Here is a 57671-nt window from a genome sequence, read left to right as displayed (position 1 = left end):
TACCTCCAAAAAACTAGTTTAGTTACTTTGAAAAACTTGTAGTTTTCTAAAGCTTTGATTAATTATCTCAAAAATTTAAAATTGGCACGAGGTACTTATGGCCTACCATTTACTTCTAAAAATTATGTAATATGCCATGTGGAATATATATCCAGTAAAATTAAATATAAAAACAGAATTTTTTGTGGATATTTTTTCTTATTAATGCTATATTTTCATTTTCAAATTAGGAACTATTGAAAATATGAGGCCAACTAAATTGATCAGCATCGTAAATCTCGAAGAGATTAGCTTTTATAGCTCTTTTAATTTCAATTAATGTAGTTTTCGTTTCAATCAATGGTTCTATAAGTTTAAATATAGCGAAGGTCATAATCCCAGTGATTATCTGTATCATCACTGCATTTAATGATCGTCCTACAAAAGTTTTAAATTTTAGGTTTTGTTTTATCCACTTGAAAAAAAGTTCTATTTCCCAACGTTTTTTGTACAGAAATGCAATTTCTTCACTAAGAAGATCATCAATATTAGTTATAAATGTAAGCTCTTTACCTGTTTTATCTACAATTTTTATAAGTCGGTATTCTTGTTTTGTTTGATAAGTATATTTAGATCCAAGCTTTACTATTTTGTCACAGATTATTTTAGTTCCTACATCTAAAAGGCGTTCATAACTATGACTTATTTTTAAGTCCTTGATTTCCGTAACTACCGCATTATGTTTTAATCTAGTTACAAAATATTTTTCGTCTTTAGTGTATTGATCAAACTTTTCATAATCTAAATAACCCTTATCAAATACATAGATACAATGTTTACTATCAATTAAGGAATCCATAGCAGTTTTATCATGTTCGACAGCATTTGTAACAACAAATGCATCAGGAATACCTTTATTCAAATCAAATCTTGTATGAATCTTTACTCCGGCTTTGGTAGATCTAAATAATGCTCATTGGTAAAGATTTAAGCTCATACTTATGGTAGTAGAATCTATTAGTTTAATTGAACCAAAGCGCTTTAAGGACTCATTCACGGAACCCATACTTAAAACTTTATTAATGAGTTCGTTTAAAACTGGTAAAACACTTCATAATTTCTTTTATTATTATGGTATGATAAAGTACTCAAGCTAACGCTTGCTACGGTTTCTTTTAATTTGTTAGACATAGATATACCAAAGCTTAAATCTCTTAAACTATCTTTTTGAGAGATATGATGGTAAATCATCAATTTTAGATGATCTTTAGTGAAAAATTTTGAAACTTTATTATCAGTATTTAACTTAAATGCTGTATGTTTTAAAGTATCCCAATTAATAAAGCCTATAATTTTATCGAATAATTTGATATAATCAACCACGTAGTCAGTAAACTCCTTTAGGTTTATTGTTTTTGTGGTAATTACATTAAATCAAAGGTTACTGGCTATTTTCATGTATAAATTTATGGTTACATATGAAATTGTAACCATGTACAATTTGTCAATGGAAATTTTAATCAATGTTTAAACAGTAGTGAGAGTGTTAATATAATTGTTTATATTATTATGTATAATATGATTAAAGTGAGACATAAGTTTCCTCCTATTCCTGTGCATTTTTATTATAAGTAATTTGGTGTATTATGTCTATATTTGAATAATTTTATTGGTTAGTCGATTAAAGAATCTTAGAAGATAATAGATAGAACTATGAATTGAATAAGTCTGTAATATTTATCATGGAATTTTTTAAAAGGCATAATAACAATAATTTTTTGAGAGCTATAGAACTATTGAAAACCGTTGTTTAATCAGCTATAATGTTGTTAATAATCAGAACAAAAGATGAAAAAGTAAGGTAAGGATACTAAGATGAATAAAACTTTAAGGGAATTAAATCTTGAAGATGATTTTTTATTTGCGAAAGTTATGAGCGATAAAGAAATTTGTAGGGAGTTATTAGAAAAGATTTTAGAAATTGAAATAGAAAAAGTAGAAATGGTTGAAGAGCAGAAAACAATAGATTTATTGCTTGAAAGTAAAGGAATCAGGCTTGATGTTTATGTTAAAGATGAAAATAGCACAATCTACAATGTTGAAATGCAAAGAGGAAAGCATAAAAATTTACCTAAAAGATTAAGATATTATCAAGGAAGTATAGACTTAGATTTAATAAGTAAAGGTGAAGATTATAGAAAACTTGCAAAAAGCTATATTATATTTATCTGCACATTTGATTTGTTTAATAAAGGTCGTCACAAGTATACTTTTCAAAGTGTATGCTTAGAAGATAATGAAATAATATTAAATGATGAAGCGCAGAAAATAGTGTTAAACACCAGAGGAATTATGAATGATTTAAGTGAAGAGCTGCTAGAATTCCTTGCTTATGTAGAAGATTCAACAGATGATACAGTGCACGGTGCTAAAGGGAATCTTGTGAAAACCATACATAAAAGGGTGCAAGAAGTTAAAAATGATATTTCAGTGGAGGTGGAATTTATGACTTTATTGGAAAGAGATAGAGAGAAGATTGAGGAAGGTCGAGAAGAAGGTAAGGAAGAAAAAGCTTTAGAAATAGCGAAAGAAATGTTAAAAGATAACGAACCAATAGAGAAAATAATTAAATATTCAAAACTTAGCAGGGAAGAAATATTAAAAATTAAGATTTGAAAATTTTAATTTTACTGCTAAAATTCACAAAAAGCTATCCGCAAAAAGGTAGTTTTTTTGTATATAAAAAAGAATAATTGTAATGTGCCAAAAACGTTTTATGTCGATATATACCTGTGAATTAAAGAGGTAACAACCTTGAATATATGACAATCATAAGTCCAGATAGTGTTCTAGCCAAGTATTTAAATATCAGGGAGGAAATAGAGAAGAAAAGAATCTTAAGAATAAATTAGCTCAAGCTCTTAACCTTTAATTTTAAGATTATAATTAGAAATACAGTTCAATAAATCTAACTTAGAAAAATTTCTAGCGTTAGATTTATTTTTTACGACAAAAATTCAAAGTGGATAATTACAAAAAAATGGGAAAATAAGGATGAATATGTTATAATTTTCTATAATAATCACATTATCATAAAATTTAAGAAGATTAAAATAAGTTGGAGTATTAAATAAAATTATTGAAAGCAGGGTTTGGTGTAATATGGGATTTATTTCGAATTTATTAAATATGGAAAACGCGCAATTTAAAACTATAACAAAACCAACGGCAATTAAAGAATTTAGCACAGAAAATGATAACATAAAAGCTTTAGGTGACTTATTATCAAAGTTAAAAAATGATGAAAAAAAGAATTAGTTAATAAAGAAATAAGAGCAATGAAAAGAGGACTACAAGGAGAAAAAGCAGTTGAATTTGAATTGAAAAATTGTATGTTACCTTTTCTATATTTGCACGATGTTAGAATAGAATATGAAGGGTTAACTTCTCAAATTGATTATTTGCTTATAACAAAGAAATATATATGTGTTATTGAAACAAAACAGCTTTTAGGAGATGTAAATATAAATGAAGATGGAGATTTTATAAGAGTTTATAAAAATAAGAATGGGTATGAAAATAAAGAGTGCATGCCAAGTCCCATTGAACAAAATAAAAAGCATTCTAATTTAATTAAGAGAATTCTTAAAGAAGTTTTTGAATGTGATAATGTACCAGTGAAATCTCTTGTTATAATGGCTAATCCAAAAGCAATAATAAGAAAAAAATATGCACCAGAAGAAATACAAAATCAAATAATAAGAGCTGAAAAATTAGGAAACTATATTGAGACTTTAGATAATGAATTGAAGAAAACAGTTTTTAAAGAAGAAGCAGCCTTTAAAATAGCAAATTACTTTAAGGAAAAACATACACCGATAAATATAGATTATAAAGCAAAGTTTAGAATAGTAGAACAAGATTTTTCAGAAGAAATCAGTATAGTTCTAAAAGAAGTAATTGATAAAGAAAAAGAAATAAGTCATGATGATTTAAATGATATAGATAAAAAGAGAGAAGAGAAAATGGCTGTAGTTACTGAGCTAAGTGAAAGTGATGAAGAACTTGCAGAAAAATTAAAACTTTATAGAAATGAAAAAGCCAAAGAAGAAGGTTATAGTGGGTTAAAATATCATTTTGTTTTTTCAAGTAGCATAATTAATGATCTTGCAGAAAAGAAACCGCAAACAATTGAACAATTATTTGAAATTAAAGGACTAGGTGAAGTAAAGATAAATAAGTATGGCAATGATATTTTAAAGCTTATACAAGAGCATGCTTTAAATAGAAATAATAAGAAGGCGATAAATCATGATGAATTTAATATTGACCGTGAGAACCAAATAAGAACACAATTAAAAAAATTCAGAACAGAAACATCTAGGAGTGAGAATATAAAACCATTTATGGTTTTTAAAGATGAGCAAATTGAGGAATTAATTAAGGCTAAGCCTAAAACAAAAGATCAGCTATTAGAAGTAAAAGGGTTTGGTGAAATTAAAGTTGAGAAATATGGAGAAGGAATCCTTAATATAATAGATTAAATGCCTATTTTATTATTATGTCGAATATTATTGGTAATTATGTTAAAATATAATAAAATGTTAATTTAAAATGAAGGGGTAAAAAGTGGGGGAGAATATGAAAAAGTTAAAATTAACAAAAGTAATAGCTAGTGTATTAGTAGTAGCTTCAGTATTATTATTAAATCCAATAGGTGCAAGTGCAGAATGGAAACAAGATTATAATGGCTGGTGGTATTCAGAAGGCGATTCATGGGCTAAAGGTTGGAGATATATTTCTGGAAACTGGTATTATTTTGGTACTTTTGGATATATGGAAAAGAATCAAGATGTAGATGGCTGGTATTTAGATGATAATGGAGTTGGGATAGAATGTATTAAAGCTGGGGATTTTGATATCCTTAAGTCAACTAGCGGAATTGTAAAATTTAATAGAAAAGTCCCTTGGGGTCCAGGAAAAACTGGTATTCCATTAGTTATACCAGGAAAAATAGGAGATATTGAGATAAAAAGCATAGGAAATAGAGGATTTTATAATTGTGGGTTTTTAACAGATGTAACAATTCCAGACAGTGTAACTAGTATTGGAGTTAGTGCATTTGAAAGGTGTGTTAGTTTGAAAAGGATAATAATTCCAGATAGTGTGGAAAGTATAGGACGTGATGCATTTGATGAGTGCGATGAGGCTGTGTTTTACGTTAATAGTGAAAAAACAAAACAATATTTAATCAAGTATGGTATATCCCCAAGTAAAATTATATTAAATACTAAATGATGTTCATTAAATAGGTATATAAAAAACTACGTTATTTACGTAGTTTTTTTGATTGTGCCTAACACGGACTATTTTTGAATCTCTAGAATTTCATTAAAATCAACAAGCTATTTTTTAAAGTATATATTATTTAAAATCATTTTTATTACTATTTTTATTACTATTCTTTTTTTGAGCAGTTTTACTCTTACCCATATTATCATTGCTATGTTCGGAATTACCCATTAATATCACCACCTTCTTTACTTTTTATTATTTGTAGAAAAAGTTTATGTTATTCATTCATTTTAAGTTTAGGTAAGTATTACAAAAAATGCCTTAAATAATTAGCAATTTGGTTATTAATGCGTCTAATGTTGTAGCTGCTATATCTAAGCACATACCAATACACGTTTCTAAAGAGGCTTTTATAAAGACACATATAAAGTATTAAAGAACTTCTTAGAAAATAGAAATAAAATAACCTAGTATATTATTGTGAGATAGAATATACTAGGTTATTTTTACTTGTAATAGGAACTTATGTACGTATATTGTTTGTAAGATTGGAAATGATTAAAACCGAAGTTGAGCATTTTTATATTATGATGAAAATAAAATATAATATACTATTATATTGAAGGTGAATAATGGGGCTAAGAACTTGGTTTAAATCTAAATTGAGATTAATAAGAAAGGATGTTGAAGATAGTACCTTACAAGCTCTTAGAAAAGAAATTGTTGTCAGCATAGATTGACCCTCCTTAGGTTTGGTGTTGCAACTTAAACCTAACATATTTGAGGCATCTATGCTATTTTTTTATAAAATTTTATCAAAGTAATTTATGGATTCATATCCATAGAAACATTTCTCAAATTGATGCACAAGTCAAGTTTATGATATAATCGAGATAAGAAAATGAGTTATAAAAAGTTATATAGAATAGCCAGTATTAAAAGGTGAATTGTTGAAATAAATTATATGCTAAATTATATGTTTGATAAAAGGAGTGAGTATTTATGAAATGGGATGAAGTTAGAAAAACATATCCTAATACTTTTGTGAAGATCCAAATATTAGATTCGCATTTAGAAGGAAATAATAAAATTATAGATGATATGGCAATTATTAAAGCTATAGATGATAATAAAAGTGCAACAAAAGAACTTATGAATTGCAGTGAAGGTACAGTAGTGTACCATACAGCTAATGAAAATATAATTATTGAAGTGAAGAATATTAGAGCTTATAGAGGTAGAATATAATGAAGTTAGAATATAAAGATGGACTCTTATTTGCAAATATAGAAATTAAGTATAAGGAGAAATCAAAGATAATTGATAATGTAGTTATTGATACAGGAGCTTCTGGTTCTATTATATCACCTGACTGTGTAGATGATATTGGCATATATGCAGAAATGAATGATAGAATAATGGAGTATTATGGTGTTGGTGGAAGCACCCACAGTGCTTTTGTTAAAAACATTGATGAGATAAAAGTTGATAGTATAGGAATTAGTAATATAGATATAGATTTTGGAGTAATAGATCAAAGTGGAGAAATAAATGGATTAATAGGTTTAGATGTTCTTATTAAGCTTGGAGCTGTAATAAATTTAGAAAAATTAACAATAGAAATACAAGTCTGTTAGATTAGGCACATGAAAAATTTAGAGAATCTCAGCTTTTTTAGATAATTATAAATAAATCTAATTTTCAAATTAAATATAAATCAACGAAAGGTGTACAAATTTTTGTATGCCTTATTTTTATACAGAGTATAGATTTAAATGGAGATTAGCTTTTATCAAACGTTAAGAGTATAGTAAGTCAAGAGTTTCGAGTTGATTAAGAAAATATATAGTATAAGCTGAGATTTTCATATATTTAGAAAGTCTCAGCTTTAATTATATTACTGAATATAATCCTAATAAGAAATATGGTAATATATAAGTAAAATAGATAATTTAAGGAGGAATAATGAAGGAAATTAATATATTTGAAATAGTTCCAGAGAATTTTTTTGTTCCACTTTCCAGTCAAGGAAAGACTCTATATATTAAAATTATTTCTTTAATATATAAATTGGTTCAAAACGGTTTGTCTTATGGTATTGATAAAGACATATTAGTTGATGAAATTGAAGAATATTTGGGATTAATTAACTATGATATTGAAAATGAAGAAGATGAACAGTTAAATAATAATAGAGAAAAAGCAAATTATTTGATTAGAAAGCTAATTAATTATGGATGGATTTATCCAGAACAGACTAATGACTATAAACAAATTATAAATTTTCATGATTATGCAATTGTTATTTTAGAAGCTTTCTTAAAAATAGTAAGTAAAGAATCCTTAGAATATCAAGGAAATATAATAAGTATTTATTCTATGCTGTATTCAAATGAAAAGGCAGGAGTTGTTATTAAGCAGGTTTTTGAAAATACTAAAGGAATTATAAGTGGATTGAAAAACTTGAATTCAAATATAAAAAAGTATATGGACAGATTAACTAAACAAAAAACACCTGAGGAGATTATGCAAGAGTTCTTTGGAAACTATACTAAAGAAGTAATTGACAAAGCATATCATAGATTAAAAACTTCAGAAAATGTCTCAAAGTATAGGCCTCAAATTATTGAAAAGCTTAATGAAAGTTTAATTAGTAGTGAATTTTTAAGTGAAGCTGGAGAGTTTTACAGAGGAGATGAAGAATTGGGCTCATTAGATGAGGGAATAGAAAAAGTTAAGGATATAGTTCATAACATAATAAATGCATTTAATGAATTAGACGATATTATGCATGATATTGATAGTAAGAATGCTAAATACATAAGAGCAGCTGTAACTAGGGCTAAATTTTTACTTAACAATTCTAAAGATATGACAGGTATCGTAAAAGGAATTTTGGAGTACATAAGTAATGAATATAAAGAACTTGAATTAGGTTTATCATCAGACTATCTGGAGGAAGTTACAGACTTATTCACTTTGTATTCTTATGGTTATATAGATGAAACATCTCTATATATTGCAAATGAAGGAAAAAAATCCTTTAAGCCAGGTAAGATTTTAAGCGATACACTATCAAAGGAAGAACGTCAAAGAAAGATTGATGAATTTAAGAAAAAGCAGGAAAAACAGTATTCTCCTAAGAAGGTAAATGAAATAGTTGATGAACTTTTAGGAGATAAAAAGATGGTTCTTGCAAGTGAAATTGAGATAAATAGTGTAGATGATTTTATTAAGATAATTTATATAAGGTTATATGGTAATCATGTTTTAGCTAAATATTCTATTAACAGAAAAGATATTATTGCTTCGAATAATGGATTTACTTTTAAAAACTTTGAGATATGGAGGAAGTAACTTTGATATATGATTCACTGTCCATTAAAGAGAAAGATGAATTTAAAAAGGTTTGTAATAAACTATTAAGTTATTGTTTAATTTGCAAGCAAAAGGAAGATACAAAAAAGGATTATTATTTTGCAGAAGGTCATAAAGATGCAATTAATGAATATTTTGAACCACTAGGATTTGAACTTGAAATTAATAAATCTATAAAAGCGGCTCAGCTTATTAATAAATTTGGAAATAATAAGATTTCATTAAAACTTATTGATAGTATTACTCTTTTAATACTAAGGATTTTATATCAGGAAAAAATGCAGGAATTATCCTTATCTCAAGTTGTGATTGTGGAAATAGAAGAAATACAAAGCAGGTTTATGGCTCTTGGATTTAAAGATAGGTTAATGGATAAAACATTACTTAAGCAGGCAATAAGAACTTTAAGGAAATTTAATATCATCGAAACATTGGATAGAGATATTACTTTGAGTGATGCGAGAATCATAGTTTATCCAACAATTCAAATGATAGTAAGAAGCGAAAATTTAACTAGTATCTATGAAAAATTAGAAACTTATAAAAGAAAGGGGGTAAAAGATGATGAAGAGGTTAACGGGGATTAGGCTAGTTAATTGGCATGCATTTAAGGATGAAACAATTGAAATTAAAAACTCAACTCTTTTATCAGGAGAAAATGGAGCAGGAAAGTCTACAATTTTAGATGCTATTCAATTTGTCTTAACTTGTTCTAAAAATAATTTTAATAAGGCAGCTAATGAAAATTCCAAAAGAAGTTTATCTGGATATGTAAGATTTAAAACAGGAAGAGAAGACAATGAATTTGAAAGAAACGGAGATATTTCAGCTCACGTAGCCTTGGAATTTTATGAGGAAAGTAAGAAAAATTATTTTATAATTGGGGCCGTAATTGATTCAGCTTCTGAAACTTCAGAAAAGGTTCTTTGGTATAGAGCAGAAAAATGCAGATTTGAAGATGTAACTTTCATAGTTAATAATGAACCTACTGATATATCTAATTTTAGAACATATGGAAAAGAAGTAAATATGCCATTTTCATCAACAAGGATAGTAGATGCTAAAAAAGATTTTTCTCACAGACTTGGACGGTTAAATGAAAAATTTTTCGAATTGCTTCCAAAGGCTTTAGCATTCAAACCAATTTCTAATGTTAAAGAGTTTGTATATACTTACATACTAGAAGAGAAATCAGTTAATATTGATGAACTTAGAGAAAATATACGAACTTTTAAAGAATTTGAAGACGTCTTAAATGAAGTGAAAGTAAAAATTAAAAAGCTTGAAGAAATAAAGGCTAAGTATTCCTTATATGAAAGTATTTCAAGGACAATAAGTCTGCATGAATACATAGTATTAAAAGCAGAAGAAGAGCTTTTAAAAGAAGAAATTGAACAAAAAATAAAAGAAATTACTGCTTTGAATGTTAATATTGAAGCTTTAAATAATAAGAATAATATTATTTATGATGAAATAAATGACAAAACAAAGATTGCTAATAACATCCGAGCTGATTTATATTCGAATTCTGAATACAAGGCATTAGAGACTATGAAGAATTCTTTAGAACAAGCTGAAAAAGATTATAGACATGAAAAAGAAAATAAAGATCGATTTTTAAAACAATTTAGTGAACAAAAATCTTATATTAAAGAATTAAGCAGACTTCTATTGGATACGGATACTATAGGTGACTTTTACAATAAAATGATTTCACTAGATGAAAATAATATAGAAGAATATAAAACAACATCAATAAATACTGAAAATGTAATTGATAAAACTAAACAGAATAAGGAAAAGTATAGAGCTGAAAAAGAATATGAATTAAAACAGAAAGAAGATAATAGAAAGGATATAGAGAAACAAATTTCTGAACTTGAAAAGAGAAATCTTCAATATCCCAGGGAAGTTATGCTTTTAAAAGAGGAGATCATAAAGGAAACAAGAAAATTAGGAAGAGAAATTGTTCCAAAAATATTGTGCGAATTATTGGAAGTTATAGATCCAGTTTGGAAAAATGCTGTTGAAGGGTATTTAAATACTCAGAGATTTTATCTTATTGTAGATGAAGAAGATTTTGACTCAGTACTTAAAATTTATGAGAGATTAAGTAAAGCACAAGGGCTACATTCAGTTGGAATAATAAACACCAGAGGTCTTGAAAAGTATGATAAGCCTCTTGAAAATTCCTTAGCAGAGGTAGTAGTGTCTAAAAGCCTTGATGCCAAAAGATATATTAATATGATACTCGGAAATGTAATTAGATGCACTCATGTTTCAGAATTGAAAGAACATAAAACATCCATAACTCCTACATGTATGATGTATAAAAATAATGTTGCAAGAGCTATAAATCCAAAGACATACAAAACTCCTTACATAGGTGAAGATGCTTATAAATATCAACTAGAGCAGGCAAAAGATAATCTTAGCATATTATTATCTGAAATTAATGTTTTAAAAGAAGATATTAATATAGTTACAAATATAATTAAAACAATTAATAAGCTTAGGCTTGAAAACTTAAGGGAAAAGTGTGATGTTTTAAAAAGAATAGTAGATATAAGTAATAAGGTTTCAATACTTAAGGAAGAGATTCTTGAATTAGAAAAGAATAACAGCTATATGGCCCTTCAAATAAAACTTAATGAAGTTCAAGAGGAAATTAAAAGTTTGAATTTAAGTAAGAAGAAGATAGAAAATGAGTTGATAAATAAAAAAGGAAACTTATCTTCAATTAATAATATTATTGATGACAAAAGAAGAATTCTTTCTATAAAAAAAGTGCAGGTAGAGGAAAATAAAAGTAAAATTGGCTCTTTAGCCAAAGAGGCAGAGGAGAGATTTATTAAAGAAACTGAAAGTAAATCTTTTGAAGTCATTAAAAATAATTTTAATGTGAGTAAGGAAGGAAATAAAACTAAATTATCAAAAACTGAAGAAGATTTAAAAAATCTTCAGGGATCATATAATATTACTTATGATTTCGGAGCAGAGGTTGGGATAAATGGTATTAATACTTTCTTAGATGAACTTGATAATCTTGTGAAAAGTAAAGTTATCGAATACGAAGAGCAAGTTAAAACTTCAAGGAAAAATGCAGAAGAAGAGTTTAAGGAACACTTTTTATCTAAAATTCAAGAAAATATTAATACTGCGAAATCCGAATTTAAGGGATTAAATAAGGGCCTTAAAGATGTCAAATTTGGAAATGAAGAATACGAGTTTAAAATTGGGAAAAGCAAGGAAAATAAAGAATATTATGATATGATAATGGATAATGAAAATATAGGTGAGGGTTTCACTTTGTTTAGTACATCTTATGAAAATAAACATAAGGAACTCCTAAATGAATTATTTGATAAGTTAACTTTTGATAATGAGAGTAATGAAGCAGAACTTATTAAATTAACTGATTATAGAAATTATATGAGCTATGATATAGAGATTAAATATAATGATAATACTACATCATTATTTTCTAAAGTATGCAGGGAGAAGAGTGGAGGAGAAACTCAAACTCCATTTTATGTTGCAATGGCAGCATCATTTCTACAGCTTTACAAAGGGGTATCTTCATCTTCAGAATCTATAGGAATTATATTATTTGATGAAGCCTTTGATAAAATGGATGATGCGAGAATTATGTCTATGATGGAATTTTATGATAAATTTAATTCTCAGCTGCAATTATTAATAGGAGCACCACCACAAAAAATTGAGCCTATAACTCCTTATGTAAATACAGTGCTTCTTGCAATAAAAGCAGATAAATTCAGTATTATAGAGGATATGATAAATGAAAAATTATAAAAAATTACTATTAGATAAGTTAATTGATTCTTATGAAAATAGCGTCATTTATAAGGGGGATGCGTTAAGAGATACACAGATATATTTTAAATTTAACTTGAAAAGTATAAAGGAATATTTTGATGAACTAAATTACAAATATAAGGAAGAAATTGATGTAGCTTGTAATCAGCTAGAAATTGAAAAACTTATAAAAGTATATAAAGGAAAAGGATACAAAAGCCATATTATAGAAAAGATTCAATTAAATCTTGAAAACATAGAAGCTGCATATTTATTTTTAAATAGGAAAGAAAAAAAGCAAAAAGAAGATGAAGTCTCATTATTATTGGAAAGTTATAAAGAAAGGGAAGATGTTCTCGGAAACTTTGCAAAATATATTACAGATAAACTTAAAAGTAATGGATCTGTAAAGAAATATTTAGATATTGAAAATTCATCAGAATGTAAAGATATATTGAAAGGTATAGATGAAGTGCTAAAACAAAAGGAAGAAATTTTTAGAAGGAATTTTTCAGTTAAAGTTTATGGAGATTCCAAAAGGTATGAAGCTATAGAGGGCAAAATAATTAAGATTATAAAAGACTTTTCTAGTGATGAATTTCTTAATGATTATAACATTTTGAAGAATTATACTTATGTTTATTTTAAGGGAAATATGAGTTTAAAACTTAAAGAAAGTTACATAAACGCAAATGATTTTCTTGGAGGTATAGCTATAAGCTCAAAAGATATAGAAAACATTAAAGAGATTAAAGTTTTAGGAAATAAGCTAGTGACAATTGAAAATTTAACATCATTTAATAATTATAATGGAGATGGAGGCGTAATCTATTTAGGTGGGTATCATAATAGTGTTAGACAAAACTTATTAATTAAAATTTATTCTGAAAATCCTTACATAAATTATTATCATTCTGGTGATATTGATGCTGGGGGCTTTAAAATTTTAGTTCATTTAATAAAAAAGACAAAAATACCATTTAAAACTCTAAATATGGATAGTAAAACCCTGCTTAAAAACATTGATTACGCCAAACCACTAACAGTTAATGATGTAAGTGAGATTACTAGATTATTAGAAAATAAGGAATATAAAGAGTATAGTGATGTCTTATTAAGGATGATAAAACTTGATAGAAAATTAGAACAAGAAATAATTTTTTAATTATAGGTTTATGATTTCTCATGTTAGAAAAAACATGGTTAAAATGTATTTATCGAAAAGAAGTGAAATATATGAACTGCCAAAATCTGATGATACATTATACTATAAGCTCGAGATTGAAGAGTGGCGTAAGCTTGAAAGCAAAATGGAAATATCAAATCATTCTACTAGAATTCCTTGCTTATGTAGAAGATTCAACAGATGATACAATACAAGGTGCTAAAGGGAATCTTGTGAAAACCATACATAAAAGGGTGCAAGAAGTTAAAAATGATATTTCAATGGAGGTGGAATTTATGACTTTATTAGAAAGAGATAGGGAGAAAATTGAAGAAGGTAAGGAAGAAAAAGCCTTAGAAATAGCAAAAGAAATGCTAAAGGATAATGAACCAATAGAGAAAATAATTAAATATTCAAAGCTTAGCAAGGAAGAAATTTTAAAAATTAAGACTTAAAAACTTGAAACGCAAAAAGCTATCCAGAAAAGGATAGCTTTTTTCATTTAGATAAGAACTTATGTGCATATATTATTTGCCTAATTGGAAATAATTATAGTATAGGCATATGATTACTTAAACATTTATCAGCCAATTTAAAAATAAATCAAATTAAGATATAATAGAATTATCTATTAGTAAATATTGATTACTCATTTTAAATTTTTAATTATAAAGGGGGACATAAAATGAATTTTGAATTGGTGGAAATTAGTGATAATAATGTTAGTGGAGCTTGTTTTCCAGACTTTTTTGACGATTGTAATCCGACTGAAGAACAAGATTGTATGCCAAATGGGTATCCAGATCCAGAGCCAGATGATGGAGAGGATATATACTAGGATATGAAAAGCTATTTTGTACTAAATGAAAATGTAATATTAATTCAAGGGGCAAAGCGTGGTTTACTTCAAGATTTAAATTGCAGTAGACTTTTTTCTATAGATAGCAATTCAAAATATTATCTAAATAGGCTTTTAAATGGTGAATCTGTGGAAAAGGTTTTAGCAGAATTGACACCAGAAGAAAACAATAGATTTAAAAAATATTTGGATTTACTCATTAGTAAAAACTTGGGGTATTATTCCAGTGAAAAAACAGTTTCTGGAAATTATACTAAGGAAAAGGTTATTGATAGAAAATTATCTACTGTATGGTTTGAATTACGAAAAGCTTGCAATTTAAATTGTTGCCATTGTTATATGGATTGTAATAGTAGCAGCGATAAAGGTTTAAATTTATTAAATGTTGAGGATTGGAAAAGAATAATCAATCAATTGAAGAAATTTAAACCTAGAAAAATAATTTTAATTGGTGGCGAACCACTATTATTTAATGGGATTATAGATATTATAAATTATTGCAAAAAAATATGTTCGGAATCAGAATTAATACTTTACTCAAATTTGACTTTATTAACAGAAAAAATAATACAAGCCATTGTATCAAATAAGGTTAAAGTAATCACATCAATTTATTCAAATAAAGCAGAAATTCATGATAAAATAACTAGAAAAGATGGAAGTTTCAATATTACAATATCAAATATAAAGAAGTTGAAAGAATTTGGAGTTTATGTTAAAGCTAATAGCGCAGTAATGAGTTATAATTTTAATGATATTTCAGAAATACAAGATTACATATATGAATTAACAGGAGTTCGCAGCAAAATAGACATAGTAAGAGATGTTGGAATATCTAAAAAAAATTTAATTCCATCGGAATTAGAAACTAAATTTCAAAGAATTAGAAATAAACCTAATTTTAAGCCGGTAAATGAATCACAGTTTTTAAAAAATTACTCTGGAAATAGCTGTTGGCAGGGAAAGATAAACATTACCTGTGATGGGTATGTTTCTCCATGCATAATGGGAAATGATTTTATAGACAAAAGGTTTAATATTAGAATAAATGATATGAATAATATTATTGATGACTATTTGATTACAAAATTTTGGAGTGTCTCAAAAGACTTTATTAATGAATGTAAGGATTGTGAATATAAATATGTTTGCAATGACTGTAGGCCAATATGTACTGAAAATGGAGATATTTATTCTAAAGGAAAAATGTGCAATTATAATCCATATTTAGGTGAATGGAAAAAGTAGCTATGCTTTGGCAAAAATCATTTCCCATTATTAAATATTATTCAATAAATAAGATAATAGATGACAGCATAGTAATGTCAGAGATTGAAGAGTATGATGAAAATAATACAATATATAATTTTACTAGGTACAAACTAAATTTGTACAGCGGTTATATTTTTATAAGTATAAATTTAGAAGAAGAGATGATTACAATGATTAAGCTGAGATTTTATATATTTAAAAAGTCTCAGCTTTATTATGTTATACTAATAATTGTAAACATAATTTTTACAATTTATAGTGTTAAAAAATGGTGGTGGGATTTTGAAAGAAGGAATTTATGAGCAAGTAATTAATAATAAAATAATAAATGAATTAGAAGCTTTAGATATAAATAACCTTTTAATATCAAAAGAAAATATCGATAACGAAGAAGCAAAAGTGATTTTATCTCAGTATATTGAAGGTGTAATAAGAAAATCTCTAAATTATATAAGAGATAAAGAAAAAGAAGATAATGATAAGCTCTTAAAGCAAATTGAAGTTTGTAATAAGATCATTAATATTTTGGCGAAGGAATCTAATGAGGAAGATATTAAAAAATATAAGATTGATGAAAGTGGAGAGCTTTTAACTTCTCTTTATTTAAAGATAAATAATAAGAGAGCTTTAAGTAATGGAAAAGCTGTAAGACCTATGACTTCAATTTCTCAAAGTTCTTTATTTACTGGTTCTATTATGGAACCTAATATGCTTAGTGAGCTAAATAGGGAAATTCTTTCTTGTGATTCAATAGATTTACTTATATCTTTTGTTAAGTGGAGTGGTCTTAGGTGTATTATTGATAGTTTAAGGGAAGCAACTAACAATGATAAAAAACTGAGAATAATAACTACCTCATATATGGGAGCAACGGATGCTAAAGCTATTTATGAATTAAGCAAACTTCCTAATACGGAAATTAAAATATCTTATGATACTGAAAGAACGAGGCTTCATGCAAAAGCTTATATGTTTAAAAGAGAAACAGGATTTACTACTGCTTACATAGGGTCATCTAATCTTTCAAATGCTGCTTTAACTTCTGGACTTGAATGGAACATAAAAGTTACAGAAAGAGATTCTTTTGATATTATAAAGAAATTTGAAGCTACTTTTGAAAGTTACTGGAATGATTCGGAATTTATAAGTTATTTAGGAACTGATAGTGATAAGGAAGTTTTATCTAAGTCTTTAATGAAAGAAACGTATTCTAATGAAACTGAGTTTAATTTTATCTTTGATATAAAACCTTATTCTTATCAAAAAGAAATACTTGAAAAACTTAAAGTTGAAAGACAAATCTTTAAGAAGTATAAGAATTTAATAATTGCAGCTACAGGTGTTGGAAAGACTGTAATTTCAGCTTTTGATTATAAGGATTTTTGCAAGGAAAATAGGGGTAACAATAATAAATTACTATTTGTAGCTCATAGAGAGGAAATCTTAAAACAAAGCAGAGATACTTTTAGGGCTATACTCAAAGACAATAATTTTGGAGATTTAATGGTTGGAAATAATATTCCTACTTCTTTTGAGCATTTATTTGTTTCTATTCAAAGTTTAAATAGCAAAAATTTATTTGAAGTGAGCTCATGCGATTATTATGATTTTATTATCGTAGATGAGTTTCATCATGCAGCAGCTCCTTCATATCAGAGATTGCTAGAATATTATAAGCCTAAGATTTTATTAGGTCTTACAGCAACACCTGAAAGAGCAGATGGAGGGGATGTTTTTAAATATTTTGATGATAGGATTAGTGCTGAAATTAGATTAAGTGAAGCTATTAACAGAAAGCTACTAAGTCCATTTCAATATTTTGTTGTTACCGACAATATTGATTTATCTACGCTTAAATGGGGAAGAAGAGGTTATGATATTAAAGAATTAAGTAACATTTATACAGAAAATGATCTTAGAGTAAAGCAAATAGTTCAAAGTCTTAAAAATTATGTTACAGATTTAAGTGAAATAGTCGGACTTGGATTTTGTGTTAGTGTTGAACATGCTAAATTTATGGCAAAAAGCTTTAACGAAAATAATATACCATCAATAGCTTTACATAGTAATAGTGAAGATAATGAAAGAGCTGATGCTAAGAGAAAATTAGTAAATGGTGAAATAAAGTTTATTTTTGTAGTAGATTTATATAATGAAGGTGTCGATATCCCTGAAATCAATACAGTTTTGTTCTTAAGGCCAACTGAAAGCTTAACAGTATTTTTACAGCAATTAGGAAGAGGTTTAAGATTAAGTGAAGGCAAAGAATGTTTAACAGTATTAGATTTTGTGGGGCAAGCACATAAGAATTATAATTTTGAAGAAAAGTTTAGAGCACTCATTGGTAAAACTAATCATCCAATAAAAGATTATATAGAAAATGGATTTTTAACTTTACCTAAAGGCTGTTATATTCAGCTTGAAAAACAATCAAAAGAATATATTTTAAGAAATATAAAATCCTCAGCTAATAACAAAGCAAATTTAATAGTTAAATTAAAGAACTTCGTATTAGAGACTGATATGGAATTAAGTCTAGAAAACTTTTTAAACTATTATCACTTATCATTAGCAGACTTTTATGGGAAATCAGGTGATAGAAGCTTTAGTAGAATGCTGGTTATAGCAGGCTTAAAAGAAGAATTTTATGAAGAACAAGAGAAAGAAATAACAAAAAAATTAAAGAATTTATTTAATATTAATTCTAGAAGGCTTATAAATTTTATATTAAATGTATTTAACAATAATGATATCTATAATAATGATTTAAATGAAGAAGAAATTCTTATGTTAAATATGTTGTATTACACGTTTTATAGTGATTCACCAGCAAAGCAAGGTTTTAAATCAACAAAAGAAGGAATCGTTAGCTTATTAAAAAATGAAAATATGATTAAGGAAGCCATAAGTATATTATCCTATAATTATAACAATATCGATTTTATTGATGAGACAGTAGAGCTTGGTTTCCCTTGCCCTTTAGATTTGCATTGTGAATATTCAAGAGATCAAGTTATGGCAGCACTTGGATATTTTAATGAAAATAAAAAGCCTGCTTTTAGAGAAGGTGTAAAATATTTTGAAGACAAAGCTTTAGACATATTCTTTATTACCTTGAATAAAAGCTATAAAGATTTTTCGCCATCAACTCTATATGAAGATTATGCGATTAACGAAAACTTATTTCACTGGCAAAGTCAAAGTACAACTTCTGTAGAAAGTACCACAGGAAAGAGATATATAAAACATAAAGCACTAAATAGTAAAGTAGCTTTATTTGTTAGAGAAAATAAAGATAGAGATGGAATAACTGCACCATTTACATATTTAGGTTTATGCGAATATGTTAGTCATACTGGAAACAAACCAATAAGCTTTGTATGGAAGCTAGAGAAAGAAATACCGGCTAAAATTATAAATAAGGCTAATAAGAGTATTGTTATTTAAGAATAAATTATAACAGTTTCAATGCCATTGATGAAAAATAATTATAACATTTGAGATTTGTTATTTTCTTTCATGTATCTAATGTAAAAAATCATGCTAAACAATAGTATGATTTTTTACTAGTTCCAGTACAGCAGGAATATCTGCAGGAGCCCATTTCAAAGAAAGCAGGCTTTCGGGTTTGAGCCACAATAAAGCTGCATGTTCATTGGCTTTGGGATAACCATTTACTAATTCGCAATTTGTTGTTATTAAATTTACAATAAAATCATCATATTCATGTTTATTTTCATTATGTATATTAATATATCGTACTTTACAGTTTAATTCTTCAAAAATTTCTCTTTCAATAGCTTCTTTTGGGGTTTCATTATTCTCAATTTTACCACCTGGAAACTCCCAGAGATTTGGTGATTTCATAATAGGAGAGCGTAAAGCACATAAAATTTCTTCGTTTTCATTTCTTATAATTGCAGCAACAACATTAATAGTTTTTTTCATTAATAACACCTCAAGGTTATTTTATAGTATATAGAATCTATTTTCAAATATAATGAGTTTTATAATATTGAGAAATATTTATGAAATTTATTTTAGGCACATGGACTTGTTATTTTTTTGAATGTGCCTTATGTAATATATGCTATAATAAACATAAAAACTGGAAAATTACAGAAAGAGTGATCAAAATGAAAGAAACAATAAACAGAATAAGAAAATTTCGAACAGACCGTGATTGGGATCAATTTCATACCCCAGCTAACCTATCTAAAGCAATATCCATAGAAGCAGGAGAGCTTTTAGAAGAATTCCTATGGGATGAAAATAATTATAATAAAGAACATGTTTTAGAAGAACTCGCAGATGTTATGGTTTACTGCATACATATGTCTGATTCATTAGGTGTTGATTTGGAAACAATCATAAATAGTAAAATGGATAAAAACGAAGAGAAATATCCTGTAGAAAAAGCTAAAGGTAACAGCAAAAAGTACACACAATTATAAAAGCAGCTATGCACTTATGAAAAGAGTAGCTGTGCTACAATACAGAACTTTTCTGCAATCAAGATCATTTTACAATTATAAAATCGCAACTAAGAACTTCTCACAATTATATGAATAAGTATGATATAGAATTTCCAGAATATGATTTTAAAATAAAGTAGAATTTAAGCAATAGCTCTACTTTGGCAATAGATAAGGAGTCAGTTAATGAATGTGGGTGTATCCATACCTGCCAAGGTCTTGAATTTGAATATGTCGGGGTAATAATTTGACAGGATTTACGTTTCGAAAACGGAAAGATAGTAACTGACTTCTACAAAAGATGATAGGACCATAAAGGGAAGTTAAAAGTTATATAAGGAAGATAAAGATAAAGCTTTCAAGATAAGTGATGAATTTATTAAAAATACTTATAGAATACTCATGACAAGAGGTCTTAAGGGATGTTATATATGGTGCGACGATAAAGCACTTTCTGATTATTTTAAGGAAAGTATTAATTTCTTTAGAAGACAAATTGGGATTAAGAAAATTGAAGCTGTAGTTTTAGAAAAAGAGTATGTATTAAGCCTCTTCAATGATTAATACTTGCTTTTGAATTTAGTATAAATATATTGTTAGGAGAATAGAAAATGAACTTAAATGTTGATTCAGATAATTTTGAAATAAAGAGAGAATTACTTATTAAAGTGGATACAGATGGAGTAATTAAATCTATTTCTAAAAACTGTTATAGAATTTTAGGATTTATGCAAAATGAAATTCTAAATACTAATATTGATAAATTTTTAGGTTATAGCTTTGATGATTTATTATCACGTGAAAGTTTCGAGACTTTAGTTTTAAAAAAAGATGGTAACCAGTTAATTTTTGATGTTGTCTCTAAACCTGCTTTTAATGATAGTTCTAAAATAGTTGGAGCATACCTATCTCTTATAGATATAAGCAAATATCTTTACATTGAAGAGAGATATAATCAACTAATTAAAACATGTGAAAAAACTAAGGACGTTTTTTTTACACTTCAAATTTTACCAGAATCTAAGTTTATATATGTTGGCCCTTCAATGAAAGATATTTTAGGGTATGACCTAGAAATATATTATACTGACGCTAATTTTGCATTTGGAATTGTTCATCCTGACGATTGTAATATACAAAGATCAAAAGTAGATAAAAACTCGGATTTTTCCAAAGCTTTTTGTGTAAGATTTAAGCATAAAGATGGGCATTATGTCTGGATAGAGGATTTTTTAGTTCCTACATATAATGAAAATGGGGATTTAGTATCTATATCAGGATTTAGCAGGGATATTACAGAAAGAAAAAATTTAGAAAAAATGCTAGAGGAACAAAATAAGTTATTAGAAATGGATGTTACTGCGGAAATAAAGGCGAATAAAATCATGGAAAAGACATTAAAATCGCAGGAAGAGTTATTAGTTAATATATCTCACGAACTTAAAACTCCATTAAATGTAATTTCTGCAACGGCTCAGTTATTAGAAATGTATTATATGAATGATTCAATAATAAATAAAAAGGATACACTTATTAAACATGTTAAATCAATAAAGATAAATACCTATAGGTTATCAAAGCTTATTAACAACATAGTGGACTCGTCAAAAATAGAAGCAGGATTTTTTGAACTTAATCTATTAAATGTGAATATAGTTAATGTCGTAGAAGAAATAGTCATGTCAGTAACCAATTATGTTAAAATTAAAGGCTTAAATATTACTTTTGATACGGATACAGAAGAAAAGATTATTGCATGTGATCTAGAAAAAATAGAGAGAATAATGCTAAACCTTATTTCGAATGCTACAAAATTTTCAAATGATAATGGTGAGATATTTGTAAATGTTAAGGATATGGATGACTGGGTTGAAATATCAGTAAAGGATAATGGTATTGGTATTGAAGAGACAAAATTGGACATTATATTTGATAGATTTGAACAAGTAGATAAATCTTTATCTAGAAATACGGAAGGTACTGGGATTGGATTGAATCTGGTTAAATCTATTGCTCTATTACATGGTGGCAGTGTAAATGTTGAAAGTGAATATGGAAAAGGAAGTAAGTTTACTGTGACTCTTCCAGCTAGAGCAGTAGCTAAGGATAATATGATATATGATAGAAATATTAGAAACAAGGATGAACGCATAAGATTAGAATTTTCAGATGTTTATTTATAGTAAAAATATCTCAAATGACTGATGAAGAGCTTCGGCCTTATTATATAGTAGCAACCTCCGTCGTTCAGACCTCGGAAACTCCTCAAAGGTTCATAAGTTACCAAGTACAAGCAGTACAAAGAATTTAAAGTAATATTTTTAAAGCTAGCATTAGCAAAAAGCCATTCATAAAAGGATGGCTTTTTTACATTTATCAGTAGGTAAGTAGCTGATTTAGAAGAGTAAAATGCAATGCTAAAAATAACCTAAAGTAGAATTTAAATTAAAAATTTTCTGTTTTAGGTGTTCTTTATTAAATAGCATTAAAAAAATAAAAATAATATACGAATATTTAACTATTAATGATATAATTATACATAAAGTAAAATAAAACTCAGTTTAGTAGTTATGGTGTATAAATTGGTTTTAAATTGAAATACAGTAAATTTTAATAGTGCTTATTAGGGAAAAATGTAGGTATTATTTAGTGTTTAATGTATTAAGACACTATAAGTAATCATAAGAAAAGGGGAAATAAAAAATGAATAAATGCTTATCAGGCTTAGTAGCAGTAGCCGCAATAGGAGCTATTGGGGCCACGTCAATTCCAGCATCAGCGGAAACCGTAAATGACTTAGAACAGGTAAAAACAGTAATAACTGAGGCTATGAATGGTCTTACGTCTATAGGAGAGGATACAACAGAAACTGATATAAAAGATCTCTACAATGATCAGCTGAAAGACTCACCTTACAATACCAATGTAGATATATCATATACTACACCAGGCGAAGCAAGAATTAATATTGATATAACAGCAACTACAGAAAGTGCAGTTACAGTAGGTGAAACTACTACATCACAAGTTGTAGTGACTACTCCAGAAGAGGTGACATTGGACACTTTAACATTCAATAAACCAGTAACAACTACATCATCAGAAGTTACACCTCCAACAACAGGAGAAGAAACAACAACTGGGTCAGCAGTAACAGTGACAGAAGCAGAAGGTAAAGTTAATGATGCTCTTAAGAATCTTACATTATATAATAATTCTACTGGATATGATGTATATGAATGTATAAAAGATGCGATATATGATATGGATTTATATGGGGATATACATGGATTTACAATGACACCAGCCACAAATACTACACAAGGTTCAGCAACAGGAATAATTGTAGTTAAGGATAATAATGAAGAAATTATTGACAAGATACCTTTTAATCTAGTTGTTTTAAAGGGAACTTCATCTGGAAATGATGATGAGTATGATGAAAGATATGCTAAATTAGATGCTGAATTAGATAACATTGAAAAAGCAATTAATAAATTAAAGATAACAAATAATACAACTATTGATGATGTTAAGGATTATGCAAACAACGCACTTACTGATAAAAATTTGAAGCTGACAATAAATGATTTTAACTTATATCCTTCAGTGGGTACACAAGTGGGAAATCTTAACTTTACAGTAAACCTTGTAGATCCTAGTAATAATTTAAGCAGAGATTATTATTATGGAATGGAAATTGATACAGCAGCTACAGCCAAAATAAGAGATTCAGTAAATAATTATTTAGCAGGTTTACAACCATCAAATAGTATGAATGAAGATGACATATTAGCAGGTATAGTTAAAGCTGTAAATGATGAAACTGTTAAAATTAGTATTAGTGATTTCTTTTTAATGAAAGCAACTGGAGTACAAGCATATCATACAGATGGTACAGGCTATTGTTATTTTTCAGTAGATCTTAATGATTCAAATCATAATGACATATGGATAGACTACGACGTATATGATATTAAAGCTACAGGCGGAACAGGTTCTTCAGGAAATTCAGGTTCTACAGGATCAACAGGAACTTCAAGTTCACCAAGTAGTTCTAGTTCTTCACATCACAATAGCTCAAGTAGTAGTTCGTCTAGCAGTTCTTCAAGTAGTTCATCTAGCAGTTCAACAAACAGTACATCTAATGCAGGAGCGGCAACAGGTGCTATAGCAAATCCAACTAGACTAGTGTCATTAAGCAATATGTCAAAAGAAGATGTAAAAGCAATTGAAACTAAAGTAGTAAGCAACATAACAGCAGTTATTGGAACAGGTGCAGTAGCGGGACAAACTAAAGAAGTTGTTACAGCAGATGGAGCTAAGGCATCTGTAACTACAATCACAAAGGATGGTAAGGTTACAGGAGCAGTTATAACAGCAGAAAATCCTAGTGCAAAAGTAGTTATTCCAGTAAGTAAGGAGCAAGCACCAGTTGCAGCAGTTTATAAATATGTACCTTTATTAGGTAAATATATACAAGTTCAAGATGCACTAATAACAGCAGATGCAATTACATTACCTGTACAAGCAAATGCAACATATGTAGCTTCACCAATAGTTATGCCTACAGCAGATACAATAAAACAAGGATGGGTACAAACTAATAATAACTGGTACATGGTAAATGCAACAGGTGATCCATTAACAGGATGGCAAAAGGATAATGTAGGCTGGACTTATATGTCATCATCAACTGGAGCTATGCAAACAGGCTGGGCACAGCTTGGAGGTAACTGGTATTACCTAAAGAGTAATGGATATATGTCAACAGGCTGGGTAAATGATGGAGATACCTGGTACTACTGTAAAGAGGATGGTTCAATGGCAGCTAATACAACAATTGATGGATATAGATTAGATGCAAATGGAGCATGGATAGGCTAAAAATAGAAATATAGAGAAAATAGATAAATAAGATAACAAAAATAAGCTGAGATTTTCATATATTTAGGGAATCTCAGCTTTATTTAAGTACATAAGTGTTCAGAAGATTATTTTAATTGTCGCTTATAATATTATAAACATTCTATTTTCCGTAATTTGAATCATTGATGGTATCTTCAAACATACTAACATATTTGTCAGGTCTCCAATCAGTACCATTAACACTAGGGTTATGTTTGAATAAAAATCTTGTAGCAAGTGATAAATCAATTGTTGCAGTAAACATTTCTGATTCATCTGCAATTTCATCAGTGAACTTATGACCAGCATAATAATAAGGTTCCCATGTTTTTCTGCTTGGGCCTATTATGCTGCTTCCTCCCCAAAAGTAATTATATACGTCTAAACCACCAAGATTTGCAGAAGCAATATAAATACCTTCTCTAATTACAGCAGCTTCAAGAGTTGTTGTACCTAGAGCCTTTCCATGACATTTTGCAAGTGCAGTACTGTTTATATATAATCTACAGCCTTTAGATGCATAATAGCGCATTAATTCAGGGAAACAATAAGAATCATAGCATATAGCACAACCTATAGGGCCCCAAGGGGTATCTAATATGAATGGTTTATCTCCTCTGGTTGCCCAATTTGGCTCAGGAGCAGGAAGATGCATTTTTCTATAAGAACCAACTAGTCCATCAGGAGAGAATATTGCTAAGGCATTGTATATTATAGTTGAATCATCAGCATCCCTTTCTGGCATTCCAAAGATTACATAAATATCATATTTTTTTGCTAAAGCTTCTATTTCATTAGTTGATGGTCCTGGAATTGTTTCAGCCAATAATGTCTGCATTTTATCCTTTTTATCCTTATCAGATTCATCATCATAACCAGTTAAACACATTTCAGGAAAAACAACAAAATGACTGCCTTTTTTAGCTGCACATTCAATATATCCCTTGATTCTATTGAGATTTTTTTCCTTATCACCCCAAACTGAATTAAAAGTAACAACAGATAAATTAATAATATCTTTAACCATAATACGCCTCCGTTTTTTAGGTAAAAATTGATAAAATACAAAGAGGCACATAATGAAGAACTATCATTATGTACCTCTTTGTACCTTATATTTTTATTATATGCTTGTAAAATTTGGATGTCAATTGGAGTTATATTAGCAAGGAGCATACTACATTGTTATTGATAAAATTGTTGAAGCAAATGAATGTAACTGTGAAATAATCCATGGAGAATATAAAAATTATTAAAAAAATGATATCAGAAAATCTCAGCTTTAATTATTTATAAAATAAGAAGCAAAAAATTGAATAAATAAGTTTAGTATAATTGACAGCATTTTAGTAAATGCTGTATAGTATAAGATGAGTTTATATTTGTAAATTATTTTATGATTTACAGTACAGTGCCAGCAGGGGAGGGATAAAGTATGTCAGAAATTAAAGTTGGAGAAAATGAATCTCTTGAGCAAGCATTAAGAAGATTTAAAAGAAAATGCTCAGCATCTGGAATCCTTTCAGAGGCAAAAAAGAGACAACACTATGAAAAACCAAGTGTTAAAAGAAAGAAAAAGTCAGAAGAAGCTAGAAAAAGAAAGTTTAAGTAGTAGATTATAAATTGTAGTTTTATCAATAATATTAATGATTATAATAAAAAACTATTTTGCTTATTGAAAAAGTAACTTCAACACTTTGTGTCTCGGAAGCATTTTTGGGGAAAACAAAAATTCGTAGATAAAATCGCTAAATTTATCTAAACATTGAAAGAACTAAAGTATTAGCCTAAAGTGGAAAGTATTTTTAAATAATTTCTACTTTAGGTTATTTTATTTATTTTAAGGAACTTAAATATTAACGAAATCCGAAAATATGAAACGTGTAAGAAAAAATAATTTAAAGTTGAGGGAATATATAATGAAATTACTATTTGATGTTGAAGGTAAAGTGAATTATGACAAAATTAATAAGAATACAACAGTTAAAGATGTATTAGATGCAGTTGACATATTTTTAAGCAATAATCCTCTTAATTGTAATGAATGTGAGGAGAGTTGCTGCAAAAAATCTTGGTCAGTAGAAATGGATAATATCTGTGTAAATAGATTGAGCAGTTGGAACGATGAGGAAGCTTTAAATTTTATACATGAAAAGCTAGTTAAAAAGAGAAATTATTATAGAGATTTTGATCAGTATGTATTAAATAAGAAAATGGACTGTAATTTCATAACAGAAACCAATCTATGCACTATTTATGAGGATAGGCCAATAATATGCAGGCTTTATATCTGTAGTGCAAGAAGTTATAGATATAACTTGATAAGAGAGCTAATAGGAAGTACATATTTAAATGCTCTTATATATGAAGAAGAAATTAGAAACAATAATTTCACAAATGAAACTATTAATCAGTATAAAGGAAATCCAGCAGTTTTTGCTAAAGACTACAATATGCTTCTGGAAAAAATATTTGATTATGCAGAAGATGAAGGTTGGCTTGATATTGATGAAAGAGAAGAATTGCATAAAGAAATAATCCTAGAATAAATTTTAGATTAACAAAATAAATTTTATGGTATATTTAAGTATTCAAAATTTATCTGAAAAAACTTATAAATGGGAATCTATAAAAAAAGTTATTAGTATAGATAACTATATTTTTATTACAACTTCTGTTCATGATGATATATTAATTCACATTAGTTCTTTTAAATTACCAGAACAAAAAAACTTGTTTCTAGATAATATAATTGAAAATACGAATTTAAATTTAGAATACAGATATCCTATTGGTATTCAATATTAATAGGATATCTGTTTGCTTACATTCTGTAAATTTTTTAACTATATGTTAGATATGTATCAATATAAGCTATCATTTGGTCACTTCTTGTCATGTTGAAATATATTGTTATCAGATAACTTGAATAGGATAGTTCTTTTGCTTCTGGTGTATTGCGTTGTAATTCTCCTACCAATAATTGTTGATATCTCAAACTTATAATATAACCACGAGCAATAAGTATAACTTGTTCTGAAAAAAATTCATCTGAAAGTGAACCTGTATACGTATTTATATGATTTTTTAGTTTTGCTATAATGGACTCCATTTGCTGAATGTAATTTCTAAGATGTTCATCTGCAGTTTGTAATTGTTCCTGCGATGAGCTGGCTCTTATATCAATCGTAGTCAAATTTTTCCGTATAGTTTTTATTTGCTCCAAATTATTGAGAATATCTTCTTTATTTTTTAAGTCAGTTACTTTAACGTTAAATGGTACAGTTTTAAGTGGAACCTCTGCATATGCTATATTAGGTATTATTAAAGTTATAAAAATTGTTAGTAGTATTAAACGTTTTAATTTTTGGGGCATTATTACTCCTCCTTTTATAGAACTTAAATTATTTAAGTAACCGTGAAATATGTTGAAATATTAGCGACAGTGTTATCACCCGATGTAATATAGTAATATGATCTTGCCATATAAGTTGAATAAAATAGTTTTTTTGCTTCATCTACATTGCTTTGTAATGCTCTTATCAATATTTGCTGTGCTTTTAAACTTATAATATAGTTATCAGCAACGGATATAATTAGTTCTGAAAAATATAAATCCGGAATAGAATCTGCATATGTAACTTTATGTTGCTCTAATATTGATTCAATCTCTCTAAACTGTTGGAGGTAAGTTTGTATATTTGAATATGTAGAACTCAATTCGTCGCTCGTTGAATCTTCTCTTATATCAATTACAGTTAAATCTTCCCTTATAGCCCTTATTTGTTCAAAACTATTGATAATCTCTTCTTTATTTTTTAAGTCCTCTACTTTAGGACCAATAGGAACTGACTGCGTTGGTGCTTGCGCATATGCTATATTAGGTATTGTCAGAGTGATAATAATTGTTAATAATATTAAGCGCTTTATTGTTGGTATCATTAATATTCCTCCTTTTTATAAAAATTTGTATTGTTTACAAAAGTTATTTCATAATCTATATTTAGTTATTTTCAAAATTTTATTCGACACAAAATTTAGTTTACAATCAGTTTTTTCTTAAAATATACATTATTAATATTTTATAGAATTATATCTATACTATATAAATTTTTAAAAGTATAAGAATAAATATGTAAATGAGCATAATACGTAGTGGTTAGATTTTAGTATTACAAACTTAGGAGGAATCAAAATGGGGTATGATAGATATATTAATCGGAGGAAATTAAATCAAGATGCAATTAATAAATAGATTTTAAATATGCACAGATAATGTAGATAGGAGTAAAATTGCAACCGTGTTTAGCTATAAAATTGCTAAGGACAGGTTGCAATTTTTTGTACCATTATGAATTAAAAGGCAAAACCCCTGACATTAGTCGAGGGGTTTATGTATCTTCGATACCTAATATTTAAAATATAACAATTTTTATCCACTTGGATTTAGATATACTACAATTAAATTATATTTTTGGATTTTAACTTATTGATGCTTTGCTTAACTAAATAAATTGCTTCGGACTCACTTTGTCCCTTATGCTTTATTTCATTATCACCTATCCTTGCAATTGCCTTATATGGGTATTGATTTTCATTGTTCTGTATTACGATGATTTCATGTTCTCTATATTTTTCCATAAAGCATACCACCTTTAATGTATTTTATAATATTATACCATACTCTGAATATTTTGAATATTCTTTCTTTTGAAAATTTACCTGAAAAATAATAATTTTAGTGTAAGGTTAAATATATAAACATTGTATTTAAATGAAAAGAAATATCCAGTTGAAAAAGCTAAAGGAAATGTAATGGCTATAATTATTGAGCTATTAGGAGTGTTATTTTGGTTCAAAATGTATGCATCTAAGATAATGACAGGTTATTATATCCTTATATATGGTATAATAATTACTATATAAATACCCAATGGACGAATGTAGAAAATGAAATATAATTACAGAAAAGAGGTGCTGATTTTGAATAGAAGATTTAATACTACAGGTGTTTGCATTCCTCATTTGCATTATATGGTTGATATAACAAATAAGCTGACGCAAATAAAAAGTATGGTTTATAGAGGAGATTATTTCGTTATAAATAGGCCTAGGCAATATGGAAAAACTACTACAATGTATATGCTAGAACAAGAATTAAAAGATGAATATTTAGTTTTAAGCATAAGTTTTGAAGGTTTAGGAGACTTAATATTTGAGGAAGAAAAAACCTTTTCTAAAACAATATTAAAAGTCTTTGGAGATAGTATACAGTTTAATTACGAAGAATATTCATCTAAACTTTATGAAATGTCTGACGAGATTAATGATTTAAATGCTGTATCAAAAGCTATCACAAATTTTTGTAGAATTGTTAACAAAGAAATTGTACTGTTTATTGATGAAGTAGATAAGAGCTCTAATAATCAGTTATTTATGAGCTTTTTAGGAATGCTTAGAAATAAATTTTTATTAAGGCAACAGGGAAAAGATAAAACCTTTTATTCAGTAATTCTAGCTGGAGTGTATGATATTAAGAATTTGAAGCTTAAAATCAGACAAGATGATGAAAAAAAGTATAATAGTCCTTGGAATATAGCAGTAAATTTCAATGTAGATATGAGTTTTAGTTCAGATGAAATAAGCACTATGTTAAAAGAATACTCAGAAGATAAAAATGTGACAATTAATATTAAAGAAATTTCAGAAATAATTCATTTTTATACAAACGGTTACCCTTTTTTAGTAAGCAGGCTTTGTCAGATAATTGATGAAAACCAATTATTATGGAATGAAGAAAATATTAATAGATCAGTAAAAGAATTACTACAAGAAAATAATACACTTTTTGATGATTTAGTAAAAAATATTGAAAATAATAATGAATTTAAAGATTATATATTTGATTTAATAATTAATGGTACGGAAAAGACTTTTAATATTCATAATCCACTTATAAATTTAGGAGTTATATACGGATATTTAAAAAATATAGATGGAAGAGTAAAAATATCTAACAGAATATTTGAGCAAATGCTTTATAATTATTTCTCTTCCAAGCTTGAAAATAATACAGATATGTCAACTTATAATTTCAAAGAAAATTTCATAATTGATAATGGATTAGATTTTGAAAAGATAATTTTAAAATTCCAACAGTTTATTAAAGAACAATACAGTTCTATTGACTCAAAAGATAGGAAGCACCTATTCACATGCGTTCATAGGTGTAAGTTCCATAATCCAAAAACAAGTTTTTGAATGTCACTTAAGCGAGAAGGAAGGCTTCTTTTCCTAGCATTTATAAAACCAATAATAAATGGCATAGGGTTTGATTTCAAAGAAGTACAGATTTCTGAAGAAAAGAGACTTGATATAGTAGTTAGTTATCTTTCAAGTAAGTATGTAATTGAACTTAAAATATGGAGAGGAATTGAATACCACAAAAAAGGACTAAATCAGCTTAAGGACTATTTAGATATTCAAGGGTTAGATAAGGGATATCTTGTTGTTTATAATTTTAATAAAGATAAAGAGTATAAAGAAGAAATAATACACTATGAAGGAAAGGAAATGTTTGTGGTGTTTGTTTAGAACAATCACGATTAATCCAGCAATATTTGCTCTCAAATCTGTTATTCTGCACACAAGATAGACCTTTGACTATGGATTTATTATTGTACTAGTACTAACTGTAATGACAATATATTTAAGCAGATAACAAAAATAAGCTGAGATTTTCTAAAATTAGAAAATCTCAGCTTTAACTATTTTATGTAAATTTATGTTATAATATATATTAATAATGGAAAATATAGAAAAAGTTAAAAGGGGTATTAAGGATTATGAAAAAATCAAAATTAACAAAAGTAATTGCTATGTCATTAATAGCAGCTTCAGCACTAGGATTAAATCCAATAAAAGCAAGTGCAGAATGGAAGCAAAATAAAACAGGCTGGTGGTTTGAAGAAGGGGACTCGTGGGCGACTGGTTGGGAAAGAATTGATGGTAAATGGTATTATTTTGATTCACATGGTTATATGGAGCATAATAAAACTGTTGGTGGATATTATTTAGATACTAATGGAGCTTGGATAAATCTAACAACAACAAGCGATGGGTTGAAATTTGATAAATCAACTGGTACCATAGTTGGATATAGTGGAAGTAATACTGATGTAACTATACCAAGTGAAATTGATGGCGTGACAGTAACCCAAATAGGAGTAGGGGCGTTCTCTGGATCTAATAATCATACGCAGATAACAAGCGTAAAAATACCTGAAAGTGTAACAAGTATAGGAGTAGGTGCATTTGAATGGTGTAATTATTTAAAAACAGTTAATATACCTCAAAATGTTAAAAGTATAGAAGCTTCAACTTTTGATGGTTGCACACAGTTAACTAATATAACAATACCTAATGGGGTAACAAGTATAGGACAGGTGGCTTTTACAGGATGTACAAGCTTAACAAGCATAACGATACCAAATAGTGTAACATTTATAGGAAATATAGCTTTTAAAAAGTGCAACGGTTTAACATCAATAGATATACCAAGTAGTGTGACATATATTTCAGGGGGAGCATTTAATGACTGTATTAATCTAACAACAGTAAATGTGTCTAGTACTACCAAAATAGCAGCACATGTATTTGATAATAGTCCTAATGTAAAAATTAATACTGTAAATTAAATAAGTCAAAGAGTAAAATAGTAGTCTGTGTATGTACTGACAGCAATGTAGTAATTCCAGATAAAATTGATAATATTGTAATGACAGGTATAGGAGAGAATGCATTTTACAATTATCAAAACTACTCCTTTTTATTATATACATATGTCATGGTTGTTTCCATTTATGACTGGTACATTAACTGCCAAGATACATAGTTTGGATTTGAAGGATTCCAATGTATTCACTGGAGCGAGCTGGAGAATGTAAGGCGCTTCTATGAATTCTTTAAGAAGCATCAAGGAGAATTTAAAAAATGAGATTAATAATAAATTATTAGGATTGAGGCAGGAAAATTTCTAGGTATAATTAATGGATATATATGAAATTATATAATGTATGCACAAATATAAAAATAGGAGTGAGCACTGATGAAAATAGTTGATAAGTTGGTTCAGGTAATTACTACAACTGATGGAGCAGGTATTGTGAAACCTTTAAGCTTTTTTATCATTGATGATAGTGAAGCTGTAGATGTAATTAATGTAGAAAGGTTAGTGAGGAGGGATAAGGAAAAAATAGGTGGAGATTATGTATATACTTTTACATGTGAAATTATAAGAAATAATATGAAAATGCTTTGTGATTTAAGGTTAAATTTAAGTACAGAAGAATGGAGCCTTTATAGGATGTAATTGAAGTTTCATCTGATGTTTCTGTGAGATTCTATAGAATCCTTACTGACTCCCATAACTTCTGCACCTTTTTCTGAAAAAATTGGATATTTCTCCTTTGGCCTATTCCTTTAAAAAAACCATATTTTCATTGCTTGATGCGTCAATATTATATTTATAACCAAGTCTGTTAAAGTTTTTTATTTCTGATATTTTCTCAATCTTTTCCTCAGCCATATAACGGACAAGCTCACCTCTAGCCATCTTTGCTAAGGTTCCCTTTGTTATAATTTTACCTTCTTTATATTCACCAAAAGTACATGATATGAATTGCACTTTATCGTTTAGATAATTTTCAATGGATTTACTATATTCTTTAGATGCAAGATTTAGTACTATATCTGTATCCTCATATAGTTTCTGAAATATGTTATCTCCCCAATAATCATATAAATCTTTATAGCCTGAAAGCATGATTTTTGACTGCATTTCAAGACGGTAAGGTACTATGCCGTCAAGTGGTTTAAGAATGCCATAAAAGCCAGATATAAGATATAAATGGTTTTCGATATATTCCCATTCTTTAATATCAAATACATTTGGAGCCATATACTTATATTGAATTCCATCATAAGCTAATAATGCTGGGGTTAGTCTTTCAGTAAGGTTCATATTGGAAAAGTATTCAAAGCTTGTCTTAGCAATTTTATCATTGCATTTCCATAAAGCTTTAGCTTCCGTATAGCTTAGATTTTTAATATATTTCATTAAAAATTCAGCCTTATCTAAAAAACATGGCATGTTATTTATCTTAAATTCTGTATCTACATTCATCTTTTTGGCTGGTGATATAATAATTTTCAACATAATTCCTCCATATGTTAAATAAGTTTTTTCATATAAGACATTATATCTTAAATTTTAGGTTTATAAAACCTAGTAGGAGTGGGAATTATCTAATTAAGTTATATAGATAATATATATATGCTGCAATAATAAAATTACATTTATAATGGCTATAGGCAAGTAGATATCTAGATGTAAAATGCATAAAATTAATTGCAACATATATAATTGAAAATAAGGATTTAAATTTAAAATACAGATATCATATTAGTATCCAATATTAATATGATATCTGTATTTTTTACCAGTACCGTTAATTTGTATCACATGTATCGATTGAACATACTCTATCTCTTCCAGTTTGCTTTGCCTTATATAAGGAGTCATCTGCTTGCTTTATTAGCATCTCAATGTTATCCGTTGACTCAGGGTAAGCAGATATTCCTACAGAAACAGTGATTCTTATTTTTCTTCCGTCACCAATTTCAAATTCGTGCTTCTTTACTTCATCACATATCCTTTTTCCTATATCCATTGTCCGTTCTGTAGAACAGTCAATTAGTAAGATACAAAATTCTTCTCCTCCAACTCTTGAAACTGCATCAAATACTCTACAAGAATTTTTTAAAATAACTGCTAATTCTCTTAATACTATATCACCAACTGCATGGCCGTATGTATCATTAACATGCTTAAAATGATCTATATCAACCATTAAACAAGATAATTGTTCATCCTTTTCTTTTGCATTTATAGCACTTTTATTAAATATCAAATCAAATTGCCTTGTATTATTTAATCCAGTCAAAAAATCTTTAGTAGCCTCATTTTTATATCTCCTATATAATTCATTTGATGACCTAACATATTTTAATAAATAATAAGCTAGTATAGTTGCAACTGCCGATATAATAAAATACTCTAAAAGTATATTAAATACATTATTTACATTGGATAACAAGTAATAATAGGTACTAATCATAGAAAGCATATTGATTAAGTATATGGTTATCCACTTTTTAATCATATTTAACTTTAGTTTACCAACTATTGAAAATAGTAATAGTAATATTAGAATTTGAAAAACTGCAACTATTGATGATTGATTGATTCCAAAATATAAAAATCTAAATAAAACTATAATTATCCCTGTAACTAATGAAGATAAAAGTCCGCTAATATTATATATCAACATTAATGCTATAACTCTTAAATCCACCAAAGTTTTTGTACTTTCAATATTTATTGCGTAAATCATCATTCCTATTGCGAGAATTCCACCGCCTAAACCAAGCAAAACTTTTGTAAAAACTTTTGAACTGTATTCAAGAGGTGTATTCTTTGATAAATGTCCACCTAAAAATATTCCTGAAATCAAAAGAAGTATATTAATAAAAAAGTTACTCATTATTTTCACCTCCAATTTTATTTTTTGATTAAAGATATTAAGTAATAATTGTTATTTGTTATTATAATTATACCATTAACTACCTCTTATGACAAATAATTTGCCCGTAAATTTTAGGTTTACAAAACCTATTAAAAATTCCTTTAAGTAATTGTAAAGCAAATGAGTTTGCAAACTAATTTACTTTAATTATTACTTGAAAGGATATGATAATATGGGAAAGATTGAAACAGCAACACAATGGATGATTAACTTAGCAAATGATAATAGTCACGGATATGACCAAACATATAGATGGGGAGAGCGTGGAGATTATGATTGTTCTTCTGCAGTTATTACTGCATGGCAGACTGCAGGTGTTCCTGTAAAAACTAATGGTGCAACTTATACTGGTAATATGAGAAGTGTTTTTCTTAATTGTGGATTTTCTGATGTAACATCATCTATAGTGTTATCAAATGGATCTGGCTTACAACGTGGTGATGTATTACTAAATGTATCTTCACATACTGTAATGTTTATTGGAAGTGGACAAGTTGTTGCTGCTAGGGAAAATGAAAATGGCACAGCAACAGGTGGTAAACCTGGGGATCAAACAGGTAAAGAAATTTGTATTGAAAACTATTATAATTACCCTTGGGATTATGTTCTTAGATATAATGAAGGAAGTAGTAATCCTAATCCTCCATCTGGTAATTCTAATGTTCAAGCTGGACAGGTTCAAGCAAACAATTTTGCTGGATGTAACATTGATACTGATGGCGTTAGAGGTACTGAAACAAAAAAAGCAGGGATTAAGGTTTTACAACATGCCATGAATTTAGATTATAATGCAGGTCTTGCGGTAGATGGAGTATGGGGAACTGCATCCAGTACTGCTTTAGGAAGTCATTATGTAAAGAGTGGAGAAACTCAATATATGGTTACAGCAGCTGAAATTCTAGTAATGTTAAGGGGATATAATCCAAATGGTGTAGAATATCCAGGAACTTTTGGTTCAGGACTTAAAACAGCAATAACTTCATTTCAAAGTGCTAATGGCTTATCTGCAGATGGAATATGTGGTAGAGATACCTTCATTTCATTGATTAGCTAATAAAGATCCATAAAGATATATAGTTTGAAATTCAATGTAAAAAAAAGGTCATCTAGAGATTATTCTAGATGGCTTTTTTTAGATAAATTTAGCTGAGAGTTATCTTACGAGCATTCATGCCCTTGTATCTTATGATTAATTATAGCGTGTTTTGTAAATATCGTATTATTCGTGGTTTACAGATTTTAATAACAAATCGTTATTATTAGTGAAAGTTATGCAGCGCTGATAATTTCAAAAATAAATTAAGGGGGTCATTAAAATGGCTGAAAACATGAATGACAATGCAAAATATATTTATTCATTTTTTAAAAACAAGGGGTGGACAAGTAATTCTATTTGTGGAATGCTTGGAAACATGCAAGGAGAATCAGGGATTATCGCAGACAAAAATGAAGCCGGCGGAGGTGGAGGATACGGTTTAGTACAGTGGACTCCAAAATCTGTTCTTACTAATTGGGCAAGTCAAAATGGATTAGATTATAAGACTGTTGATACACAATGCAGAAGAATACAATGGGAACTTGAAAATGGTCAGCAATTTTATGCAACAAGTGCTTATCCAATGAATTTTAAGCAATTTACTCAAAGTACAAGTACTCCTACTTATTTAGCAGCAGTGTTTATAAATAATTATGAAAGACCTGCTAATTCTAACCAACCACAAAGAGGTGTTTGGGCTGAACAATGGTATAGTACCCTTGTTACTGGAACTACTCCGCCATCTTCTGGTAATTCTAATGTTCAAGCTGGACAAGTTCAAGCAAATAAGTTTGCTGGATGTAACATTGATACTGATGGCGTTAGAGGTGCTGAAACAAAAAAAGCAGGGATTAAGGTTTTACAACATGCCATGAATTTAGATTATAATGCAGGTCTTGCTGTAGATGGAGTATGGGGAACTGCATCCAGTAATGCTTTAGGAAGTCATTATGTAAAGAGTGGAGAAACTCAATATATGGTTACAGCAGCTGAAATTCTAGTAATGTTAAGGGGATATAATCCAAATGGTGTAGAGTATCCAGGAACTTTTGGTTCAGGACTTAAAACAGCAATAACTTCATTTCAAAGTGCTAATGGCTTATCTGCAGATGGAATATGTGGTAGAGATACCTTCATTTCATTAATTAGCTAATAAAGATTCATAAAGATATATAGTTTGAAATTCAATGTAAAAAAAGGTCATCTAGAGATTATTCTAGATGGCTTTTTTATAAAATGAACTTATCCAGTATTTATTTTACGAGCATTCATGTCCTGGTATCTTATTATTAAGGTAAGTCTTGCCTTCTAATGGCTTAAAGCCAGAGATTTTCACCTCAGTTATAGAAGGAAAGGTGAAGTTAAGCGTATAATCCTTTCCATAAAAAGCAGCCGACTTTCCATCTGCTATAAAAACTGCTGTATTTGTAAGGAAAATAACCTTTCTATTTTCAGTTTGCCTATCTACTTCATAAACAGTAAAATCAAAAGACGTATTAGTTACATTAGAAATTACAACCTCACAATAGCTTTTTAAATTTAAGATATTATCGTCTAAGCATCTCTCATCCCAATAAGTTCCTTCATATAATTTAACTTTACGATTTACTTTAGTTATTTTTTGAGAGGCATTATTTTTATCTTTTGCTACTTGGTTATTTGAACTTGTTTCAGTAGACGGTGTAGAATTTGTATTTGCCGATGTTTCTTTCTTTTCATCAACAGTATTTTTTTCATTAGTAGCCTGCATTGGAGTATTAGTATCTTTTGATCTATCTTCTAAAGTTTGATTTTCATTAGTGGTTTGCATAGTTGAAGGTATTTTTTTATCACTATTACAACCAACTAAAACGAAGATCAAACTTAAACATAATGCCAAAGCTAAATTCTTTCTCATAATTTAAACCCCTTTAATTTTAAGATTAATAATTATATTATAATAACATTATAGTATAATTGCCTATTTTATCCACAAATTACATGTAAGGTATTTAAAGCAGCACTAAATGAATTTATTAGGAGACCTATTATATGTATTAAGTAAGTAGAGTTTAAAAAGATAAAATATTCTATATTTGAAATAAATAAAAATGATATTGCCGATAAAGAGATAAAATTAATTTTTAAGAACCTACATTAAGATAATTAATATAATAATTAAATATTTTTAAATATAACTATATAATAATTAAAATATTTAATATCAACATTGGTTAATTTAAACAACGGTATTATAATTGAAATATAGTAAAGGAGAGAGCAGTATGAGTTATAAAGTAATTAGCAAATGTCCAATATGCAGTGCAAAATTGAAGATAGCGAAACTTAAATGCAGTAAATGTGGAACTGTCATAGAGAATGACTTTGAATTTTCTAAGTTTGAGTATTTAGAAGAAGAACAACTTAATTTTATGGAGGTTTTTTTAAAGTGCAGAGGTAATATTAAGGATGTTGAAAAGGAACTCGGTATCTCATATCCGACAGTAAGAGCTAAATTGGATGAAGTTGTTTCTTCTCTTGGTTATACTGTTATAAAAAAACCTACAGTGGGTAATAAGGAAATAATTGACATGCTAGAAAAAGGTGAAATATCACCTGATCAGGCTGTGAATATGATTAAAGAAAATTAAAATTTGAAAGGATGGATTATATAATGAAAGAAGAAGTTAAAAGGATTTTAAAAATGGTTGAAGAGGGGAAAATTGACTTAGATAAGGCTACAGAGCTTATTGAAGCTATTAATAAACCTGTTAATATACAGCAGCCACCTGTATCTGAAAATATAAATAAGATGCTGAAAATTAGAGTATTGTCTGCAACAAATGATACTGTAAATGTGAATGTGCCAGTTAAAATTTTAAAGGCTATAGGGAATGCGGTTAATACAGTAAAAATACCAGGTATTTCAGATCAAGAGGGAATAGATATAAAAATGATTATGGAAGCTATTGATTCAGGATTAGAAGGAAAAATTGTAGATGTAAAAAGCAGCAATGGAGATATAGTTGAAGTTACTATAGAATAAAGTTTTGTTAAGTTGGCAGTTAAAAAAGAAATAAATCTACCTAACGCGTCATATATCTTAAATACAAGGAGTGATACGGTTGAAGATATATTTAAAACTTAACAACGGAAGGAGATTTACAATACCTGCTCCAATTGGACTGGTAAAATTTATTCTCAGCTTTGGTGATTTCGGAGCATCGGTTGCTAAAAAGTATAACTGTCTAATGATTTTTTAGAAGGTCAAATATAAACAAAACTGAGACTTTTCCTTGGAATAGTCTCAGTTTTATCATTTTAATGATAAATTATTCAGCTGAAATAGCACCAAAACCACACGAATTTAGGCAAGTTCCACAATCTACGCAAACACTAGCATCAATTGTGTAGCTTCCACCTTGCATACTTATGCAAGATGTAGGACAATCACTTTTACAAGCTCCACATGCTTGACATTCATCAGCATTTATAACATAAGCCATAGTTAGCACCTCCTTAACAATTACTCTTCAAAAATCAAAGTAATATAAATAATATGTTTTCATTCTTATAAAAATTAATAAAAAAGAGGTACATAATGAATAATTTTCATTATGTACCTCTTCGTACTTTATGCTTTTATTATATACTTGTAAGACTTATATGTCAATTAAGTACGTCTCATTTTCTCTAGCAACCGAGTGATAGAGAAACTTCTCTTTCGGCGAGTTAAATGAATAATCTTAATTCATTATTAAAATAAGTAATTGTTTTAAATCAAATATTTCATTTGTATTGAACATTTCTTCAAGATCATAAAGGGTTTTTTCCGAATTTTCTACTTCCTTAGAATACATATGTGTTATATCTATTTGATCATTTATATCAAAGTTATAGTTATTATTAATCCAACGCACCACATTTAACTCTTTAATAATAAGATAGCTCATGACAGCTAGTGTAACTTTAGAGTATAATTCTTCATCCAAAATAGCTTTCATAAAATATTGAAATACAAAATATACCATTAAATGTTCATATTCATAGATTTTATTTTTGTAATATTCATTAAAAGCATCGTATTGTTTTTCATAAAAAGTGATATCAGCTTTTTTATGAAAACAGTTAATAGCGTGTTCTAGTATTTTAGGCCAGTTATCATTAATAGGATTAAGGTTTTTATACACATTCATACATTTAAACATAGTATTATACTTATCAGCTTGTTTTGTTTTATACTTATCAAATTCATTAATAAGCTTTTTTTGAAAATCTTCCTTAGAATATTTATTTATTATATCGGCAATTTCTGATAGCTCATTTTCATCTATTTTTTCTTGAATATCGTGAGCAAAATTAAGTACTAATGCAAGTCTATGATTTAAAGCTATAGAACGATTTTGTAATATATCTATAGCCATTTTCTGAGCTGATATTAGCTGAGCTGAAATATCAAAATTGATATCATCATATGTATTTTCTATTTCATCATCCTCTGAAACTTCAAAAGTAACTGTTTTAGAATCTTGAAGAATTAATTTTGCAGCCTCAGGACAAGATAAAGAAACTCCTATTTCACGTATATCACAATATTTTTCTATGAACCTTGGGTAGGTCTTGCAAGTATAGCATAAACTTTCTTCTCCAAGTTCAGTATAGATATCACAAAGATTATTTGTATTTAAAAATGGACAATTACCATTTTGTAATATAAAACCAGGCTCTCCATCTTCATATAATGTCAAGTTAGATTTTAATCTTTCACCAAATTCACCAGATACATCGTTATACTTCTTATAGGTTTCTTCATCAATTATAATTTCCCATCCAGCACAACAAGTATCAGTGCATTTTGAAGCAGAGCATTTAAAATCTTTATAATAATCTGGTATTATTGTTTTCATGTAAATTACCTCGTAATGTTTATTTATTAAGGCATATGTAAAGAAAATATGTTGATGCTTACATTTAAAGCAATTTAATCAGTGGCTCTAACTCTTCACATAACGTTTTTGCACGTTCAAAATCAGTATTTCTAAGAGAGATGGCTATTTTCATTTCCAAATCTCTTTTCTTTTGTTCAATTTCTAAGTAGTCTTTATCAAAATACTTCTCATAAATCATCTTTCTAAATTTTCGCATATTCATTCTTCTAATTGTTTTATCTTCTATGAGTAAAACATAGTCTACGCAGTTTATTATAGAATAGTAATCATGAGATATCATTAAAATAGCACCATTATAATTTTGGATGGCAGTTTCAAGTGCCAATTGAGAATAGGTGTCTAAATGGCTTATTGGTTCATCTAGAAGCAGCATATTTGCATTGCTTGCAGAAATCTTAGCTAATTGAAGCAGATTCTTTTCCCCGCCAGATAAAGCTTCTATTTTTTGTTTTACACTTTCTTCATCAAAATCATAGTTTGAAATATATGTTTCTACATCTTCGTAAGTTTTAAATCCTGCATTTAGGAATTCTTCAAGTATTGTATTAGACTCATTAAGTATTTCATCTTGCTTTTGTGATAAATATGCTATTTCAATGTCAGGATTTATTTCAATAGCTGAATGATTATTTTTGAAAATATCTCTAAGCAGCGTAGTTTTCCCAGCACCATTTAAGCCAACGATAGCTACTTTATCAGTAGAGTTTATTTCAAAGTTAACATTTTCTAAAAGGATATCTTCAAAGCTGGCACTGTAATCACTAACTTTTAAAGCAATGGTTTCTTCAATCGGATTCTTAGTAAGTAACCTTATATAAGGTTGTTTAATTTCTACAAATGGTGTTTTTATTCTACGAGATTCTAATCTTTCTAGAAATTTCATTTTACCTTTTAGATATCTTCCAGCAGCAGTTTCACCTGTAACTTCCGCTCTATCTCTTAGTCTTTTGATTATACGTTCATTTCTCTCAATTTCTTCATCATCGGAAGCAGCCAGTTCTTGAAGTTCAATTTTAGTCTGAAGTAAAGAGAAGTTATATTCAATATAGCTTCCATCAAACTCTTGGAGCTCCATATTTTCAAGATGAATAATTTTATTAAAACAATGATTTAATAGATATCTATTATGAGTGATGACAAGCATCATTCCTTTGTGAGAATTAATTAAATTTCTAAGAGAATTAAGGTTTTCAAAATCTAAAAACACATCAGGTTCATCCATAATCATTAAGCTAGGCTCATTAAGCATTTCTTTAATTACTTGAATAAGCTTAAACTCTCCACCACTAAGTTCAGATAATTTTAAATCTTTAAGGGAGCTTAAGTTTGCAAGATTTAATTTCTTACTTAAGTTGCTTTCGAAATCATCACCGCCTATTGCATCAAGTGAATCTAATGCTTCTTGGTACTTTAGGAGTAAAGCATCAATGTCAGAAGCTGTTTCCATTAAGCTGCAAATAGAAGTTATTTCATTTTGTAGTTTAATATAATCTTCACATAGATATTCGAAAACTGTAGTTTCCTTTGTTTTATCCAGTTCATAGAATTGACTTACATATCCGATTCTGCAGTTTGTGTCTATCTCTAAAGTACCATCGAACATGTATTTTTCAGGGTCCATAATAATATCTATAAGTGTACTTTTTCCACTACCACTAGCACCTATAAAGGCACAATGCTGATCCTCTTCTAAAGTAAACGAAATATTATGATAGAGATCTTTATTTGGAAATGAGTAGGACAAGTTATTTATTTTTATCATGGTATTACCTCGCTTTATCTCATTAGGTATTTCTTAAAGAACAATGACTGAACTTACTATTAATAAGCTCAGTCATTGTTACTTACTTGCAAGTAGAGTCTTATGCACATGAAATTGTTTTTGTTGTTGTGCCTTATTGAGTTGTTCTTCCACTATGCAACAGCATTCTGCCTATAACTTTTTTTGGTTTTTCATTATTTTTAGTGTTATTTCCTTTTTGTTTCTTTTCTTCTATTAATTTTTTCATCATTTCTATATTTTTGTTATTCATATATTCCTCCAATTTTAAATCACTTTAATAAAAGTATCAAGTTAGTATTATATTGCGCTAAAATAAAATTTACAATCATTTAGATTGTTTTTTATGCAATTTTACACTTGATTGTACCATAAATTGAGAAGTTAATCTATTATGAATATTCTAGATGCTTCTAAAACAATATACAAGTAATAAAAGTTATGCTAAAATTAAATTATCAGATAATCATTATCAATTAATAATTGTTTTGTTTGTTGATTTAGATAAATTTAATGGGTTAAGTATAAGTAATACTTATTCAAGGAGGTAAAAATGATGAAAAATAATGTAATTAAAATAAATAAATTAAGTTCTCAATGGGGGACAAGTGACCCTTTTCTATTTTTGGCACACCATAAGGATGCATATCCAAAGGGGAATAATGAAATGGGACCAGATGCATCTCTAGCAGGCAGAATTATTGGCAATGATTTTAGGGGAGTAGATGGCTGGAATATGTATCATGGAGATGTTATTCCAGGATTTCCACAGCATCCACATAGAGGTTTTGAAACAGTTACTATAGTTCTAAATGGGTATGTTGATCATGCAGATTCAGCAGGTGCTACAGGCAGATATGGAGCTGGCGATGTACAGTGGCTTACTGCAGGCAAAGGCTGCAATCATACAGAAATGTTTCCTTTAGTTAATATAGAAAAAGATAATCCGCTTGAACTATTTCAAATTTGGATGAACCTGCCTAAAAAAGATAAGTTTGTAGAACCACATTATAAAATGCTTTGGGCAGAAGATATACCAGTAATACAGTCTAAAGATGGTAATGGAAAAACAAGTACAATAAGACTGATTTTCGGTTCTTATAATGGTATTAAGAGCTTGGATTCCTCGCCTAATTCATGGGCTGGTAAAAAGGATAATCATGTAAGAATCTGCCTTATCCGCATGGAACCTGAAGCTAGTATAGAGCTTCCTAAAGTATCTTCTACCTTAAACAGAACTGTTTATTTCTATGAAGGAGATAAAATAAATATCCAAGGAACAAGTATTGAGAATTATCATAGTGTAAAACTTGCAGGAGATGAAATAATAGAAATAAAAAATGGTTCAAAGGAAAGCTGCCTTCTGCTCTTAGAGGGAGAGCCAATTGGTGAACCTGTCGTAAGTTATGGACCTTTTGTAATGAACTCTGATAAAGAAATTAGGGATGCTTTTGCTGATTATAGAAGCACTGGCTTTGGAGGGTGGCCATGGGATCGAGATGATTTTGTTCATCCAAGAGAAAAAGGAAGATTTGCAAAGTACCCTGATGGTAAAATAGAATATAGATAATATTTTAAAAAATAGGGCTGCCCGCTCAAAGAACAAAAACTGCAATATCCTGAATTAAAGTTTTAATTCAGGATATTGCAGTTGATTCTCCTAAGGCGACAGTCCTTATTTAACTGGGATAAGTACTTATACTTCAATAGAATTAAAATCTATTTCAAGAGTATCATAAATATTAACTTTAACTTTATCAGTAAATGTGTAAGTTATTGGAGCATCATATCCATTTTTAGTTAAGATATAAACTAATATATTTTTTCTCATAGGGTTCACAATCCAATATTCTTTAACTTTAAATTGTTCATATAGATTTAGCTTTCTTATATAATCATTTCTGGGATTAAAATTCGATACAACCTCAACAATCATATCTGGTGAACCAGTACAGCCTTTATCAGTTAATTTATTTTTGTCACATATAACGGATATATCTGGTTGTACTATATTTTTACTATTAATTAATTATTTCGCCATCTATAATCTCTATTCGCTCATTTTCATCATAAGACAAATAATCTTTATAGGTATAAGTTTTAATTGGATCTATTAACATTATAAAGCCTCCTTCACTCATATTATTGACTTAGTATACATTTATTTAAATTAAAATAATACAATTCTTCTAACTAAAATAATATCATTAAAAAATACTTTTGTAATCATTTTGTAGATAAAATGGTGCTAAAAATGTCATATTCATCTTTTGAAATAGTTCATATTTTAATAAGAAAACTATTCTAATTAGGGTACAGTTAGCATACATGTAAGAAGTGGTTTTATTTAGACTTAACTATTTTTGTGTTAAGTGCTGGAAAATTATTTATAGTTTTACAAATAATGATATACTAAAAATGAGTGAGATAATGAGTAAAAATTTAGTAACATGGAATAAGGGGGAACGAAATGAGTATAACTGAGATATCGGTGAAAAGACCAGCTGCCATGTGGATGGCGGTAATTTTATTCATTGGACTTGGAGTTATGGGATATAAAAGCATGGGAGCAGATTTAATGCCTTCTATGAATATTCCTGTCATATCAATAATGACAACATATAATGGCGCCAGTGCAGAAGATATTAAAAAAGATGTTGTAAAACCAATTGAAGATTCGGTATCAGGAATAAGTGGTGTTGACGTTCTTAATTCTACTTCAGGGGAAGGGTCTGGTACTGTTACAATAACTTTTAAGATGAGCGCAGATATAAACACCGCATATTTAGATGTTCAAAAAGCTGTTGAACTTGCTTCAGCAAAACTTCCTAAAGAAGCAGATAAACCTATTTTGTTTAAAATGGATATGAATGCAATACCTATTATGATAGTTTCGGTAAATGGTGATGCTAGTTATGAAGAGCTTTATAATCAATCTGATATTTTAAAACAAAAGTTAGAAAAAATACCTGGAGTCGGAAATATATCATTGCTTGGCGCAGATAAGAAGCAATTGATGATAAAAATTGACAAAGCAACTATGGAGTATTATGGAGTTAATGTGGATACTTTAATAGGAACCTTGCAAGCGTCAAATGTTAATATACCATCTGGGGATATTAAACAAGACAACTTAGATCAATCTGTTAGAATTATTGGCCAGTTTAATACCGTTGATGATGCAAGAAATCTTTTAATACCTGCTGGTAATGGAGTAAATATTCGTCTTGGTGACATTGCAAAAATTGATTTAGAGGTTCCGGATGCTACCGTGTTAACAAGGTTTAATAGCAATAAGACTATGGCGATGATCATTGGAAAACAAAGTGATTCAAATGTAGTAGAAGTAGCTGATTCTGTAAAAAAAGAATTAGCCGATATAAACAAGACACTTCCAAAGGGAACAGAAGTAAATATTCTAATGGATACTACTACTTTTATTAATTCTTCACTTACTCAAATAAAACATAATCTTATAGAAGGAATTATAACTACTGCAATTGTACTTTATTTATTCTTCCGTAGTTTCCGTTCTTCTTTAGTAGTTTTAATTGCAATTCCAACATCACTGGTTGCTACGTTTTTTATGATGTATCAGATGCACTTTACCTTAAACATGCTGTCTTTGATGGGGTTATCTCTTGTTGTAGGTACTCTGGTGGATGATTCGATAGTTGTTATAGAAAATATACAGCGGCATATGGATATGGGGAAAAATCCACTAGACGCAGCAATTGAAGGACGTAGGGAAGTAGGTATGGCAGCAATAGCTATAAGTTTATGCGATGTTGTTGTATTTGCTCCAATTTCACTTGTGTCAGGTTTAGTTGGGCAGATGTTTAAGGAATTTGGACTTACAATAGTTGCAGCTACTATGTTTTCACTAATTGTATCTTTTACAATTACGCCAATGCTTTCGTCAAGGCTATTAACAAACAGAAATAATAAAGAGAAAAATGAAAAAAAAGAAAAGAATAACTTTTTGAGAAGAATGAATTCTAAATTTAGTGGAATAAACTCTAAATTCAGTAGAATAAGTTCTAATAAAAAATGGTCTTTTGAAAGACTAGTAGAGGCATATAAAAAAGCTCTCATATGGTCTTTAGATAACAGGAAAAAAGTTTTAGCTATAGTTATTGCAGGGGTTGTTTTTAGTGTGGCGCTTATTCCACTTGGAGTGCTAAAGTCAGAGTTTATACCTATGGCTGACCAGAGTTCTTTTACCATTAATCTAAAGCTTTCACCAGGATCTACTTTAAAACAAACGGACGAGAAAGTTTCGGAGGTAGAAAAATACTTACAGGGAACAAAAGAGGTAAAAAATTATTTTTCGTTGATTGGGCATGATGGACAAGAAAGTGCAGATAAATCTATAGCTCAGATTTACGTTAACTTAATTCCTAAGGGTGAACGTAAAAAGAGCCAAAGTGAACTTGCAAGTGAGATTCGTGTCTTTGGTAAAAATATGTCTGGAGTAGATTTTAATGTATCAGAGTCTTCTTCATCTGGTGGTAGTAGTAAGCCTGTATCAATTAAAATAAAAGGTGATGATTCAGATACTATAAGAGGATTATCAGATGAAGTTGAAAAATTACTAAACACAGTTCCTGGAGTCACTGATATAAGTAACTCTTCAAGTTCAAGAAGCAGTGAACTCAGGGTAAATATAGACAGCCTTGCAGCTACTCAGTACAATATTTCTACTACTAATATAGGTAGTGTTGTTAGAATGGCACTCGCAGGAACTAATGTGGGAGTGTACAGATCAAATAATGAGGAAAACGATATAACGCTTAAGTTTGAAAATGGTCAAATAAAGAGTGCTGAGGATCTTAAATCCTTGAAAGTTACAAATTCATTAGGACAGCAAATTCCACTTAGTCAAGTTGCTTCTATTCAAAATATAGATAGCGATCCTTCTATATCTAGAGAAGATAAGCAGGATATGGTTACTGTTGAAGCAAATCTTCAAGGTAGAGTACTTGGGGAAGTTACAAATGATATTAATGCTAAACTAAAAGCTCTTTCAGTTCCTGATGGATACAGTATAAGCTTCGGAGGGAATCAAAAAGATATGGCAGAGAGTTTTTCTTCTCTTGGACTTGCTTTATGTGCATCCTTAGCTCTTGTTTATATGATTTTAGTAGTACTTTATGAATCATTTCTAACTCCATTTATAAGAATGATGGCTCTGCCTTGTGCTATCATAGGAGCTTTTGGGTTATTGGCTCTAACTGGGCAGACACTAAACTTAATGTCCATTATTGGATTAATTATGTTAGAAGGACTAGCATCAAAAAATGGTACATTACTTATAGATTATACCAATACTCTTATGAAAAGAGGGATGAATTTAAGAGATGCTCTTATAGAATCAGGTGCTACTAGGTTAAGGCCAATAATAATGACAAGTTCAACAATGATTGTTTCCATGTTGCCAGTTGCTTTATCTATGGGTGAAGGAACTGAAATGAAAAAGAGTATGGCTATAGTAATCATTGGAGGGATGGTTGCATCAACAATCCTTTCACCAATTGTATTACCAATTATTTATACACTAATGGATGATTTAAAAGGAGTAGTATCTTTTAAAAAGAAGAAAAATCAAAACCTAGAGGGGGGCAGCACCTATGAAGTTTAAGGGTTTAAAGAAAAATAAAAAGCTTTTAATAATAGGCATAGTTTTAGTGGTTGTTGTGATCATAATCATTTCTATCATTGCTAAAAAGAAACCTGTAGAAGTAATGCAAGAGGTTAAAAATGTGAAAACGGAAAAAATAACAACTGGAACAATTTCTACAAGTGTAGAATATGCAAGTAACTTAAAACCTGAAAAAGAGGTAGTGGTTTTACCGAAAACAGGAGGGAGAGTTGCAACTGTAGATATAAATGTTGGAGACAAAGTTAGTGTAGGTCAGACATTATTTACATTGGATACTACAGATTACACAGCACAACTTGAGCAGGCACAGGCTGGAGTTAGTGTAGCTAGTGCTAACTTAGAAAAAACAAGCGACTCAGGGTTTACACAGCAATTATTGCAAGCGGAACAGCTAGTAGGAAAGTTGCAAATTCAATATAATACTGCAAAAGACAGTTATGACAGAACACAAGCTTTGTATTTAGCACAAGCAGCATCTAAAAAGGACTTGGATGACGCAAAATCCCAATTTGATTCTACAACCATAGATTTAAAAAACGCGCAAGATAGTTTAGAACTATTAAAGAGTAAGTCAGGGCCTGAGGCCACAAAGGCAGCAGAAGCATCAGTGGAACAAGCACAGGCAGGAGTTGATATTATACAAAATCAAATAAATAATTCTACCATTATAGCACCAATAGCTGGAGTTGTATCAGAAAAAGCCGTAGAAGTAGGGCAGCTTGCTAGCACCCAATCAGGTTCTGTTACTGTTATAGATGATAGTAGTTTAAATGCAGAAATAAATATTCCTGACAAAATGCTTGAGAGAATTCAAGTAGGGCTATCTGTACCGGTTGCTATAAATGCATTGCCAGATGCCAAAATAGTTGGCGTAATAGATAATATCAGCCCAAATACAAGTTCTAAAAATAACTTCTATGTGGTGAAAGTTAAAATTGATAACTCTAATAATGATATAAAAGCAGGTATGTTTGCGAAAATATCTTTACCAGCTGAAAAGAAGGACAATATCTTGATGGTCCCAAATGAAACAATTAAGATGGAGAATGGTGTAAATTATCTTTATACAGTTGATAATGGTCAGGTTAAGAAGGTATCGGTTGAAATTGGAATTTCAGATGATAAATTTACAGAAGTAACAGGTGAAGTGCAGGAAGACTTGGATGTCATTACTGAAGGCCAAAATTTATTAAGTGATGGAGAAAAAGTAAATTTGGGACAATAGATTAGTGGTTTGTAAAACAACTTCCATATAATATTTTATTTGAAAAACCTTCAGAGTTCTATTCACCTGAAGGTTTTTTGAATTTTTATTATCATATCGACAAATAATATCGTTTGATTTACTATTATGTATGAGAATATCAAATAAAGATTTGTTTTTATTCAAGCACAATAAAGAATATCAAAAGAGTTTTAAATAGTATGCGTGTGCTATCATATAAAGAAGCATTAGGAAATTGTATGAATAATTAAATGACTTACATAAAGATTAAAGCACTATGTTAATAAAGCCTTAAGGTTTTCATAAGAAAATTATTATGATATAAACTTTTGTTTTGAGATACTATAATAATGAGTGTTTAATCAGGAAGAAAGGACAGAATTTATGAGTATTAATATTTTGGTTGTAGACGATGAGCAGTCCATAGCGGACTTAATTGAAGTTTATTTAAAAAATGAGGGTTTTACAATATACAAATTTTATAACGGTCAAGATGCGCTCAGATGTGTTGAATCGGAACAGTTAGAGCTTGCGATACTTGATGTCATGCTGCCGGATATTGATGGCTTTACTCTCTGCCAGAAAATTAGGGGAAATCATAATTTTCCTATTATCATGCTGACTGCTAAAGAAGAAGAAATTGATAAAATTACCGGATTGACACTAGGTGCGGATGATTACATAACTAAACCGTTTCGCCCTTTGGAACTTGTTGCTCGTGTAAAGGCACAGCTTCGCAGATTTACGAAGTATAATTCTGCTGAGCAAAATCAGGAAGAACACTTGATTGCTTTTTCCGGCTTGGTATTGGACATGGATACCCATGAATGTACGCTGAATGAAAAAAAGTTATCTCTAACACCTACAGAGTTTTCAATTCTTTGGGTTCTTTGCTCCAATCGTGGACGGGTGGTAAGTTCGGAAGAATTGTTCCATGAGGTATGGGGAGATAAGTATTTCACTAACAGCAATAATACTGTAATGGTTCATATTAGGCATCTAAGAGAAAAAATGCATGATAGTACAGAACATCCTAAATATATCAAAACGGTATGGGGGGTTGGCTATAAAATTGAAAAGTGAGAGAAATAATGACTATTCTAAGTTAAAAAGAAAGGTATTTTCTCAAATGCTTCTGATTACAGCGGCCGCTGCCGTGACTGTTTATCTATTGCGCTATATCCTGCGTGGACAGATTGGAAATCGTATTGTTCGATTTTTAGTGAGCGCTTTTAATTTTGACAATTCAGACGCACAAATAATCTATCAACTTGTAATTCGCAACAATATGGATATAATCCTTTTTGTTGTAATTATAATATTTTTAGTTATATTTTTTCTATTTTCTGTTTCATCTTGGTTTACAAAATATTTTGATGAAGTCAGCGCCGGAATGGATAGACTTGTAGAGGAATCAAATGATGAAATTACATTATCGCCAGAATTGGATTTTATGGAAAATAAGTTAAATCAGATAAAAAACAATTTGGAAAAGCAAAAGAAGGCTGCACTTGATGCTGAGCAACGCAAAAATGATTTGGTAGTTTACTTGGCTCATGATATAAAGACACCTTTGACATCTGTTATAGGATACTTAAGTCTTTTGGATGAAGCTTCTGATATGCCCCTTGCGCAGAAGGCAAAATATGTTGGTATTACCTTAGAAAAAGCTTATCGATTAGAGCAGCTTATAAATGAGTTTTTTGAAATTACAAGATTTAATCTTCAAACTATTATTTTGAATAAAGAGAAAATCAATTTACTGTTCATGCTCCAGCAGATGGCAGATGAATTCTATCCAATGCTGAACCCACAAGGAAAACAGGTGGCAGTCAATGTACCTGACGGTCTTACGTTGTTTGGAGACGCAGACAAACTGGCACGTGTGTTCAATAACATTCTGAAAAATGCCATAGCTTATAGCTATGAAAACAGTGTTATTGACATTTCTGCTAAGCAGCAGGATAAAAATATTGTTATAACTTTTACTAATCAAGGAAATCCAATCCCGCCGGCAAAGCTTGAAACTATTTTTGAAAAATTTTACCGATTAGATTCGGCACGTTCAACAAATACCGGCGGAGCAGGGTTAGGGTTGGCAATCGCACAAGAAATTGTCATGGCACACAATGGAACAATCTCTGTGGGAAGCAACGCAGAGCATACTACATTTACAGTAAATCTCCCGTCATAAGAAAATCTTAAGAATTTCATAAGATAGAATTCCCAAATAGCTCCTTATTCTGTGTTTAAATAATATCAGCACAGAATAAGGGGTTGTTTTATTATGGTACGAAAAGTAGAAAAGAAAAAGTCAAAAATACTAATATATGTAGCAGTTCTGTTGATGTCTGGAATTACTACTTTTGTTTATAAATATATTATTGTTTCGGGATATCAGCACATCTTTGAGAAAGAATATGGCGGTAGAATAACATCGGCTTCATCGTTTGATTCTTCTGTTCCTATATCTCCTGACAAGCTGAATAGTCCTAATGCAATTCTGATTCGTTTAAAAGATCATACCGTCCTAATGCAGAAAAATAGTGAAGAAAAAATCTATCCTGCTTCTTTGACTAAAATGATGACAGCCATTGTTGCCATAGAAAATTTATCTAATCTAAAGGAAGAAATCAAACTGACAAATTCTGCGTTTCAGGGACTGTATGGAGCAGATGCATCAATGGCAGGTTTTAAACCAGGTGAGCAGGTTAGGGCAATCGATTTGTTATACGGGGCACTGCTGCCAAGCGGTGCGGAGTGCTGTATTGGCCTTGCCGATCAAATTGCAGGTTCAGAGCAGAATTTTGTAAAGATGATGAATAAAAAGGCGGCTGATCTTGGGATGAAAAACACTCATTTTGAAAATGCCACAGGGCTTCAAAATGAAAATCATTATACAACAGTCAAAGATTTGTCTATTCTTCTAAGCTATGCATTGAAGAATGATACCTTCAGGGAAATTTTTACTTCATCTCGTCATTCCACAGCACCTACGAATAAGCATCCTCGCGGGATAACCTTTAACAGTACCATGTTTGAAGAACTCAAAAATCAAAACATTGTTGGCGGAGAAATTTTAGGAGGAAAAACTGGATATACCGATGAGGCCGGTCTATGTCTTGCGAGTCTCGCCAAAGTGGATGGACAAGAATATATTTTAATTTCAGCTGGTGCAAAAGGCGATCACCATTCGCAGCAGTATAATATTACTGATGCATTAGTTGTATACAACAGTATTGATAAAGGATAAAGTCTTTCAACATCACGCATGTTGGTGTTACTTCATTGAAATATGTTTAATAAAATAGTCCTTCTTTCAATGTTACTTATATGAACTATGTAGTAATTATGTCACTTTCATTTATATTTTTGTTAGATATGTTAAAATAGAACAAGAATTCTAGTGATTCCAATAAATAATTATAAGATAGTATTAATTTACAAAAATTATAATTGTAATAAATATGAGAATATTACCTTAATCATACTAATTTTTGAATTTAACTTAGATTATCATGGAGGAAATTATGAATATAATGAAAAACTTAATTTTTCATATTCACTACTGTAATTGTAAGCAGTTAGGTGAAGAAATGAAACATTTAAGTAGAATTAATAGAACACTTCAGCATCATGTATTAATTTTAATTACTACGGGTAATGGATATATTAGAACTCCACATAAAAGCTATCAACTTAAGGAAGGCACTTTGTTATATCTTTGTCCAAATGTTCAATACTCTGTAGAAGTTGAATCTGTGGATCCTATTTACTTTTTTTCAGTACATTTCAGTTATGCAATAGTAGGATTTGATAATAATAAATGGAATATTACAGATAAAGTTGATACTTTGCCTTTAGATTTTGTGCAAAAATTAAAGGATTATTATTTGGTTAATAATGCATTTAAGAAATTAGTAGATAATTGGATGGCAAAACTTCCAATTTATGAGTTCGTAACGAAAACTTTATTTCGGGAATTATTATTTGAGATTTTCCAAAATATAAAAAATAATAAAAATAATTATTCAGTGTCCTTAAAGGTTGATAAAGTAATTGAGTATATGCTAAATAATATAGATAATAAAATTACTTTAACGGATTTATCTGAGCTAGTGAGCTTGTCGCCCCAATATTTATCTAAAGTTTTTAAGGAGACTACAGGATATTCTGTTATAGAGTTTTTTAATAAAATAAAAGTTGATAAAGCTAAAGAATTGCTTATTGCTGATGATAAAAAAATAAAAGAAGTAGCTAAAATGCTTGGCTTTACTGATGAATTTTACTTTAGCAGGATATTTAAAAAAATTGAAGGCATAAGTCCTTTAGAGTTTTATCTTAAAAATATCCATGGATATTAAAATATTGCATGGAATAAATGGGTTTTCATGATTATAATTAGGAGATAATTATATATGAAAGAAGAGAAAATATTTAGAGGAGGATAATTTAAATGAAGATTAAATGGTTTGGACAATCATGTTTTATGATAACTTCTAAAAATGGAACAAAAATATTAACAGATCCTTATAAAAAAATGTTGGGGTATAAATTGCCTGAAATTGAAGCAAATATAGTATCTACTAGTCATGAACATAGTGATCACAATAATATAAAGGCAGTCAGCGGTGACTTTATGCATATAAATGAATTAGGGACTTTTTCAAAAGATGGGATTGAGATAAAGGGTATACAGACATTTCATGACAAAGCTTCAGGAGCTAAGAGGGGCAAAAATACCATATATAACTTTAAGGTTGATGGAATAAATATTTGTCATTGTGGAGATCTTGGACATACTCTGGATGCTAATATTGTAAAGGAAATAGGTAATGTAGATATACTGCTTCTTCCAGTCGGCGGGATGGCTACAATTGATGCCGTTGATGCAGTTAATGTAATGAAGCAGCTAAAACCTAGAGTAGTTATACCTATGCACTACAGAACGAAAGCATTGGGAATATTTGGTTTCATATTTGCCAAGGTTGATAAATTTATATCAGCTTCAGGGCTTAAAGTAAAGGAACAAGATATACTGGAATTAAACCAAGAGAATATTAATGATTATTCTGGTATTGTTGTTCTTAAATATGATTAAGATTTGATGCATCTTAAGGAAATCTTAAGAAATTCATAAGTACTTATTTAGAGAAAGCCTATCCCATTTTGATAGAATGAAGTTATCAAATCGGGTAGGCTTTCGTAATTTCAGAAAGAGAGCTTCTCTCATATGAAAAGAAAATAGATTTTGCTTCTACATAAATTTGAAATGTAATACAAAAGGTAAAGGAGATTAGATAAAATGACAGCATCCAATCAATTAGCTAGAGAAAATTTACAAAAAAGAATTAGAAGAGATTATATGGGAAAAGTGTTATCTAGAGGATTGCTAGCTTTATATTTAGGGATACTAATCTGGTTAGTCTTATTCAAATTACAATACAATATTTTGTCAGTATTTAATTATCATCATAGAAGTCTTAACTTAGATCCATTTACTTTTCCTTTAAAGTTAAATGGAAGTATTAATTTCGGGGAGCTAATAGACAATATTATAATTTTTATTCCTTTTGGTGTGCTCTTGAATGTCAATTTCAAAAAAGTTAGATTTCTATCTAAGCTTACTTTGATACTGGTTTTTAGCATTACTTGTGAACTAATTCAATTTATCTTCGCTATTGGAGCGGCAGACATAACAGATGTAATTACAAATACTGTTGGAGGCTTTCTTGGACTGGTATTATATAGCTTGAGCAATAAGTATGTTAATAATAAAAAATTAGACAGAGTTATTATTTTTGTTGGTATACTTTTGCTAATTTTACTGCTATATTACCGTATTCATGTACTAATACTAAAATATTAATTACAATTATTTGTATAATTATATAAACAATATTTAAATTGGTGACATAATTAGAGCATAGATTAACCAGAATATAAAATATCATAATAATGATATTTTATGAAAGGGAGTTGTGATACTATGAATGTTTTGAAAGAACTTATTGCTAGAAGTGTATTAGTTGTTGTATTAAATGATGCGATTATATTTTATATAATCGGTAAAAGTTCTCGGAAAATAACATTGCCTATAGCAGTTGGAATTATAGCAGTCACATGTATCGCATTAGTAATTAATATTTGGTATTGCCTACATCGGAATGGGATAATATAAATTTAATGTATGTAAAAGTTTTATCTTCTCCCTCATTGGCAAGTTTATTAAGTAAGATTTCTAAAAGTTCTCTTACTTCTTTATGTAATATATAATAATGTTTTCTCTTTTCATAATAGGCGAGTGGACATTTATCGTCATACTTTTCTTTTAAATAATTTTTTGAAGCACATACTCTGTCTATAAACATTTCTACAACATACTTAACAGGCATTTTCATTCCCATTAAGCCATCTTCTTCATTTATTCCATAATCAATCCAATATTCAAAATGATGTTTATTTCTGCCTTTATGATGTAGCCATGCTGCTGAATATCCTTCCACAGTTTTTTGAATACTATTAGGACTTACATATCCTCGATAATATTTCATTCCAGCTGAAAACTCCACAAATGAATATTTAGACAGATCATGAAGTAATCCTTGTTTATATAAACCTGCTTTAAAACAATACTTCATAACTAATAATTTATGATTAGTTATAGTTTTAAAATGATTAACAATATTCATAATTCTCATTTCTCCTAGTAAGGCACAATCCCCAAAAATACGTCGGGGCTTCGGCTTATTATTTTTTATGCGATTAATCTAAAATTGCTTTTATTAAGTTTGTACAAGTATAATACTATTATATATTTTTTATATTTAAACATAAAGAGGGAAAGTTAAAGCAGCTTAAATGACCTCTTCTAGAAGCACTATTGCTCTTTATAGGTAGGTAGAGAAGTAAAGAAAATGTACAGAGAGGGTATGAAGATAAGGTAGTGTTTATAATCCATGTAACCTAAAAGTAAATTTCATGATGGAAAAATTAATTGTAACATTTTATGAATAGATAGAGTATAATTTGTAGTGCTATGCAGTATTTTGATGATTGATAAAATAAATCTTGATAATACTTGTATATTTCATATAATTATACTTTATATGATTACGATGTTATAAATGAAATTTTACGAAGATTTTAGGGGGCGATTTTATGGCTGGAACTAGAAATTTAACACAAGGTAATCCTGCTAAGTTAATATTATTATTTACTGTTCCATTATTAATAGGTAATAT

At 29.0% G+C, this 57671-nt stretch carries 55 protein-coding genes and 2 pseudogenes (1 of these 57 only partly in view); 41 read left to right on the top strand and 16 right to left on the bottom strand.

Annotated features, from left to right (window positions below):
* Positions 1-226 precede the first annotated feature (226 nt).
* On the bottom strand, positions 227-901 hold the full coding sequence (locus CDLVIII_RS32170; protein ID WP_242835757.1) for an IS4 family transposase: 675 nt from the start codon (positions 899-901) through the stop codon (positions 227-229).
* A gap of 170 nt (positions 902-1071) precedes the next feature.
* Entirely contained in the window at positions 1072-1362 is a 291-nt protein-coding gene (locus tag CDLVIII_RS32165; protein ID WP_242835756.1) for a DUF4372 domain-containing protein, read from the bottom strand.
* A gap of 492 nt (positions 1363-1854) precedes the next feature.
* Here CDLVIII_RS32165 and CDLVIII_RS18620 point away from each other — a divergent pair, with 492 nt between their 5' ends.
* The 15 genes from CDLVIII_RS18620 to CDLVIII_RS18560 all read left to right on the top strand — a co-directional run bounded on the left by CDLVIII_RS18620 (position 1855) and on the right by CDLVIII_RS18560 (position 19214).
* Positions 1855-2655 (top strand): Rpn family recombination-promoting nuclease/putative transposase, encoded by an 801-nt coding sequence (locus CDLVIII_RS18620; protein ID WP_009171020.1) that lies wholly within the window; start codon positions 1855-1857, stop codon positions 2653-2655.
* A gap of 486 nt (positions 2656-3141) precedes the next feature.
* A complete protein-coding gene (locus tag CDLVIII_RS31445) occupies positions 3142-3297 on the top strand; it encodes a hypothetical protein (RefSeq protein WP_009171019.1) in 156 nt (51 codons plus the stop codon).
* A 20-nt stretch (positions 3298-3317) separates the two neighbouring features.
* Positions 3318-4523: an HRDC domain-containing protein gene (locus tag CDLVIII_RS29385; protein ID WP_009171018.1), complete on the top strand. Its 1206-nt coding sequence runs from the start codon at positions 3318-3320 to the stop codon at positions 4521-4523.
* A 97-nt stretch (positions 4524-4620) separates the two neighbouring features.
* Positions 4621-5277 carry a leucine-rich repeat domain-containing protein gene (locus CDLVIII_RS18610; RefSeq protein ID WP_009171017.1) on the top strand — a complete coding sequence of 219 codons (657 nt, stop codon included), beginning with the start codon at positions 4621-4623 and terminating at the stop codon, positions 5275-5277.
* A gap of 999 nt (positions 5278-6276) precedes the next feature.
* Positions 6277-6522, top strand: a complete 246-nt coding sequence (locus CDLVIII_RS18605; protein WP_009171014.1) for a hypothetical protein — start codon at positions 6277-6279, stop codon at positions 6520-6522.
* Positions 6522-6911, top strand: a complete 390-nt coding sequence (locus CDLVIII_RS18600) for a retropepsin-like aspartic protease (protein ID WP_009171013.1) — start codon at positions 6522-6524, stop codon at positions 6909-6911. Before CDLVIII_RS18605 ends, CDLVIII_RS18600 begins: the two co-directional genes overlap by 1 nt.
* Before the next feature lie 328 nt (positions 6912-7239).
* Complete coding sequence (locus CDLVIII_RS18595; RefSeq protein WP_009171012.1) at positions 7240-8631, top strand: Wadjet anti-phage system protein JetA family protein; 1392 nt, start codon at positions 7240-7242, stop codon at positions 8629-8631.
* A gap of 2 nt (positions 8632-8633) precedes the next feature.
* The gene (locus tag CDLVIII_RS18590; protein ID WP_009171011.1) at positions 8634-9239 is read left to right on the top strand and encodes a DUF4194 domain-containing protein; all 606 of its coding nucleotides are present in this window, start codon (positions 8634-8636) and stop codon (positions 9237-9239) included.
* The gene (locus CDLVIII_RS18585; RefSeq protein ID WP_009171010.1) at positions 9214-12468 is read left to right on the top strand and encodes an SbcC/MukB-like Walker B domain-containing protein; all 3255 of its coding nucleotides are present in this window, start codon (positions 9214-9216) and stop codon (positions 12466-12468) included. The genes CDLVIII_RS18590 and CDLVIII_RS18585 overlap by 26 nt, the downstream gene beginning before the upstream one ends.
* Positions 12455-13636: a Wadjet anti-phage system protein JetD domain-containing protein gene (locus CDLVIII_RS18580; protein ID WP_009171009.1), complete on the top strand. Its 1182-nt coding sequence runs from the start codon at positions 12455-12457 to the stop codon at positions 13634-13636. The genes CDLVIII_RS18585 and CDLVIII_RS18580 overlap by 14 nt, the downstream gene beginning before the upstream one ends.
* A gap of 134 nt (positions 13637-13770) precedes the next feature.
* Positions 13771-14091: a hypothetical protein gene (locus CDLVIII_RS18575; protein ID WP_242835755.1), complete on the top strand. Its 321-nt coding sequence runs from the start codon at positions 13771-13773 to the stop codon at positions 14089-14091.
* A 230-nt stretch (positions 14092-14321) separates the two neighbouring features.
* Positions 14322-14474, top strand: a complete 153-nt coding sequence (locus CDLVIII_RS31440; protein ID WP_009171007.1) for a hypothetical protein — start codon at positions 14322-14324, stop codon at positions 14472-14474.
* A gap of 3 nt (positions 14475-14477) precedes the next feature.
* Positions 14478-15743 carry a radical SAM protein gene (locus CDLVIII_RS18570; RefSeq protein WP_009171006.1) on the top strand — a complete coding sequence of 422 codons (1266 nt, stop codon included), beginning with the start codon at positions 14478-14480 and terminating at the stop codon, positions 15741-15743.
* Positions 15731-16069, top strand: coding sequence for a hypothetical protein (locus CDLVIII_RS18565; protein WP_035301842.1), 339 nt, complete (start codon positions 15731-15733; stop codon positions 16067-16069). Before CDLVIII_RS18570 ends, CDLVIII_RS18565 begins: the two co-directional genes overlap by 13 nt.
* Positions 16050-19214: a DEAD/DEAH box helicase gene (locus tag CDLVIII_RS18560; RefSeq protein ID WP_009171004.1), complete on the top strand. Its 3165-nt coding sequence runs from the start codon at positions 16050-16052 to the stop codon at positions 19212-19214. Before CDLVIII_RS18565 ends, CDLVIII_RS18560 begins: the two co-directional genes overlap by 20 nt.
* 96 nt (positions 19215-19310) lie before the next feature.
* Here CDLVIII_RS18560 and CDLVIII_RS18555 read toward each other — a convergent pair whose 3' ends face one another.
* Positions 19311-19715, bottom strand: coding sequence for a (deoxy)nucleoside triphosphate pyrophosphohydrolase (locus tag CDLVIII_RS18555; RefSeq protein WP_009171003.1), 405 nt, complete (start codon positions 19713-19715; stop codon positions 19311-19313).
* A gap of 188 nt (positions 19716-19903) precedes the next feature.
* Here CDLVIII_RS18555 and CDLVIII_RS18550 point away from each other — a divergent pair, with 188 nt between their 5' ends.
* From CDLVIII_RS18550 to CDLVIII_RS18540, 5 genes are all read left to right on the top strand, one after another.
* On the top strand, positions 19904-20221 hold the full coding sequence (locus CDLVIII_RS18550) for a nucleotide pyrophosphohydrolase (protein ID WP_035302434.1): 318 nt from the start codon (positions 19904-19906) through the stop codon (positions 20219-20221).
* A gap of 182 nt (positions 20222-20403) precedes the next feature.
* Positions 20404-20493: a DNA/RNA helicase domain-containing protein gene (locus CDLVIII_RS32605; protein ID WP_278245857.1), complete on the top strand. Its 90-nt coding sequence runs from the start codon at positions 20404-20406 to the stop codon at positions 20491-20493.
* A gap of 151 nt (positions 20494-20644) precedes the next feature.
* Complete coding sequence (locus CDLVIII_RS32155) at positions 20645-20806, top strand: DUF2075 domain-containing protein (protein WP_242836047.1); 162 nt, start codon at positions 20645-20647, stop codon at positions 20804-20806.
* A gap of 47 nt (positions 20807-20853) precedes the next feature.
* Positions 20854-22425 carry an ATP-binding protein gene (locus CDLVIII_RS18545; protein ID WP_009171001.1) on the top strand — a complete coding sequence of 524 codons (1572 nt, stop codon included), beginning with the start codon at positions 20854-20856 and terminating at the stop codon, positions 22423-22425.
* Between the two features lie 520 nt (positions 22426-22945).
* Positions 22946-25129: an N-acetylmuramoyl-L-alanine amidase family protein gene (locus tag CDLVIII_RS18540; RefSeq protein ID WP_009171000.1), complete on the top strand. Its 2184-nt coding sequence runs from the start codon at positions 22946-22948 to the stop codon at positions 25127-25129.
* 142 nt (positions 25130-25271) lie between these two features.
* Here CDLVIII_RS18540 and CDLVIII_RS18535 read toward each other — a convergent pair whose 3' ends face one another.
* Entirely contained in the window at positions 25272-26177 is a 906-nt protein-coding gene (locus tag CDLVIII_RS18535) for a carbon-nitrogen hydrolase family protein (RefSeq protein WP_009170999.1), read from the bottom strand.
* 408 nt (positions 26178-26585) lie between these two features.
* Here CDLVIII_RS18535 and rpsU point away from each other — a divergent pair, with 408 nt between their 5' ends.
* The 3 genes from rpsU to CDLVIII_RS30810 all read left to right on the top strand — a co-directional run bounded on the left by rpsU (position 26586) and on the right by CDLVIII_RS30810 (position 27958).
* Positions 26586-26762 carry a 30S ribosomal protein S21 gene (rpsU, locus tag CDLVIII_RS18530; protein WP_008418503.1) on the top strand — a complete coding sequence of 59 codons (177 nt, stop codon included), beginning with the start codon at positions 26586-26588 and terminating at the stop codon, positions 26760-26762.
* Positions 26763-27069: 307 nt separating this feature from the next.
* On the top strand, positions 27070-27699 hold the full coding sequence (locus CDLVIII_RS18525; protein WP_009170998.1) for a YkgJ family cysteine cluster protein: 630 nt from the start codon (positions 27070-27072) through the stop codon (positions 27697-27699).
* Between the two features lie 25 nt (positions 27700-27724).
* Positions 27725-27958 carry a hypothetical protein gene (locus tag CDLVIII_RS30810; protein ID WP_009170997.1) on the top strand — a complete coding sequence of 78 codons (234 nt, stop codon included), beginning with the start codon at positions 27725-27727 and terminating at the stop codon, positions 27956-27958.
* A 34-nt stretch (positions 27959-27992) separates the two neighbouring features.
* On the opposite strand, the gene CDLVIII_RS18520 is transcribed toward CDLVIII_RS30810, so the two are convergent.
* The 3 genes from CDLVIII_RS18520 to CDLVIII_RS18510 all read right to left on the bottom strand — a co-directional run bounded on the left by CDLVIII_RS18520 (position 27993) and on the right by CDLVIII_RS18510 (position 29791).
* Entirely contained in the window at positions 27993-28526 is a 534-nt protein-coding gene (locus tag CDLVIII_RS18520) for a hypothetical protein (protein ID WP_009170996.1), read from the bottom strand.
* 32 nt (positions 28527-28558) lie between these two features.
* On the bottom strand, positions 28559-29092 hold the full coding sequence (locus CDLVIII_RS18515; RefSeq protein WP_009170995.1) for a hypothetical protein: 534 nt from the start codon (positions 29090-29092) through the stop codon (positions 28559-28561).
* 519 nt (positions 29093-29611) lie between these two features.
* A complete protein-coding gene (locus tag CDLVIII_RS18510) occupies positions 29612-29791 on the bottom strand; it encodes a hypothetical protein (protein WP_009170994.1) in 180 nt (59 codons plus the stop codon).
* A gap of 342 nt (positions 29792-30133) precedes the next feature.
* Here CDLVIII_RS18510 and CDLVIII_RS18505 point away from each other — a divergent pair.
* The 3 genes and pseudogenes from CDLVIII_RS18505 (at position 30134) to CDLVIII_RS18495 (ending at position 33521) form a co-directional block, all read left to right on the top strand.
* Positions 30134-31744, top strand: a pseudogene (locus CDLVIII_RS18505) (AAA family ATPase).
* A 251-nt stretch (positions 31745-31995) separates the two neighbouring features.
* Complete coding sequence (locus tag CDLVIII_RS18500) at positions 31996-32847, top strand: leucine-rich repeat domain-containing protein (protein ID WP_009170993.1); 852 nt, start codon at positions 31996-31998, stop codon at positions 32845-32847.
* Positions 32848-33257: 410 nt separating this feature from the next.
* Positions 33258-33521, top strand: a complete 264-nt coding sequence (locus CDLVIII_RS18495) for a hypothetical protein (protein ID WP_009170992.1) — start codon at positions 33258-33260, stop codon at positions 33519-33521.
* Positions 33522-33623: 102 nt separating this feature from the next.
* On the opposite strand, the gene yaaA is transcribed toward CDLVIII_RS18495, so the two are convergent.
* Positions 33624-34364, bottom strand: a complete 741-nt coding sequence (gene yaaA, locus CDLVIII_RS18490; RefSeq protein ID WP_035301841.1) for a peroxide stress protein YaaA — start codon at positions 34362-34364, stop codon at positions 33624-33626.
* Between the two features lie 295 nt (positions 34365-34659).
* Entirely contained in the window at positions 34660-35754 is a 1095-nt protein-coding gene (locus CDLVIII_RS18485; RefSeq protein ID WP_009170990.1) for a GGDEF domain-containing protein, read from the bottom strand.
* A gap of 214 nt (positions 35755-35968) precedes the next feature.
* Between CDLVIII_RS18485 and CDLVIII_RS18480 the strand changes: the two genes are divergently transcribed.
* Both CDLVIII_RS18480 and CDLVIII_RS32150 read left to right on the top strand, forming a co-directional pair.
* Complete coding sequence (locus CDLVIII_RS18480; protein WP_009170989.1) at positions 35969-36850, top strand: peptidoglycan-binding protein; 882 nt, start codon at positions 35969-35971, stop codon at positions 36848-36850.
* Between the two features lie 262 nt (positions 36851-37112).
* Positions 37113-37985, top strand: a complete 873-nt coding sequence (locus tag CDLVIII_RS32150; protein WP_009170988.1) for a phage tail tip lysozyme — start codon at positions 37113-37115, stop codon at positions 37983-37985.
* A gap of 105 nt (positions 37986-38090) precedes the next feature.
* Here the strand turns inward: CDLVIII_RS32150 and CDLVIII_RS18465 are convergent, their stop codons facing one another.
* Complete coding sequence (locus CDLVIII_RS18465) at positions 38091-38729, bottom strand: hypothetical protein (RefSeq protein WP_009170987.1); 639 nt, start codon at positions 38727-38729, stop codon at positions 38091-38093.
* A gap of 367 nt (positions 38730-39096) precedes the next feature.
* On the opposite strand from CDLVIII_RS18465, the gene CDLVIII_RS18460 reads away from it, so the two are divergent.
* Positions 39097-39462 (top strand): DUF2089 domain-containing protein, encoded by a 366-nt coding sequence (locus tag CDLVIII_RS18460; protein ID WP_009170986.1) that lies wholly within the window; start codon positions 39097-39099, stop codon positions 39460-39462.
* Positions 39463-39485: 23 nt separating this feature from the next.
* A complete protein-coding gene (locus CDLVIII_RS18455) occupies positions 39486-39857 on the top strand; it encodes a hypothetical protein (RefSeq protein WP_009170985.1) in 372 nt (123 codons plus the stop codon).
* Positions 39858-40143: 286 nt separating this feature from the next.
* On the opposite strand, the gene CDLVIII_RS18450 is transcribed toward CDLVIII_RS18455, so the two are convergent.
* From CDLVIII_RS18450 to CDLVIII_RS31435, 4 genes are all read right to left on the bottom strand, one after another.
* Positions 40144-40317 (bottom strand): 4Fe-4S binding protein, encoded by a 174-nt coding sequence (locus CDLVIII_RS18450; RefSeq protein ID WP_009170984.1) that lies wholly within the window; start codon positions 40315-40317, stop codon positions 40144-40146.
* A 240-nt stretch (positions 40318-40557) separates the two neighbouring features.
* Positions 40558-41718, bottom strand: coding sequence for a flagellin lysine-N-methylase (gene fliB, locus CDLVIII_RS18445; protein ID WP_009170983.1), 1161 nt, complete (start codon positions 41716-41718; stop codon positions 40558-40560).
* A gap of 64 nt (positions 41719-41782) precedes the next feature.
* Entirely contained in the window at positions 41783-43522 is a 1740-nt protein-coding gene (locus tag CDLVIII_RS18440; RefSeq protein WP_009170982.1) for an ATP-binding cassette domain-containing protein, read from the bottom strand.
* 133 nt (positions 43523-43655) lie between these two features.
* Positions 43656-43793, bottom strand: coding sequence for a hypothetical protein (locus CDLVIII_RS31435; protein ID WP_009170981.1), 138 nt, complete (start codon positions 43791-43793; stop codon positions 43656-43658).
* Positions 43794-44093: 300 nt separating this feature from the next.
* On the opposite strand from CDLVIII_RS31435, the gene CDLVIII_RS18435 reads away from it, so the two are divergent.
* Positions 44094-45110: a pirin family protein gene (locus CDLVIII_RS18435; RefSeq protein WP_009170980.1), complete on the top strand. Its 1017-nt coding sequence runs from the start codon at positions 44094-44096 to the stop codon at positions 45108-45110.
* Between the two features lie 126 nt (positions 45111-45236).
* Here CDLVIII_RS18435 and CDLVIII_RS30080 read toward each other — a convergent pair.
* Positions 45237-45660, bottom strand: a pseudogene (locus tag CDLVIII_RS30080) (Uma2 family endonuclease).
* 350 nt (positions 45661-46010) lie between these two features.
* On the opposite strand from CDLVIII_RS30080, the gene CDLVIII_RS18425 reads away from it, so the two are divergent.
* From CDLVIII_RS18425 to CDLVIII_RS30075, 9 genes are all read left to right on the top strand, one after another.
* Positions 46011-49181 (top strand): efflux RND transporter permease subunit, encoded by a 3171-nt coding sequence (locus CDLVIII_RS18425; protein WP_009170978.1) that lies wholly within the window; start codon positions 46011-46013, stop codon positions 49179-49181.
* Entirely contained in the window at positions 49171-50427 is a 1257-nt protein-coding gene (locus CDLVIII_RS18420; protein WP_009170977.1) for an efflux RND transporter periplasmic adaptor subunit, read from the top strand. The genes CDLVIII_RS18425 and CDLVIII_RS18420 overlap by 11 nt, the downstream gene beginning before the upstream one ends.
* 384 nt (positions 50428-50811) lie before the next feature.
* Complete coding sequence (vanR, locus tag CDLVIII_RS18415; protein ID WP_009170976.1) at positions 50812-51510, top strand: VanR-ABDEGLN family response regulator transcription factor; 699 nt, start codon at positions 50812-50814, stop codon at positions 51508-51510.
* Positions 51500-52621: a vancomycin resistance histidine kinase VanS gene (gene vanS / locus CDLVIII_RS18410; RefSeq protein ID WP_009170975.1), complete on the top strand. Its 1122-nt coding sequence runs from the start codon at positions 51500-51502 to the stop codon at positions 52619-52621. Before vanR ends, vanS begins: the two co-directional genes overlap by 11 nt.
* Positions 52622-52714: 93 nt before the next feature.
* Positions 52715-53680, top strand: a complete 966-nt coding sequence (locus CDLVIII_RS18405; RefSeq protein WP_009170974.1) for a D-alanyl-D-alanine carboxypeptidase — start codon at positions 52715-52717, stop codon at positions 53678-53680.
* 277 nt (positions 53681-53957) lie between these two features.
* A complete protein-coding gene (locus CDLVIII_RS18400) occupies positions 53958-54791 on the top strand; it encodes an AraC family transcriptional regulator (RefSeq protein WP_009170973.1) in 834 nt (277 codons plus the stop codon).
* Between the two features lie 92 nt (positions 54792-54883).
* Positions 54884-55528: an MBL fold metallo-hydrolase gene (locus CDLVIII_RS18395; RefSeq protein WP_009170972.1), complete on the top strand. Its 645-nt coding sequence runs from the start codon at positions 54884-54886 to the stop codon at positions 55526-55528.
* A gap of 264 nt (positions 55529-55792) precedes the next feature.
* On the top strand, positions 55793-56296 hold the full coding sequence (gene vanZ-A, locus CDLVIII_RS18390; RefSeq protein WP_035302421.1) for a glycopeptide resistance protein VanZ-A: 504 nt from the start codon (positions 55793-55795) through the stop codon (positions 56294-56296).
* 120 nt (positions 56297-56416) lie between these two features.
* Positions 56417-56608 carry a hypothetical protein gene (locus tag CDLVIII_RS30075; RefSeq protein WP_009170970.1) on the top strand — a complete coding sequence of 64 codons (192 nt, stop codon included), beginning with the start codon at positions 56417-56419 and terminating at the stop codon, positions 56606-56608.
* On the opposite strand, the gene CDLVIII_RS18385 is transcribed toward CDLVIII_RS30075, so the two are convergent.
* Positions 56568-57119, bottom strand: coding sequence for a DUF5662 family protein (locus CDLVIII_RS18385; RefSeq protein ID WP_009170969.1), 552 nt, complete (start codon positions 57117-57119; stop codon positions 56568-56570). The genes CDLVIII_RS30075 and CDLVIII_RS18385 overlap by 41 nt on opposite strands.
* 469 nt (positions 57120-57588) lie before the next feature.
* Here CDLVIII_RS18385 and CDLVIII_RS18380 point away from each other — a divergent pair, with 469 nt between their 5' ends.
* On the top strand, positions 57589-57671 hold the beginning of the coding sequence (locus CDLVIII_RS18380) for an MATE family efflux transporter (RefSeq protein ID WP_009170968.1). It continues 1318 nt past the right edge of the window; the window shows 83 of its 1401 coding nt (coding positions 1-83); it begins with the start codon at positions 57589-57591; the stop codon falls past the right edge of the window.

The sequence above is a fragment of the Clostridium sp. DL-VIII genome, assembly GCF_000230835.1.
GTDB lineage: Bacteria > Bacillota > Clostridia > Clostridiales > Clostridiaceae > Clostridium.
The sequence above is the reverse complement of the archived record's forward strand: the minus strand, read 5'-3'. Positions and strand labels throughout refer to the sequence as shown.

Bases quoted from the DNA above. Each gene is read 5' to 3' on its own strand.
- CDLVIII_RS18620 (WP_009171020.1), top strand. From the start codon at position 1,855: ATGAATAAAACTTTAAGGGAATTAAATCTTGAAGATGATTTTTTATTT.
- CDLVIII_RS31445 (WP_009171019.1), top strand. From the start codon at position 3,142: ATGGGATTTATTTCGAATTTATTAAATATGGAAAACGCGCAATTTAAA.
- CDLVIII_RS29385 (WP_009171018.1), top strand. From the start codon at position 3,318: ATGAAAAGAGGACTACAAGGAGAAAAAGCAGTTGAATTTGAATTGAAA.
- CDLVIII_RS18610 (WP_009171017.1), top strand. From the start codon at position 4,621: ATGAAAAAGTTAAAATTAACAAAAGTAATAGCTAGTGTATTAGTAGTA.
- CDLVIII_RS18605 (WP_009171014.1), top strand. From the start codon at position 6,277: ATGAAATGGGATGAAGTTAGAAAAACATATCCTAATACTTTTGTGAAG.
- CDLVIII_RS18600 (WP_009171013.1), top strand. From the start codon at position 6,522: ATGAAGTTAGAATATAAAGATGGACTCTTATTTGCAAATATAGAAATT.
- CDLVIII_RS18595 (WP_009171012.1), top strand. From the start codon at position 7,240: ATGAAGGAAATTAATATATTTGAAATAGTTCCAGAGAATTTTTTTGTT.
- CDLVIII_RS18585 (WP_009171010.1), top strand. From the start codon at position 9,214: ATGATGAAGAGGTTAACGGGGATTAGGCTAGTTAATTGGCATGCATTT.
- CDLVIII_RS18580 (WP_009171009.1), top strand. From the start codon at position 12,455: ATGAAAAATTATAAAAAATTACTATTAGATAAGTTAATTGATTCTTAT.
- CDLVIII_RS31440 (WP_009171007.1), top strand. From the start codon at position 14,322: ATGAATTTTGAATTGGTGGAAATTAGTGATAATAATGTTAGTGGAGCT.
- CDLVIII_RS18570 (WP_009171006.1), top strand. From the start codon at position 14,478: ATGAAAAGCTATTTTGTACTAAATGAAAATGTAATATTAATTCAAGGG.
- CDLVIII_RS18565 (WP_035301842.1), top strand. From the start codon at position 15,731: ATGGAAAAAGTAGCTATGCTTTGGCAAAAATCATTTCCCATTATTAAA.
- CDLVIII_RS18555 (WP_009171003.1), bottom strand. From the start codon at position 19,715: ATGAAAAAAACTATTAATGTTGTTGCTGCAATTATAAGAAATGAAAAC.
- CDLVIII_RS18550 (WP_035302434.1), top strand. From the start codon at position 19,904: ATGAAAGAAACAATAAACAGAATAAGAAAATTTCGAACAGACCGTGAT.
- CDLVIII_RS32155 (WP_242836047.1), top strand. From the start codon at position 20,645: ATGACAAGAGGTCTTAAGGGATGTTATATATGGTGCGACGATAAAGCA.
- CDLVIII_RS18545 (WP_009171001.1), top strand. From the start codon at position 20,854: ATGAACTTAAATGTTGATTCAGATAATTTTGAAATAAAGAGAGAATTA.
- CDLVIII_RS18540 (WP_009171000.1), top strand. From the start codon at position 22,946: ATGAATAAATGCTTATCAGGCTTAGTAGCAGTAGCCGCAATAGGAGCT.
- CDLVIII_RS18535 (WP_009170999.1), bottom strand. From the start codon at position 26,177: ATGGTTAAAGATATTATTAATTTATCTGTTGTTACTTTTAATTCAGTT.
- rpsU (WP_008418503.1), top strand. From the start codon at position 26,586: ATGTCAGAAATTAAAGTTGGAGAAAATGAATCTCTTGAGCAAGCATTA.
- CDLVIII_RS18525 (WP_009170998.1), top strand. From the start codon at position 27,070: ATGAAATTACTATTTGATGTTGAAGGTAAAGTGAATTATGACAAAATT.
- CDLVIII_RS30810 (WP_009170997.1), top strand. From the start codon at position 27,725: ATGGTATATTTAAGTATTCAAAATTTATCTGAAAAAACTTATAAATGG.
- CDLVIII_RS18520 (WP_009170996.1), bottom strand. From the start codon at position 28,526: ATGCCCCAAAAATTAAAACGTTTAATACTACTAACAATTTTTATAACT.
- CDLVIII_RS18515 (WP_009170995.1), bottom strand. From the start codon at position 29,092: ATGATACCAACAATAAAGCGCTTAATATTATTAACAATTATTATCACT.
- CDLVIII_RS18510 (WP_009170994.1), bottom strand. From the start codon at position 29,791: ATGGAAAAATATAGAGAACATGAAATCATCGTAATACAGAACAATGAA.
- CDLVIII_RS18500 (WP_009170993.1), top strand. From the start codon at position 31,996: ATGAAAAAATCAAAATTAACAAAAGTAATTGCTATGTCATTAATAGCA.
- CDLVIII_RS18495 (WP_009170992.1), top strand. From the start codon at position 33,258: ATGAAAATAGTTGATAAGTTGGTTCAGGTAATTACTACAACTGATGGA.
- CDLVIII_RS18485 (WP_009170990.1), bottom strand. From the start codon at position 35,754: ATGAGTAACTTTTTTATTAATATACTTCTTTTGATTTCAGGAATATTT.
- CDLVIII_RS18480 (WP_009170989.1), top strand. From the start codon at position 35,969: ATGGGAAAGATTGAAACAGCAACACAATGGATGATTAACTTAGCAAAT.
- CDLVIII_RS32150 (WP_009170988.1), top strand. From the start codon at position 37,113: ATGGCTGAAAACATGAATGACAATGCAAAATATATTTATTCATTTTTT.
- CDLVIII_RS18465 (WP_009170987.1), bottom strand. From the start codon at position 38,729: ATGAGAAAGAATTTAGCTTTGGCATTATGTTTAAGTTTGATCTTCGTT.
- CDLVIII_RS18460 (WP_009170986.1), top strand. From the start codon at position 39,097: ATGAGTTATAAAGTAATTAGCAAATGTCCAATATGCAGTGCAAAATTG.
- CDLVIII_RS18455 (WP_009170985.1), top strand. From the start codon at position 39,486: ATGAAAGAAGAAGTTAAAAGGATTTTAAAAATGGTTGAAGAGGGGAAA.
- CDLVIII_RS18450 (WP_009170984.1), bottom strand. From the start codon at position 40,317: ATGGCTTATGTTATAAATGCTGATGAATGTCAAGCATGTGGAGCTTGT.
- fliB (WP_009170983.1), bottom strand. From the start codon at position 41,718: ATGAAAACAATAATACCAGATTATTATAAAGATTTTAAATGCTCTGCT.
- CDLVIII_RS18440 (WP_009170982.1), bottom strand. From the start codon at position 43,522: ATGATAAAAATAAATAACTTGTCCTACTCATTTCCAAATAAAGATCTC.
- CDLVIII_RS31435 (WP_009170981.1), bottom strand. From the start codon at position 43,793: ATGAATAACAAAAATATAGAAATGATGAAAAAATTAATAGAAGAAAAG.
- CDLVIII_RS18435 (WP_009170980.1), top strand. From the start codon at position 44,094: ATGATGAAAAATAATGTAATTAAAATAAATAAATTAAGTTCTCAATGG.
- CDLVIII_RS18425 (WP_009170978.1), top strand. From the start codon at position 46,011: ATGAGTATAACTGAGATATCGGTGAAAAGACCAGCTGCCATGTGGATG.
- CDLVIII_RS18420 (WP_009170977.1), top strand. From the start codon at position 49,171: ATGAAGTTTAAGGGTTTAAAGAAAAATAAAAAGCTTTTAATAATAGGC.
- vanR (WP_009170976.1), top strand. From the start codon at position 50,812: ATGAGTATTAATATTTTGGTTGTAGACGATGAGCAGTCCATAGCGGAC.
- CDLVIII_RS18405 (WP_009170974.1), top strand. From the start codon at position 52,715: ATGGTACGAAAAGTAGAAAAGAAAAAGTCAAAAATACTAATATATGTA.
- CDLVIII_RS18400 (WP_009170973.1), top strand. From the start codon at position 53,958: ATGAATATAATGAAAAACTTAATTTTTCATATTCACTACTGTAATTGT.
- CDLVIII_RS18395 (WP_009170972.1), top strand. From the start codon at position 54,884: ATGAAGATTAAATGGTTTGGACAATCATGTTTTATGATAACTTCTAAA.
- vanZ-A (WP_035302421.1), top strand. From the start codon at position 55,793: ATGGGAAAAGTGTTATCTAGAGGATTGCTAGCTTTATATTTAGGGATA.
- CDLVIII_RS30075 (WP_009170970.1), top strand. From the start codon at position 56,417: ATGAATGTTTTGAAAGAACTTATTGCTAGAAGTGTATTAGTTGTTGTA.
- CDLVIII_RS18385 (WP_009170969.1), bottom strand. From the start codon at position 57,119: ATGAATATTGTTAATCATTTTAAAACTATAACTAATCATAAATTATTA.